Genomic DNA, 57,671 nt, shown 5'->3' with positions numbered 1-57,671 from the left:
CCCGTCGCCGTTTTCCGAGACGTTGGTTCATATTTGCTAAAACATCCGGACGAATTCGCCGCCCCGGCTTTACGGGGCCTAAGCGCGAGCCGTGTAGCAATTGCTCGTCTCAATCTCAGGATACGGCAATGCCCCGAAGTTCCCTCTCCCCCATCCCGTCAAATCTGCCCGACGTCGCCGAGCGGCGTGCGCTTCAGCTCCTGGTGGTCGACGACGACGCCACGCAGCGCAGCCTGATCACGGTCGCCGCCAGGCAGGCCGGCCATGAAGTCACGGTGGCGCCGTCCGTCGCCGAGGCGATCGAACAGCTCCGCGCCGCCCGCTTCGACTGCGTGACGCTTGATCTCGTGCTGGAGGATGGCGACGGCATCGACGTGCTGCGCGAGATGGCGGCAGCGAAATTCGCAGGCCACGTGATCGTCATCAGCGGTATGGACGGCAAGCGCCGCAGCGCCGCCCGCAGCTTTGCCCGTTCGGTCGGGATTCAGCTCCAGGGCCTGCCGAAGCCGCTCGATCTCGCGGCGCTGCGCATCAGCCTCGCCAATCTCGGCAAGACCGCAATGGGGCTGCCGGCGATCCACACCTGGGGCGGCGTCGCCACCGACGCGATCGTGGAAAGGCACCGCGCCTGAGGCGCGGAGCTGCCATGCGATCGGACGCGGACGCTGCGCCGCGCCGGTCGCGATTCAAGCCGGATTGCCGGATCCAGACAGGCATTGCAGGGCGTGGCCGAGCCCTGCCCGGCAGGCGTTGAGGGCGGCGTTCGCGCTGGCATAACGCGGCGTGACGTCGTCGAGTATGAAGACGTCGGCGGAACCTTCCGGATCGTTGCTGTGTTCTTGATCCATGGCTGCGGCTATCCGGCGCATGCTGGTCTCGATCTGCGCGATCAGCAAGCGAAGGTCGGCGGCGATCAATCGTTGGCTGTCGGCATCGGATGTCGCGACCTGCGGCGGCGTATCGGCCAAATTTAGCATGGATATTCTCCGTCTCCTGCAATTAGGCGCACTGCCGCTACTTGTGCGTTAAGTCTATGTCCCGTACAAATACGGGTGGGCCGAATCCGCGCCGAACGCCATAACGGTTGGCGCGGACGCGAGTCCGTAATGCCAACTGGATGTGGCACATGGCCGAGCAAACCTCTCGTGGTGAAATCTTCGTAGTCGACGACGACCCTGCCGTTCGCGACACTTTGTCGATGGTGTTGAAGGCAGCGGGCTATGAGGTCATCTGTTTTGCGGATGGCGCAGCCCTGCTCTCCGTCGCGCGAAGCCGTACGCCGGCTGCGATCCTGCTCGACGTGCACATTCCCGGAAAGTCGGGCCTCGACATTCTGAAGGAACTGCACGGCGAAGATTATCCGGCGCCGATCTTCATGATCTCCGGGCAGGGCGACATCTCGATGGCGGTGGGTGCCATCAAGAGCGGCGCGCTGGATTTCATCGAAAAGCCGTTCCGCGGCAGCGAGATCGTCGGCCGGCTGGACGAGGCGATCGGAGCCTATGCACGCAGGCAGGCAGAGAGCGTGTCGCCGAAATTCTCTTCGCTGCACTTCCCCGGACGCGAGCCGTTGACGCGGCGTGAACGCGAGGTGCTCGAGCAGTTCGCTTCCGGTGCGTCCAACAAGGAAGCCGGCCGCACGCTCGGCATCAGCCCACGCACCATCGAGGACCACCGCGCCAACATCATGAAGAAGCTCGGTGCGCGCAACGCCGCCGATCTGATCCGCATCGTGATGACCGCGGCGCAGCGCGCGTCGTAGGGTGGGTTCTCTTCTCCTGCCCCGGACGCAGTGCATCACGCAGTGGTGCGCTGCAGAGCCGGGGCCCATCTCTCCAATTTCACCGCGGACAATTTTGGGTCCCGGCTCTGCACAGCAGAGCATAGCGCGTCGAAGACACGCGTGAACGCGCTTATGGCGCTGCGGTGCGTCCGGGACACGAGACTGTCATCCCTGCAGCGCCTTGCGGATCATCCGCGCCAGATCGGATTTGCGATACGGCTTCGCCAGCAGCAGGACGCCTGAATCCAGCCGGCCGTGATGGATGATCGCGTTCTCGGTATAGCCTGACGTGTAGACCACCCTGAGGCCGGGATGCGTCTTCAGCACCTCGTCGGCCAACTGCCGTCCGTTCATCTTGCCCGGCATGATGACGTCGGTGAACAGGAGGTCGAACGGCTTGCCGGTGGCGACGATCGCGAGCGCCTCCGCGGCATTCGCGGCCTGCAAGGTGACGTAGCCGAGCGAATGCAGCTGCGCCAGCACGTAGTCGCGCACCAGCCGGTCGTCCTCGACCACGAGGATCGTCTCGTGTCCGCCCTCGATCGTCGACGGCATCACGCCTTCGCTCTCCGCCGTGGGCGTCTTGCCCGGCGGCAGATACATCTTGATCGTGGTGCCGTGACCTTCCTCGCTGTAGATCTTGATGTGGCCCGCGGACTGCTTGATGAAGCCGTAGACCATCGAGAGCCCGAGCCCGGTGCCCTTGCCCGGTCCCTTCGAGGTGAAGAACGGATCGAACACCCGGGCCAGCATGTTCGCAGGGATGCCGGTGCCGGTGTCGCTCACGGCGATCAGCACGTAATGTCCGGGCCTGATGTCGTTGACGCTGGCATAGACCTCGTCGAGATAGGCGGCGCCCGTCTCGACGATCAGCTTGCCGCCGCCGGGCATGGCGTCGCGGGCATTGAGCGCGAGGTTGAGGATCGCGGTGGTGAGCTGGTTGGGATCGACGATCGCAACGCAGCTCTCGTCCTCGAATACCGATTCGATCTGGATCTGCTCGCCCAGCGTCGGGCGCAACAGCCTTGCGGTGTCGATGATCAGCGAGTTGATGTCGATCTCGCGCGGCTGGAGCGGCTGCTTGCGGGCGAAAGCGAGCAGGTGCTGGGTCAGCTCGGCGCCGCGCCCCGCGGCCTCGTCGATCATCTTCGTGATCGCCACAAGATCCGGCTCATTGGCCACCGCGCCGGCCAAGATCTCGATCGTTCCGGTGATGACGGTGAGGATGTTGTTGAAGTCATGCGCCACGCCGCCGGTGAGCTGGCCGACCGCCTCCATCTTCTCGGCGTGGCGGATGCGCTCCTCGGACGCGATCTTGTCGGTGAGGTCGCGGTAGAACACGTTGAACAGAATGCCTTCGCGGCGTCTCAGCGCCGTGACGCTCAGCTCCGCCTTGAATTCCCCGCCGTCGCGACGACGGACCATGAGCTCGCGGCGCCGGTTGAGCGTCTGGCCGTCCTGGGACTCGAGAAAGCGCGCGAGTCCGGCCTTGACCCTCTCGCGCTCGCTCTCTGCGACGATGAGGTCGACCGCATTCCTGCCCAGCACCTCGTCGCGGCGCCACCCGAACAGCTCTTCGGCCCGCGAGCTCCAGGTCAGGATGGCGCTGCGGTCATCGGTCTGGACGAAGGCGTCGAGCGCGGTCTCGACGATGTTGCGCGCGAGCAGCTCGCTTTCGCGCAAGGACTCTTCCGCGCGCCTCGCCTCGGTCATGTCGCGTCCGACGAAGAAGAAGCGCCTGGCCTGATCGGACCAGTTGCCGAGCCAGGACAGCCAGACCTCGTGTCCGTCCTTGTGGATGCAGCGGGTGTCGGCGAGCTTGGGGTGCCCGCCGCGCCGGAGCGCGCGCATCTCCTCGCGGGATTGATCGAGATGCGCGGGATGGATGAAATCGACGCCGCTGCGGCCGATCATCTCGTCCGGCGGGTAGCCGAGAACGACCTGGCTGCTCGGACTGATCTGCACGATATGGCCCCGCGAATCCATGATCATGATCAGATCTTCCGAGGCGTCGAACAGCTGCCGCCGTTCCTCGATCTGCTGTTGCAGCGCGCGCTCGGTCCGTCGCGCCTCGGTCAGGCTGCGCGCCGTGCCGGACGCGCCGATGATCTCGCCCGAATCGCCCCTGATCGGTGACAGGCTCACCGAGATTTCGACCGGACTGCCGTCCTTGCGCAGGCGCACCGTCTCGAAATGCTCAATCCGCTCGCCCGTCGCAATCCGCCGCAGATAGTCCCTCGCCTCTTCGCGGCGATCGGGCGGCAGGAGGATCGAGGTCGGCTGTCCGACCGCTTCCTCGGCCGTATAGCCGTAGAGGCGCTCGGCCGCCGCATTCCACCCGATGATGATGCCGTCGAGCGTCTGCATGACGATCGAATCGTCGGAGGATTCGACCGCCGCGCTGAACAGCCGTTCGCGGACGGCGAGCTGGTCGCGCGCGGCCTCCGTGCGCCGCCGCTGCTCGACCTCATGCTCCAGCGCTGCCGTCTTCGCCCGCATTTCGTCGATCAGACCGGCAAATGCCCGCGCCAGCACACCGGTCTCGCCGGGGGCGTCGGTTGGAATTCTCATGGAATTGTCCCGGCCAAGCCACTCGACCGCCGCAGTGAGCTGCCCGATCGGCCGGGTCAACGACCGCGCCAGCAGCACGGCCAGCAAGGCCGCGACCAGCACGGCGATGAGGCCGATCGTGATGGTCGTTCTTTCGATGGTGACGGCCGGCGCCATGAAGACGGCGTTGGGCACGACGCGGATGATACCGACCCACTGGTCCTCGGCCAGGATTGCGGGCGCGATCGCGGTCCCGCTCGGCTTGTCGTCACTGCCCGGCACGACGTGGGTCGCACCCAGCGTCGATCCGGTGATTGCAGCGAAATAGGGGAAATCGTCCTGCCAGCGCGTTGGTGTCCCCAGTTGCGAACCGAACTCGCGGGTGCGGTCCGGATGCACGAGATAATCGCCGTTGCGGCCGACGACATAGACCGACTCACCGTTCCGAACCGATATCCTGATACGGTCGAACACCTGGCGCATGTCGACATTGACGACGACGATGCCGAACAGCCGGTGATTGGGCCCAAACAGGGGCGCCGCGACGCGCAACGTCGGAACATAGGGCATCCGAAGCACGCCGTCGTCGACATCCAGATCCACCGGGGAGACGTAGACTTGGTCTTCCGCCAGCTTGATCGCCTCCTGGAAGAAGGAGCGCTCGTCCTTGTTCTGCAAGGCATCGTCGGGAACGGCACGCACCGCTCCGTTCGGGCCGGAGCGGTCGACGCGCAGATATTCGACGCCGTCCGTGCCGATGATGCGGAATTTTGCGTAGGCCGGATTGGCGCCGACGTCGGCTACGAGGCGCGTCAGCAACCGGGCGCGCCAGGTCTTCTCCGAGAGGTGGTCGACCGGATCGATCCCGTTGTTGAAATGGGCATCGATCATGCCGCGCGCGGCGGCACGGGCGCGGAACGTCGCAACGTCGGCGCGGGCGCCATTCGCATGCGCTTCGAGCTGCGAGGCCAGGAGCCGCGATTGGCTCTCGATACGGTCGAGCACGCGCGGCAGGAAGGCTTGCTCCAGGCTGTAATGGCTCAGCCATCCGACGGCGGCGACCGCAATCGCGACCAGCAAGATCATTGCGATGGCCAGCCGGGTCGCGAGGGTCATATCGGCCTTTGCGCCGCGTCGCAAACGGTCCCGAATGTCCTGCTACGCTGCAACATGGATCACCCCGTCCGGCTGCCGGAGCCGGCATCGGGTTGCGATATGAGGCAGCCGTGGACGGCGGCGAGCAGCGCGTCCGGCCGGAACGGCTTCCGCAGACTTGCGACCGCGCCGAGCTTGGTCGCCATCTTCAGAAAGTCCGGCTCGGCATAGGCGTCCGGCGCGGCGGAGCGGCCGGAAATGACGATGATCGGAAGGGCAGGCTGTCGCACCCGGATGTGGCGCATCGTCTCCAGTCCGTCCATGCCGGGCATGAATATGTCGAGGAACAAGAGGTCGAACCGGCTCGTCTCAAACAGCACAAGTCCCTTGTAGCCGTCGCTGGCGACGGTGACGTGATGACCCGCTCTCTCCAGGATCAGCCGGATCGTGATCTGCACGGCCGGATCGTCATCCACAATCAGGATGTTGGCCACGTCAAAACCTCCTGATCGTACGGGAATGTTCCCGGCGACCCAAATCACAGCCTCAAATGCGAAATTGTTGCGCGGATTGCGCCCATCCTGCAAGCACTTCGCGGCCGACACGTCGTCCGCCTCGCGCGATTCCGGCGAAGCCACCATATGCATGCTTACGTGCACATGGAGCCCCTTGGCGCACGCCCGGGTCGTGTCGCGCGCCTAGTCGGTCAGGTATTCGGGATGGTGGCTCCGGATCTTGTCCAGCTCGCTGAGCGTGCCCGACAGGTGCTTGCGCAGATGCTGTTGCGCCGCATCGGCGTCTCCGGCTTCGATGGCGCGCGTGATCAGCTTGTGATGGCGGACGATGTTCTGGGCCTTGCCGGGCGAGGGCAGATGCAGCCGGCGCAGCCGGTCGATATGTCCGCTGCTTCTGCGCACCAGCGTCCACAAATCTTGCTTTCCGGCGGCGGCGTAGAGCTGGGCGTGGAAGTCGTTGTCCCCGGTCATGAAGGCCTCGAAGTCGCCGGCCTTGGCAAATTGCTGTTGCAGCGCGATGGCGTGATCCAGGCGGACCACGAGCGCCGCGTCCCGGCTGGCGGCGAGCAGGCGGACAATCTCCAGCTCCAGTGCCTGACGCAGGAAATGCGCCTGCTCGGCGCGGCTGATGTCGATCCGGCTGACGACAGTCGCGTGCTGCGGGAAGACGTCGACCAGGCCCTCTTCCTCGAGCCGCATCAGGGCATCGCGCACCGGTGTCGAGCTGACGCCGAACTGGCCGGCAAGCTCGGCGCGTGAGAGGGGCGCGCCCGGCGGCAGCTCAAGGGCGATGATCGCATTGCGCAGCCGCTCGAACACCTGCGGCGCGGCCTGTCGGGCGCGATCGAGCCGGGCGGCAGGTCTCGAAGCGGTTTTTGCGGCCGCGCGCGGCGCGGAGTGGGCTGCTTCCATGTCGGGTCCCGCGGGCTTGCCTTTGATGCACTAATATATTAGTGCATCAGCAGGGTCAACGCGGGCTCGCGCCTACCCGGAGGAAACACACAACAATGATCAAGCAACTTCGTAGCAAGCTTGCGGCTGCCGCCCTGATCGCCGCAACCGCTCTCTCGGTATCCGCGGCCCATGCGCAGCAGAAGTCCGAGATCTCGCTGTCGCGCCAGCCCGGCATTTTCTACATGCCGAGCCATATCATGGAAAAGCAGAAGCTGATCGAGAAGCACGCGGCCGCTCTCGGCGTATCAGGCGTCACCACCAAATGGATCACCTTCTCCGGTGGCGGCGCGCAGACCGATGCGCTGCTCGCCGGCGGCGTCGACATCCTCAACACCGGCACCGGCAATCTCTTGCTGCTGTGGGACCGCACTCGCGGCGGCGTGAAGGGCATCGTCGCGACCTCGGCGCAGCCGATGACGCTGATCAGCCGCGACGCCAACATCAAGTCGATCAAGGATTTTGGGCCCAGCGACAAGATCGCGGTGCCGACGGTGAAGGTTTCCACGCAGGCGATCGTGCTGCAGATCGCGGCCGCCGAGGCCTTCGGCGCCGACCAATGGTCGAAGCTGGACGCCAACACCGTGCAGCTCGGCCATCCCGATGCCTATGCGGCGCTGTCCAATCCCAAGCACGAGGTGCACACCCACTTCTCGATCCCGCCCTTCACTTTCCTGGAGCTGAAGAACGTGCCGGGCGCGCATGTCGTGCTGAACTCGCCTGACGTGATGGGCGGCCCGCTGAGCCAGGCCCAGTTCTTCACCACGACGAAATTCGCCGACGCCAATCCGAAAATCATTCAGGCCGTGCGCGATGCCACCAAGGAGGCGCAGGATCTGATCCGCAGCGACACCAAGCAGGCGGTCGAGATCTACAAGGAGATCACCGGCGACAAGACCTCGGTGGAAGAACTGCTCGATCTCCTGAAGGAGCCGGGCATGATGGAGTGGAATCTCGAGCCGCAGGGCACGATGAAGTTCGCGGCGCATCTGTTCAAGACCGGTACGCTGAAGAACCAGCCCAAGGCCTGGACCGACTATTATCTCCCCGTCGCGCACGACCTGAAAGGCAACTGATGGCGCTGCTCGATGTCAGCTCAGTGACGCTGCGCTACAAGACCTCCAGCGCCGTCGTCACCGCCACCGAAAGGGTAAGCTTCACCGTCGACAAGTCCGACCGCTTCGTGCTGCTCGGGCCGTCCGGCTGCGGCAAGTCGACCCTGCTCAAGGCGGTCGGCGGCTACATGAGCCCGAGCGAGGGCCGCATGACCATCAACGATCGCGAGATCCATGGTCCGGGCGCCGACCGCATGATGATCTTCCAGGAGTTCGATCAGCTCCTGCCCTGGAAGAGCGTGCTCGCGAACGTGATGTTTCCGCTGCTGACCGCGCGAAAGCTGTCGCGCAAGGACGCTGAGCTGCGGGCGCGGGCCTATATCGAGAAGGTCGGCCTCACCCGCGTCGTCGATGCCTATCCGCACACGCTCTCCGGCGGCATGAAGCAGCGCGTTGCGATTGCGCGCGGCATGGCGATGGAGCCGGACATCCTGCTGATGGACGAGCCGTTCGCCGCGCTCGACGCGCTGACGCGGCGCACCTGCCAGGACGAGCTGCTTCAGCTTTGGAGCGAGACCAAATTCACCGTGCTGTTCGTGACGCATTCGATCGCGGAAGCGATCCGTATCGGCAACCGCATCCTGCTGCTGTCGCCGCATCCCGGCCGGGTCAAGGCCGAGGTGATCGACGTCGACAAGGTCGGCAACGACGACGGCAGCGCCGGCCGGCTGGAGAAGGAGATCCACGATCTCCTGTTCGCCGGCGAAGCCACGGCGCATTGAGGGAATAGCTGATGGGCGAAGCAAGGATATTGCTGCGTGACGCGCCGGTCGCCGCGACCGGTGCGAGCGAGGTCGAGCGCAAGCTGAGCGTGCTTGAGCTGCTCTGGAACGACGGCTTTGTCCGCAAGACCGTCATCATCCTGTTCCTCGCGGCGGTCTGGGAGGCCTACGGCCTCTATCTCGATAATCCCCTGCTGTTCCCGACGCTGCACGACACGATCGCCACGCTCTACGATCGCGTCAAGGACGGCACCATACCGATGCGGGCCTGGACCTCGCTGAAGGTCCTGTTCATGGGCTATTCGGCCGGCATCGTGCTCGCCGCAATCTTCACGATCCTCGCCATCTCGACACGCATCGGCACCGATTTCCTCGAAACGGTGACGGCGATGTTCAACCCGCTGCCGGCGATCGCGCTGCTGCCGCTGGCGCTGATCTGGTTCGGGCTCGGCAATGGCAGCCTCGTCTTCGTGCTGATCCATTCGGTGCTGTGGCCGGTCGCGCTCAACACCCATTCCGGCTTCAAGAGCGTGTCCAACACGCTGCGTATGGTCGGGCGCAACTACGGCCTGCGCGGGCTGCCTTACGTGGCCAAGATCCTCATCCCCGCGGCCTTCGGCTCGATCCTCACCGGCCTCAAGATCGGCTGGGCCTTTGCCTGGCGCACCCTGATCGCAGCCGAGCTGGTGTTCGGCGTGTCCTCGGGGCAGGGCGGGCTCGGCTGGTTCATCTTCGAGAACCGTAACCTCCTCGACATACCTGCGGTCTTCGCAGGCCTCTTGACGGTGATTATCATCGGGCTCTTTGTCGAGAACCTGATCTTCCGCGCCATCGAGCGGAACACCGTCCAGAAATGGGGCACCCAATCATGACCAAGAAGAAAATCACGCCCGACCAGCTCCGCAGCGCGCGCTGGTTCGCGCCCGACGATCTCCGCTCGTTCGGACACCGGTCCCGAACCATGCAGATGGGGTACGCCCCGGAGGAGTGGAAGGATCGCCCGATCATCGCAATCCTCAACACCTGGTCGGACGCGCAGCCCTGCCACATGCACTTCAAGTCGCGCGTCGACGACGTCAAGCGCGGCATCCTGATGGCCGGCGGCCTGCCGCTGGAGCTGCCGGCGCTGTCGCTGTCGGAATCGCTGCTCAAGCCGACCACCATGCTTTACCGCAATCTGCTCGCCATGGACGCCGAGGAGCTGCTGCGCAGCCACCCCGTTGACGGCGTGGTGCTGATGGGCGGCTGCGACAAGACCACGCCGGCGCTGCTGCTGGGCGCGACCTCGATGAACATCCCGGCGATCTACCTGCCGGCCGGTCCGATGCTGCGCGGCAACTGGAAGGGCAAGACGCTCGGCTCCGGCTCCGATGGCTGGAAATATTGGGACGAGCGGCGCGCCGGCAAAATCTCCGACAAGGATTGGCTCGATATCGAAGCCGGCATTGCGCGGAGCTACGGCACCTGCATGACCATGGGCACGGCCTCGACCATGACGGCGATTGCGGAAGCGATCGGCATGACGCTGCCGGGCGCCTCCTCGATTCCGGCCGCCGACGCCAACCACATCCGCATGGCCAGTGAGTGCGGCCGCCGCATCGTCGAGATGGTGTGGGAAGATCTGACGCCGAAGACGATCCAGACCCGCAAAGCGTTCGAGAATGCGGTCGCGGTTGCCATGGCGATGGGCTGCTCGACCAATGCGATCATCCATCTGATCGCGCAGGCCCGCCGCGCTGGCCTCGACATCGGCCTCGACGATTTCGAGAAGGCGAGCCGCAAGGTGCCCGTGATCGCCAACGTCCGCCCAAGCGGCGATGCCTATCTGATGGAAGACTTCTTCTATGCCGGCGGCCTGCCGGCGTTGATGGGCCAGATCAAGCCGCATCTGCATCTCGACTGCATCACCGTCACCGGCCAGACGCTCGGCGAAAACATCGCTCACGCGGAAGTCCACAATGACGACGTGATCCGCTCCATCGACAATCCCATCTACAAGGAAGGCGCGCTCGCCGTGCTCAAGGGCAATCTCGCCCCCGACGGCTGCGTCATCAAGCCGAGTGCCTGCGCGCCGCGCTTCCTCAAGCATACCGGGCCGGCGCTGGTGTTCGACGATTACCCGTCGATGAAGAAGGCGGTCGACGATCCCAACCTCGACGTCACCGAGGACCACATTCTGATCCTGCGCAACGCGGGGCCGCAAGGAGGGCCGGGCATGCCGGAATGGGGCATGCTGCCGATCCCGACCAAGCTGGTGAAGCAGGGCGTGCGCGACATGGTGCGCATCTCGGACGCGCGCATGAGCGGCACCAGCTACGGTGCCTGCATTCTGCACGTTTCGCCCGAGTCCTATATCGGCGGCCCGCTGGCGCTGGTGCAGAACGGCGATCGCATCACGCTCGACGTCGCCGCGCGCACCATCAATCTCGACGTCCCCGAAGCCGAGCTCGAAAAGCGCCGCGCCGCCTGGAAGCAGCCCGAGCGTCGCTTCGAGCGCGGCTATGGCTGGATGTTCACCAAGCATATCAAGCAGGCCAATGACGGCTGCGACTTCGACTTCCTGGAGACCGATTTCGGTGCGCCGATCGGCGAGCCGTCGATTTATTGACCGTTGTTCCGGGGCGCGCGCAGCGCGAGCCCGGAACCCATTTCACCGCGTTGCGTGCGGCCCGATGGATTCCGGGCTCGCCGCTGCGCGGCGCCCCGGAATGACGACCATGAGAGAGTTGGACCAATGACAAAACTTTCCGAAGCCACCCGCAACAAGCTCAAATCCGTCTCCACCGCCACCGTCGCCACCGCGCTGTTCAAGCGCGGCCTGCGCATCCAGATGATCCAGGACGTGCATCCGCTCGGCGCCGATCAGCCGACCATGGTCGGCGAGGCCTTCACGCTGCGCTACATGCCGGCGCGCGAGGATCTCAACACCATCGATGTGTTCAAGGATCGCTCGCATCCGCAGCGCAAGGCGGTCGAGGATTGTCCGCCCGGCAGCGTGCTGGTGATGGACAGCCGCAAGGACGCGCGCGCGGCCTCTGCCGGCGCGATCCTGGTGACGCGTTTGATGAAGCGCGGCGTTGCCGGCGTCGTCACGGACGGCGGCTTTCGCGATTCCGCCGAGATCGCAAAGCTCGGCATTCCCGCCTACCACCACCGCCCGAGCGCGCCGACCAACCTCACGCTGCACCAGGCGATCGAGATCAACGTGCCGATCGGCTGCGGCGACGCGCCGGTGTTTCCCGGCGACGTCATCCTCGGCGACAGCGACGGCGTGATCGTGATCCCCGCGCATCTCGCCGACGAGATCGCCAACGAGACCTTTGAGATGACGGCGTTCGAGGATTTTGTCACCGAGGAGGTCGGCCGAGGCCGCGGCATCTTCGGCCTCTATCCCGCCACCGATCCGCAGACGCTCACCGATTTTGCGGAATGGCGGAAGAAGAACGGCCGCTAGAAGCGTCCGCGATCCCGATATTGCATGTCGAGAAACAGGCCGGCGTAACGCAAGCGCCGGCCTCAATTTAACCAGGGGAGGAACTCCAATGAATCTGACACGACGCAATCTCTTGGCCGGCGCTGGTGCGGCCGCAGCTTCCACATATCTCGCCCGCGCCGCCGGCGCCCAATCGTTCCCGTTCACGCCCAACCAGCGCTACCCCGATCCCGCGGTCCAGATCCTCGATCCCAGCTTTGGAAAATACCGGCTCTATTCCTCGACGGTGGAGCAGGTCGCGACCGGCATGCGCTGGGCCGAAGGTCCTGCCTATTTTCCCGAGGGCGGTTATCTGCTGTTCTCGGACATTCCCAACAACAGGATCATGAAGTTCGACGAGAAGAGCGGTCAGACCAGCGTGTTCCGCGCCAACGCCAATTACGCCAATGGCAATGCGCGCGACCGCCAGGGACGCCTCGTCACCTGCGAGCACTCCGTCACCCGCCGCATCACCCGCACCGAGAAGGACGGCAAGATCACCGTGCTCGCCGACAAGTTCGAGGGCAAGCGGCTGAACGCGCCGAACGACATCGTGGTGAAGTCCGACGACAGCATCTGGTTCACCGATCCGCTGTTCGGCATCAATGGCGAGTGGGAAGGCAAGAAGGAGAAGGCCGAGCAGGCCACCACCAACGTCTACCGCATTGCCAAGGACGGCAAGGTCAGCGCTGTCCTCACCGACCTCGTCAATCCGAACGGGCTCGCCTTCTCGCCGGACGAGAAGAAGCTCTACATCGTCGAATGGAAGGGTACGCCCAACCGCAGCATCTGGAGCTACAATGTCGGCGACGACGGCTCGCTCAGTGGCAAGACCAAGCTGATCGACGCCGCCGACCAGGCCTCGCTCGACGGTTTCCGCGTCGATCGCGACGGCAATCTCTGGTGCGGCTGGGGCTCCAACGGCGCGCTGCAGTCCGAGCCCACCGATGTCGGCGGCCGCAGAGTCTTTCAGCTCAAGGGCAAGTCCGAGGATCTCGACGGCGTGATGGTGTTCAACCCTGAAGGCAAGCCGCTCGCCTTCATCAAGCTGCCCGAACGCTGCGCCAATCTCTGCTTCGGCGGCCTGAAGAACAATCGCCTCTACATGGCCAGCAGCCACTCGGTGTATGCGCTCTATGTCGAGGCGCACGGCGCGGTGTGAGGCAGAGGTGACCAGCTAAGCTGCCGTAGGGTGGGCAAAGCGAAGCGTGCCCACCGCTCGCGTCACAATCGCAGAAAGATGGTGGGCACGGCGCGACGCGCCTTTGCCCACCCTACAAGACTGCTGGCCCGTAGCCCGGATTTCGCTGCGCTCCATCCGGGCTACAAGGGGCTACACTCCGGCCTCCGCCATCCCGGCCGCCCACAGCGCGAACGCATAGACGATCGCGACTTCGTCGAGCCGGTCGAAGCGCCCCGAGGCGCCGCCATGGCCGGCGCCCATGTTGGTGCGGAGTAACACCGGGCCGCCACTGCTCATGGTCGCGCGCAGGCGCGCGATCCATTTGGCGGGCTCCCAATAGGTGACGCGCGGATCGGTCAAGCCGCCCATCGCCAGGATCGCCGGATAGTCTTTCGCCGCGACATTGTCGTACGGCGAGTAGGACAGGATGGTACGAAAATCCTTTTCGCTTTCGATCGGGTTGCCCCATTCCGGCCATTCCGGCGGCGTCAGCGGCAGCGTGTCGTCGAGCATGGTGTTGAGCACGTCGACGAACGGCACCTCGGCAACGATGCCGGCGAACAGCTCACCGGCGCGGTTGGCGACCGCGCCCATCAGCATGCCGCCCGCCGAGCCGCCATGCCCGACGATGCGCTTTGCGCTGGTGTATTTCGCCTCGGTCAGCGCCCGCGCGCTGGCGGCGAAATCGTCGAACGAGTTGGTCTTCTTCTCGCGCTTGCCGTCGAGATACCAGCCCCAGCCCTTGTCGGCGCCGCCGCGGATGTGGGCGATGGCGTAGACAAAACCGCGGTCGACCAGCGACAGGCGGTTGGCGTTGAACGAGGCCGGCATCGCCATGCCATAGGAGCCGTAGCCGTAGAGCAGCAGCGGCGCCGAACCGTCGAGCTTCAGGCCGCGGCGATAGAGGATCGAGACCGGCACCTCGGCGCCGTCATGCGCCTTCGCCATGATGCGCGTGGTGACATAGTCGGCCGCATCGTGGCCGGACGGAATCTCCTGGCGCTTGCGTAAGGTCCGCGTGCGCTTGACCATGTCGTAATCATAGACTTCCGACGGCGTCGTCATCGACGAATAGGCGAAGCGCAAATTCGTCGTCTCGAATTCGTAGGAGCCCATCGTGTCGAGCGAATAGGCAGCCTCGTCGAAGGCGATGGCGTGCTCGTCCCTGGTCGTGAGATCGCGGATCACGATCGACGGCAGCGCATTGGCGCGCTCCAGCCGCACCAGATGGCCGGCATAGAGATCGAGGTCGATGATGTAGATGCCGGGACGGTACGGGATCAGATCGCGCCAGTTCTTGCGCTCGGGCTGGCAAAGCGGCGCCGTGACGATCTTGAAGTCGATGGCGTCGTCGGCATTGGTGAGGATGAAGAGCTCGTCGCCGCGGTCGGCCAGCGAATATTGCACGCCGTCCTCGCGCGCTGCGACGAGGCGCGGCGGCGCTTCGGAGTGGGCGAGATCGATCAGCCGCTGCTCCGAGGTCTCGTGGTCGCCGCCCGCGATCACGCAGAAGCGGCCGCTGGTGCTCTCGTGCAGATGGGTGAACCAGCCGGAATCCTGCTCCTCATAGACCAGCGTATCGTCGGCCTGTTTGGTGCCGAGCTTATGCCGCCACACCTGCATCGGCCGGTGATTGTCGTCGAGCTTCACATAGAAGAAGCTCTTGCAATCCTTGCTCCAGACGATGCCGCCATCGGTCTCCTCGACCAAATCGTCAAGATCCTTGCCCGTGGCCCAGTCGCGGACGCGGATGGAAAAATACTCCGAGCCCTTGGTGTCCGCGCTCCAGGCTTGCAGCTTGTGATCGTTCGAGTGACGGCTGCCACCGAACTTGAAATATTTGTGGTCCTTTGCGAGCGCATCGCCGTCGAGCACGATATGGCCCTCGCCACCGTCGCGCGGCATGCGGCCGAACAGTTCGTGCTGGCCGCCCTCGCGGAACCGGCGGAAATAGGCGAACGGGCCGTCGGGCGAGGGCACGCTGGAATCGTCCTCCTTGATCCGCCCGCGCATCTCGCGCACCAGCGTTTTCTGAAGGGGCGAGGTGTGGCCGAGCAGGCTCTCGGTGTAGACGTTTTCCTCGTCGAGATATTTGCGGATGTCGGGATCGAGCACGGCGGGATCGCGCAGCACCTCCTGCCATTTCTCGTCCTTCAGCCAGGCATAGTCGTCGGTCACGGCGATCCCGTGCCGCGTGAAGGACTGAGGTCGGCGTGGGGCGACGGGGGGCTTGGAAGGTGTCTTGGCTTGGGTCACTCGGTCCTCGTTCAACTGCGTGTTCCACCTTATATCGTCCCGATTCCGCGAATTGCCAGCGCCGCTGCGCCAGGGACTGCGCCAAGGCCAAGGACTGCGCCAAGTCGCCGGGTTGTTGATCGCCCCCTTGTATGCTTAAGGGTCGATATCCCGCCGCCGGTCCAGCCTGATGCTGTTCAATTCCTACCCGTTCATCCTGCTGTTCCTGCCGGCCGTGCTGGCCGGCTATTTCTGGCTGGGGCGGCGCAGCAATCTGACCCCGGTGATCTGGCTGGCGCTGGCCTCGCTCGCCTTCTACGCCATCGGCAACTGGCAGTTCGTAGCTCTGCTGCTGCTATCGATCGCCTTCAATTACGGTGTCGGCTATCTCCTGATCGCGGCGGAGCTCATCCCAATGCAACGGAAGGCGGCGCTCGCATTTGGCGTCGTCGGCGACCTCCTCGTGCTCGGCATCTTCAAATATGCCGGCTTTGTCACCGAGAACATCAATGCGCTGGCAGGTACGCATGTCGCGGTCCACATCCTGCTGCCGGTCGGCATCTCCTTCTACACCTTCACCCAGATCGCGTTCCTGGTGGATGCGTATCGTGGCCAAGTCGCGCATTACGCCTTGCCGCACTATGCGCTGTTCGTGACATACTTTCCGCATCTGATCGCGGGGCCGATCCTCCACCACAAGGACATGATCCCGCAATTCGAGCAGAAGGAGTCGAAACTCCCGCATGCGCATCTGATGCTGTGCGGCGTCATCATCTTCGCCATCGGCCTGTTCAAGAAGACCTGCCTTGCCGACGGCATCCAGCCGCTGGTCGCGCTCGCTTTCGAGGCGCGCTCGCCGAGTTTCGACCAGTCCTGGCTCGGCGCGCTCGCCTACACGTTCCAGCTCTATTTCGACTTCTCCGGCTATTCCGACATGGCGATCGGGATATCGCTGATGTTCGGCATCTTCCTGCCGGTGAATTTCAACTCACCCTACAAGGCCACCAGCATCGTCGAGTTCTGGCGTCGCTGGCACATGACCTTGTCGCAGTTCTTGCGCGATTATCTCTACATCTCGCTCGGGGGCAATCGCCGCGGCCGCGTGCTGCGCTACGTCAACCTGATGATCACGATGCTGCTCGGCGGCCTCTGGCACGGCGCGGCCTGGACTTTTGTCGTTTGGGGCGCGCTGCACGGTGCTTATCTCTGCGTCAATCACGCTTTCAGCGCGCTGGTGCCGAACGTTCCGACGTTGCTTGCGCGCCCGGTCCGCGTCGCCGGTGCCGCGCTGACTTTCCTCGCCGTCGTCGTGGCCTGGGTTTTCTTCCGCGCCGAGAGTGTTGCGTGGGCGCTGCGCATCCTCCATGCGATGGCCGATCCCTCGAATATCGTCTTCGGCCGCGAGGAGATCGCCGCCTCGGTGCTGGTGTCGATCTACGCCGCGCTGGTGTGGCTGACGCCGAGCACGCAGGCGATCATGGGATACGATCATGACAATCGCCGGGTCGGTGAGGCCTTGCGGGCAGGGCGCATGCGGCCGCTGTTCCTTTATGGCGCGTCGCTGGTGCTGGCGTTCGGCATCCTCGGCATCCAGAGCCACAGCGAATTCATCTATTTCCGGTTCTGATGCGAGGCACGTTCAAACATTTCAGGCGCCTTCTCCTCGCAAGCATCGCGTGCATGCTGGGCGCGGCGGCACTCACCTACGTCGTCGACCCCCTGCAACTGTTTCGCCCGTCGCGTCTCGTGGCGGCCTTCTACTCCGACGATACACGCGTGCAGAATGCCGGGCTGATCCGCAGCCAGTCGTTCGACACCGCCTTCATGGGCACCTCGCTCGCGATTCATTTCCGCCAGAGCGACATCGATCGCGCGCTTGGCGTGCGTTCGCTCAAGCTGGCGATGACCGGGTCCAATTCGCGCCAGCAGAGCTTTGTGCTGGAGCAGGCGATCGCCCACGGCGCCCGGCGCGTGATCTGGGAGATGGACGATTTTATCTTTGTCGATGCGGCCGATATCGAGGCCGATCCCTATCTCTCCGTTGATCTCTACCGCAGGACAACGAAGGGGATCGCGTCCTATCTGTTCAGCGCGGCGATGGCGAAGGAGTCCCTGTTCGCGCTGCTGCGGTCGCTTCCGCCGCTGCGAGAGCCGCTGACCCTGGCGGCGCCTTTTCTGCCCGTCAAGTTCGCGCTGTCCGATCTCGACGACGTCTATGCGCTGCCGCGGGATTTCGATGTCGCGCGTGACTACAATGCGAGGAAGACGCTTGCCTCGTTCGCCTACATCACCAGTCCCGTGCGCAGCCGCTTCCTCGGCGAAGGCTATGGCTACGACGCCATGGTCCGGCATTTCGAGCGCGACGCCGTCGGCCTGATCACGCGTCATCCGGACGTAACCTTCGACATCTACTTCCCGCCCTATTCGATCCTGCAATTCGTCGCGATGCGCGATGCATCGCCTGCGACGCTGAAGACCGTCACGGATCTCACGGCGCGCATCGCCGAGCGGTTCACGCAGCTTCCGAATGTGCGTCTCTACGATTTCCGGGCGATCAAGGAAGTGACGCACGATCTAGGCAATTACGGCGACGTCATCCACCACTCGCCGATGGTGGATGCGAAGGTGTTGAAGTGGCTGGCGAGTGGGGAGTATCGGGTGGATCCGAAGGCGCCGCTCGCGTCGCTCAATGAGCTGAAGGCGCAAGTCGAAGCGCATCGTGTCGAGCGCTGATCGTCCCCTCCCCTTGTGGGAGAGGGTGGCTCGCCGCGTAGCGGTGAGACGGGTGAGGGGTATCTATCGGCGACGCCATCTCGCAACTGATTTCGCTGAGACAACCCCTCATCCGGCGCCATAGCCGAAGCTTCGCTTCGGCGTTCCTAAGAACGGCGGCCGAAGGCCGCCTATGCCACCTTCTCCCACAAGGGGAGAAGGAAGAAAGAATCAAAGCTTTCGCCGGGACGAAAGAGAATTACACCGCCACCTCTTCGCCGAGATACGACACCGCCGCTTCCAGCCCGCCCTTGCCATGCGGGATCTTCAGCGCGTTCAGCGCGACCTCGACCACCCCGAGCGTGCCGAGCAGCATCGGCGCGTTGACATGGCCCATATGGGCGATACGGAAGGCCTGGCCCGAGAGGTCGCCGATACCGGTGCCGAGCACGACGCCGCACTTGTCCTTGCAATAGCGTTGCAGCACCGCCGGATCGTGGCCGTTGCTCATGGTCACCGTGGTCACGGTGTTGGAGCGCTCGCTGGCCTCCGCAACGTTGAAGCCGAGCACCTGGCCTTCCGTCCATACGGAGACCGCGCGGCGTGCGGCTTCGCCGAGCAGGCTGTGGCGGCGGAAGGCGTTCTCCAGACCTTCCTCGTGCAGGAGGTCGATCGCCTGACGCAGCGCGAACAGCAAATGCACCGGCGCGGTGCCGGCGTATTTGCGATAGTTCTCGGTGCCTTCGCGCTCGCTCCAGCTCCAATAGGGCGTCGCCATGTTCGCTTTCTTGTGCACCTCGAGCGCGCGCGCATTGGCGGAGACGAAACCGAGGCCGGGCGGCGTCATCAAGCCCTTCTGCGAGCCGGACATCGCGACGTCGACGCCCCATTTGTCCATCTCGAACGGCATGCAGCCGAGCGATGCCACGGTGTCGACCATGTACAGCGCGGGATGGCCGGCCGCCTTGATCGCCTTGCCGATCGCCTCGATGTCGTTCTGCACGCCCGACGCCGTATCGACCTGGACGACGACGACGGCCTTGATCTTGTGCTCCTTGTCGCGGCGCAGGCGCTCCTCGACTTCACTCGGCCGCACCGCGCGGCGCCAGTCGCCCTTGAGCACCTCGACCTCGGCGCCCATCAAGGCTGCCGCATTGCCCCAGCCGATCGCGAAGCGTCCGCTCTCCAGCACCAGCACCTTGTCGCCGCGCGACAAAACGTTGCTCAGAGCGGCTTCCCAGGCACCGTGACCGTTGGCGATGTAGATGTAGGACTTGCCCTTGGTCGCGAACAGATTCGAGATGTCGCGGAGCAGGCTTTCGGTCAGGTCGAGCATCTCCCTGGAGTAGATGTCGATGGCCGGACGATGCATCGCCCGCAGCACCTCGTCGGGCATCGTGGTGGGCCCGGGGATGGCCAGAAATTCCCGGCCCGCGCGAACGGTCATTGCTGTTGGTCCTTGTTGCTTGAGAACAGGCTGGTGGGTTGCTGATTCACATTTTACGCGCCGTGGAAGCCCAAGAAAAGCACGCAAAACGCAGGTCTGGGGTGGTTTTTGTTTCGAGCATGGTCTTGTCGGAAAACCGCCTCACACGTTTCCGGACCATGCACTCATCTCTTGGTCTCGCGGCAGCCGGCGGCTTCGGCCTCTTCCACCGAGCAGAACCAGCGGGTGCCCTTGCTGATCTTCATCTTGATCTGGGTGTACCAGCGGCTGGTCGGCTGGTGATAGATGCACTCGCCGGCGGTGTTGACGTTGCCCTTGATGGTGCAGTCCGGCGAGGGCGCGACCGGCCCGGAGGCCGATGCGAGCAGCACCGCATGCGCGCCCTCGGGCGGCTTGGTCGCGCCCAGGATGGCGGTCTTCTTGTTGCGGACGCGCCAGTCCCACGGCGCGATGAAGGCGCCCTGCCACATGCCGGCCTTTGCCTCGCGCGCGGCCGCCTCGTCGGGTTCGTAGTCGCGCGAGAGGCGGGTGTAGGCCAGTGCCCAGCCGCTGCGCACCAGCCATTTCTGGATGTCCTCGCCGCCGACCTCGCAGCGCGCCACGGTGCGGCCGCGCCGGTCGATCGCGCGGGCGTGGCAGACCCAGCTCTTGCCTTCGGTGTATTTGGCGAGCTCGTCGCGCGCCGCGATGCCGCAGGTCCAGCGCTCGGTTTTTGTATTGAGGCAGAGCTGGTCGACCGCTGGCGCGTCGATGCCGCCGAGCCGGACCCGCGTGTTCCCGATCAGGACGGCGTCGCCGGCGCGGACTTTTGCCGTACCGGTGATGTCGGCGGCCTCGGCCAGCGACGGAAGTGCGAGCAAAGACAGCGCAATCAGGAATTTCCGCAACATGCCGGTCCGCGTGTAATGAAAATCTCGATAGACCCCGCAATTGTGGTCGGCTTTTGGCCGCCCGGCCAGCGCCTGCCCAACGATTGAGCTTTCAACTTCCCGTCATTGTGGCGGGGCTTCGCTTACCCTCCCCTTGCGGGGCCCTGGAGGGGGAGGGTCGATCGCGCGTAGCGCGAGCGGGGTGGGGTGACGGTCTCTCCGCGACGAACAGTGCCCGAGTGGAGAGATCACCCCACCCCGGAGGGTAAGAGACATCTCACCCCCGCGCCATCGCCCGCTTCGCCACCGCCAGCCCCATCAGCACGAAGGCTGACGTCACCTCCGGACCACCCACCAGAATCCGCGTCGGCGTCTTCATCTTGTTCCATTCATACGCGCGGAACGGGCCGCGGCGGCCGCCTTCGCCCAAGCCAGCGACGATGACGTTCAGCGCCGGTGCAAACGCGCGCGGGTCGGCGCCGAGATGGCCGAGTGCGATCAGCGCCAGCGCCGCGTCGAACACGTTCATCTCCGCGGCCATCAGCTCGCCCTTGACGTAGGAGAGCACGCGGTGGCGGATGAAATCGAAATCGCCGTCCGGATCGATCGCGGCCTGCGCCTCCAGCGGCAGCGCCAGGAAGGCGGCATAGCAGCGGCCGAAATAGGCGCTGTAGAGCTCAGGCAGGTAATAGATGTGCGAGCGTGGATTGGCGAAGGCGCCGCTGGCCGCCAACCGCTTCTGGAAGCCGATGATGCGATGCACGGTGGCGAGCCGCGCCGGCGTCTCCAGGATCTTCCAGCGCGCGAGGTTGCGAAAGCTGACCTCGAGAATGTCGAGATTGAGCGTCGGATCGAGATCATTGCCATAGGGCCGCTCGCCCTTGAGGTTGTCGATCCAGGTCGCGACGCCGCCCTCGTAGTCGATATTGTCGTTGAGCGGCACGGTCACGCGCGGCGCGTTGACGCCTGCGCGCACCTGGTAGCCGCTATAGAAGTCGAGCAGCGGCTGGTCGATGATCGGATCGGTGCAGCCGGCTTGCGTCGCTGCCGAGATCGAGCACGCCGTGGTGTCGCAATCCGGCACGTAGACGCCGAAGCCGAGGTCCTGCTTGATCTGGGCGAAGTAGCGGGAGAAGCGCGGATGCGGCGCGGGCGCCAGCGCGGTGATGACGTTGAACCGTGCGCCGTCGATGCCCTCGACCTCTTCGCGGCTGATGTTGACGCAGAAATCGACCATGTCGGCGATCGCGCGCTCGGCCGCAATCTTGTCGGCGGGCGAGGCGAGCCCGGTCTCGACATAGCTCAGCAGCGCCTCGATGAAGAACGCGTCGTAATAGGCCGAGCGGTGTCGGATCTGCACCGGCTCCCACATCGGCTCGGCAATGCCGCGCCAGGGCGGATTGACGACGGCGGCTGCCGGCGAGCGCGCGATGAAAACGCGGGCGAGGTTGAACAGCAGCGAGGAATTCTTGTAGCCGCGCGCGTTCAGCCCGGTGAGCGCCATGATCAGCTCGCGCCCGCGGAAGTCAGGATCGCCGATCAGGTTGAACGCGGCATAGGTCGGCAGGAAGCCGTTCTTGCGGTACGAGCCGAGCAGATGCTGCGCGCAGTCGCGGATCACGCTGTCGATCTGCCCCTGCGGCGGCGCGGAACCGGTGAACATCGCCGGCGGCGGCTTGGGATGATCGAGCGCGATGCTGTCGACGAGACCGGCGACGGGCTGGCCGACCGCCGCCCAATCAGGCTCGGCTTCGTCGCGCGCGCGGGCGAGCGCCGCCCGGAGCCGGGTCAGCTTCGCTTCGTCACGCAGCTCTGGCACGCCCGCGCGTCGCAGCAGTATCCGCAATGCGGGATTGCCGAGCGCGGTCTTGTAGAACTTGGCCAGATGCGGATCGCCGCTGGCAGGGCCCGACAATACGGGATCGCAGACGTCGTAAAGCGAGGGGCCGTCTTTCTGCGCCGTCAGCGCACGGCAGGCGGCGCCGGCAAAATAATGAAAGCTCATGAAATACCTGGTCGCGGGGGCTTGGCCAGAGGCCGGCCGGCACGCTCCCATCTGCGCACCACCCCCTCCAAGTCTTTGAAAAAGCTACCCGGATTCGCGGGAAATACAAATGTGATGGTGGTCACGGAAAAATCCGGCACGGAAGCTGCACGATTAAGGCGGTTACAAGGGGCCGGCGATGAAAAACGTGCAAATTCCGCTCGGAGGATTAACCAATATATTCAGGTACTTAGTTCAAATTTTGGGTGATCTATTGCCGGGGAGGCGATATCCGGTTAAGGCTTTGTTTGGTGCGGCGCCGCAAATTGCGCGCAATTCGGGGGCACATCCCCGGCCAATCCCTCAAACCTGAAGACGCTATCGCGCTACTCAAACAGTGTGCGCGCGCTTGGCTGGTCTTTGGCACTGACAGGAATGAAGCGAGATGAATGTAAGGCAGCTCGAGCTTTCCAGACGCACGATTGCAGTGGCCGCAGCCCTCATCGGCACGGTGTCGCTCGTGATCGGCGCCCATGCTGCCCTCAACATGCGCGCGATCGATGCCGCCAAGGCCGTGTCGACCGACCAGGTTACCGGCTCGATCGGCCAGTCGTCCCGCCTCGCCCTGGTCATCGGCAATGGACATTATCCCGACGCCAGCGCGCCGCTGACGCAGTCGATCAACGACGCCCGTGCGCTGTCCTCGTCGCTGCGCAAGAACGGCTTTGACGTCGACATGGTGGAAGACGCCACCAGGGACGACATGGTCCGCGCGGTCAATCGCCTGAAGTCCCGGATCAAGCGCGACACCGTCGTCATGCTGTTCTTCGGCGGCTACGGCGTGCAGGCCGGCCGCGAAAGCTACATGCTGCCGGTCGATGCGGTGATCTGGAAGGAAAGCGATGTCCGCCGCCAGGGCGTCTCCATCGACGGCGTGCTCGACATGATGAAGGAGCAGGGCGCCAAGGCCAAGCTCGTCGTCGTCGACGCCTCCCGCCGTAATCCTTACGAGCGCCGCTTCCGCTCCTACAGCCATGGTCTTGCGCCGATCAGCGCGCCCGACAATGCCCTGATCCTCTCCTCCGCTTCGCCCGGCAAGGTCGTCGATGACGGCAAGGGCGAGCACAGCGTGCTGGTCGGCGAGTTCCTCAACAACCTCAATGCGCAGGGTAGCGCCGAAGGCGTCTTCAATAAGACCCGCGTCGCCATCTCCCGCGCCTCCGAAGGCGACCAGGTCCCGACCATCTCCTCCTCGCTGCTCGAAGACGTCCATTTCGGCGAAGCCGGCGGCTAGTTTTTCCTGAGGGCTTGCGAGCTCTCGTAGGGTGGGAAGGCGCAAAGCGCCGTGCCCACCGTCTCTCCAGGATTTCGACAGTAGACGTGGGCACGCTCCGCTTTGCCCGCCCTACGATGTCTGAGTTTTCGTGCCCCGGACGCGGCGCATCATGCAATGATGCGACGCTGAGCCGGGGCCCATTCTTTTTGGCGTATCGTTCGCTGGGAGACAGGTCCCGGCTCGGCGCAGCAGCGTTTCACGCTGCAGCGCGTCCGGGACACACGAGACCCTACTTCGCAGCTTCCGTGGCCATCACCGGGCGCACCGGATCGCCTTCGCGCAACAGCGCGCCGGCGCGGGCGACGACGACGTCGCCTTCGTTGAGGCCGTCGCGAACCTCGATATTGCCGCCCGACATCAAGCCGATCTCGACCCGCTTGGTCTCGACGCGGTTGCGGCGGATCACCTGCACCACGGTGCCGGCGGATGTATATTGCACGGCCGTGAGAGGCACCGCGACGTTGCAGCTCTGGCCGGTCTTGATCAGCGCGCGTCCGCTCGCTTTCAGCAAGAGCCGCTTCGGCGAGTTGATGGCGATATAGACAATGCCCTGCTGGATGTTCGGCTCGACGGTCGGTCCGATGCGGCGCACCTTGCCGTCGAGATCGCCCGCGCCGGCAATGCGCACGGTTGCCTGCTGGTTGACCGCGAGCTTGCGAATATCGGTGGTCGCGACCAGGCCGACGAGATCATATTCGCTGCGCGCCACGATCGTGAACAGCGCCTCGCCCTTGGCCGAGGCGAGGTTGCCGATCTGCGCGGTCGACGTCGCGATCACGCCCGCCACGGGGGCGGTGACCTGAAGCGTGCCGCCTTCGGGCAGCGCCAGCCGCGCCAGCACCTGGCCGGCCGTGGTGGTGTCGCCGGCTTCCGCCAGCACCTCCGTGACCTTCAGGCCGGGACGCTCCGGCCGCACCGAGGTCTCCTCGCGCGCGATGATCGTGCCGGTGGCCTCGACGATGTCGGAGAAGCAGGATTTTGCGACCTTCAGCACCGTGACCGCCGGCCCCTTGGGCGCGTCGTCATCGGCGGCGAGCGTGGGCTGGGCGGACAGCAGAACCAGTCCGGCGAGAGCAACGAATTTTCGGGAAAAGGAACGCGCAGGCAATGGACGCATCGGTCATTCCGGTTGGGGCCTTGACGGCCTCATCGTTAGCAGAAGCAACCGCGGCGGACCATGGGCCGGCCGGACGAGAATGCCGCAGCAGCGCGGGCGGCGCGATGCCGCCCGTTGAATTAGTCGTGGCAAGGACGAAGAGGTTCGCCGTCTCTTACCCTCCCCCTCCGGTGGGTAAGTAGCCTCACGGCAGGTTCAGAAACTCCACCCAGTTCGGCTTCTTGCCGGTCGGATAGGATTTCAGCTTGGCGAGTGCGCCGCTGCTCTGGTCGATCGCATAGACCGTCATGCTGTCGGAGAGCTCGCCGACGGCGGCGAGGTAGCGCCCGGAGGGATCGATGTGGAAGCCGCGCGGCTGCTTCTCCGTCGGCACGCTGCCGATCGTGGTCAGCTTGCCGCTCGTCGCGTCGACCTTGTAGGCGGTGAGCGTGTTGGTGGTGCGCTCGGAGGCGTAGAGGAAGCGGCCGTCCGGGGTGATGTGGATGTCGGCGGCCCAGGGCTTTCCGTTAAAACCTTCCGGCAGCGCGGTGGTGCGCTGGATCTCGTCCCAGGCACCGCTCTTGGCCTCATAGGCGAACGCCGCGACGTCACCGTTCAGCTCGTGGATGAGATAGACGAACTTGCCATTGGGATGGAACACGAAGTGCCGCGGCCCCGATTTCTCCGGCACCTTGGTCACCGGCGGATCGCTCGGCCTCAGCGTGCCCGCCGTGGCGTCGAACGCGAAGCTCAGAATCTGGTCGGAGCCGAGATTGGTCGCGAACACGAAGCGGTTATCGGGCGAGGGCAGGAAGGCATGCGCGTTCAGCCCGGTCGGAATCACCTGCTTCGGCTCGCCGGCGACGCCGTTGGCGTTAAGCGGATTGAGCGCGACCTTGTTGCCGCCATAGGAGGCGCTGAACAGGAATTTGCCGCCGCGGTCGGCTGCGATGTTCGCCATGCTGTCGGCGAGCGGGCCGTTGCCGATGTGGCTGAGCTGTCCCGTCTTGGGATCGATCGCAAAGCTCACCGCGAGGAATGGCTGCGAGCGCACGCCGGCGATCAGGACGCGATGGTCGGGCGTGATCGCAAGCGGCGTCGAGGAGCCGGGCTTGTCGACGCCGGTGAAGGCGGCGGTCTGCACCAGTGTCATCTCGCCGCTCTCGGCCATCTTGAACACGCTGATGTCGTTGCTGTCGGCATTGCCGACATAGGCGAAGGTCTCGGCCATGCCGGCGCGGACTCCAGAAACGAGGGTGAGGAAAGCGAGGGTGGTGGCGATCGCAGCGCGTGGCGCGATGCGTCGGGGCGGTCTCAGCATGGGGTCCTCCTGAAAGCCGTATGGCGTTGTCGTTTTGCCGTGGAGGATAGCGGGAGCCGTGCCGCGGTACCAAATTCCAGTTGGAGATTGATCGATGCCGAAATTGTATCGGTCGCGCGGGGGCTGGCTACCGCACTGCGGCTGTCAGGCTGCGGGAGGGCAGATGCGGGCCGGACGCAGTGTCGGGTGCCCCGAGCAGGCCCCACACGGCCACCGCAAGCAGCGCGCAGGTCAAAATGGTCCAGGCGACCAATCGTTTCCGCATCAGGCCAAGTCCATCCGTCGTTTGATGCCCCGGGGCACGCGAATGATCCTGCACTGCAAACCGCGACGATCCTATGAACTCGTTCACAGGCAAAACATCACATCATCATCATCGCGAACCAATGCCGCGCGAGCGCATTGACCCCGCATGCCCCGCGAAAACGACCTTGAAGGCAAGCCCGACATGGGCGGCAAGCATGGCGGCCAGAAGGGCCAGCCCAAGCCGCCGCCGCGCCCGCGCGAGGGTCCGCGCGATGAGGATGTCGTGGCAAAGCGCCACACCGGCCAAACCGATCGCACGCCGCCGCCGACCAAACAAAAATAGCGCCGTATTTCGCGCCGGGAACATCAGCCTCGCCTTGCCGTTATGCTGATCCCGCAAGCGGACGAGGTCGAACCGGAGGCTGGCACGTGTTTTGGATCTATTGGAACACCGCTTGGTCGCTCATCATCAGCGGCATCTGGGTCGCCACCATCGTCAGCCATCCCGATTCCGAAATCGCCGAAGTGCGTGCCGCAAAACGGCCGATGTGAGCCTTCGCACCTCCCGGCACATCTGCAGCTCCGCCGCTTCGATCGGGAGGCTCACGCGATCCGGTCGACGTGCAGGCAAGGTCTTATCGATTGACAGGGCTGCAAGAGAGTGGTCACGTGACGGCACGAAGTTGCATCGCTGTGACAAGCGCATCGACTTGCCCGAAGCTGGCGACCAATGTCGCAGCGCTATCCTCAAAATCGCAAGAAGGTCCTGCGCAATTGGCTGCCATGCAGGACGTGTCGCATTTGCAGCCCCAAGCGAGGAGAATCGATTGCAGGTACTCGTCAGAGACAACAATGTTGAGCAGGCACTCCGTGTTCTCAAGAAGAAGATGCAACGCGAGGGCGTCTTCCGGGAAATGAAGCAGCGGCGTTCCTACGAAAAGCCCTCGGAGAGAAAGGCTCGCGAGAAGTCCGAAGCAGTTCGACGAGCCCGCAAGCTCGCTCGAAAGCAGGCAATCCGGGAAGGATTGCTGCCCGCTCCACCGAAAAAGAAGCCTTTTGAGCGCAAGTCGCCCTTGCCGGAGGTCAAAGCCCGGGTCCCTACAGCCTGAAGTCGATGCCCCGTAGCACGATGCCGGGCGGCGTGCCTTCGAACTCCGTCGCGCGATATTTGCTCGCCGCCCGTGCTTCGATGCGATCCCGCAGGCGAATGAACTGGGCTTCACGTTGCTCGGGCCTGACTTGCGGGCTAGGCTCGAGGTAGTCCATCGCCGAGGTCGAGATTGCGCAAGGAATCTCCTTGGCACCGTCATGCATGGAGAACCGGACGATCATCCGGTCGTATTCGTGGCCGATGAAGCGGCCGCTGGTCAATGTCATGGCTCACTCCTTTACTTGATTGCTTCCTGGCACGATCACCCCTCAAATCGTCGCCGCCAAATTCCCGGTAGTCCGGAGCATGGCGCGCGCCGAGAACGCAGGCGGTCGTCGCTTGCCTCAGTCATCCCGCCGACAGCGCAGCTCCCTGATATTCGCCGCGAGGGCCTTCGGCGGGCACGGTGATCATCGTGGCAACGCGGCGATAGGCCGAAAAGGTCCGGCCCTCGATCGACTCCTCGTCAGTGACGACGTCAAAGGCGCCCACCGGAAAGATGCGCTCGATGCCGCGGATGCGGAACGGATGCCTGAAGGTGACGGTTTCTCGCCGCGAGCGGATGGTCATGCACGCTTGCCTTTCGCAAGTGAAGCCCCAACCGGTGCCGGCTTTCACGACCATGCGCGCTTGCCACGGCAATAGCCAGCACTATCGTCGCCGCCGACAAACCACGATGTCACAGCGCAGCCGTCATTCGCGCAGCATCTTAACCCTCGCTATTGGTTCGGTGCCGGCGTTGGGTCGTTGCTGTCACCGCACGTCTCAACGGCTTCGACCGGTGACTGAGGGATCACGCGTGCTCCCGCCGAAGGCTTCGCAGGGAACGGACATGTCGCAGGTCTCGCTCAGCCCGCGCCACAATTCTTTCTCCAGGTCCTTTTCTTTCTCCAAGTCCCTTGATTTGAATCAAAGCGAGATCGCACTGCCGATCATTTTTTGCGTGGTGCCTGGGGGCCGCTCACCTAGGAGGTTGCCGATGATGAAAATAGTAGTGATCGCAACAGCTGCACTCCTTATCACCGCACCGTCGGTTGCCAACGCGCAACAGCCATCCCCCGCGACGCCAGATCGGCTAAACGCGGTGGACCGGAATACACTGGTCGACATGCGGATCGATCTGACCAAGGCCGCCTTGCAGCTGACACCTGAACAGGAAAAGCTCTGGCCGCCCGTCGAGAGCGCCATTCGTGCCAGGGCGGAGGATCGGAGGGCCCGTGTTGCAAAAATCTCGGAAACAGTGGGTCGACGGGCCGACCAAAATGCCGTCGAAACCTTGCGCAATCGTGACCCCATTGCCTTCCTGCAGCGACGCTCGGAGGCATTGGCTCAACGATCAGCCGATCTGGATAAACTCGCCGAGGCATGGCAGCCACTCTACAAGACCCTCAGTCCCGAACAGAGGCAGCGCATGGGGGCCCTCGCGGTGCTTGTCCTTCACGATATGAGTGATGTCGTGGAAAGACGTCGTGCGCAGGCCGAGGACGAGGACTGAGACAGGATGTTGATTCATACCCGCCGCGTGACGGTCTGGACCTGCGCGGCTGGCTGACTTTAAGCCTGGGCGGTGTCCGCTTTGCCAAGGCCGACATCCCCAGGCAGCATGCGCGACCAACGACCGCCGCTGATTCCGTTTTGACGCCGTTGCATATGGATCAAGGTGCGATCACCCTGACGCTGATCCACCGCGAGCGCGCCATCAAGTCGATGTCGTCATTCCAATACCGCGCAGCATCTGACAACAGCAGCTTTCGTGTTCGCTGCGCATGCGCGTCAGCGTCATTGCCTATCCAGACAAATAAGCGCCCGTGGAGCGCCGGTTGGCTCTGCGATCAGAACGAGCTGCGAGGCCTGCGTGAAGCTGCTCCGGACCACGACATCGAACTCGAGGTCCGGAAGTGTCTCAGCGACACACGTAGGCACCATTCACCAGCACGCGCACACAGGCCGTACCGGCGGCCGCCGCTCCGACCGCAGCTCCCCCGACGACTGCCCGTCGCGTCTGTCTGCGCGCAACACCTGCGACGCTCACCGGCGTTGCCGGTCGTCCGACCCTGGCTTCTGCGCCTTGGATAAGCGACAGGCCGTCGCTCTCCGACCAATTGATCGTACCAAATCCACATGCCAGCCCGAATGCTACGAATGCGAGCCGCATTGCGCCAATCCGCTTCATCATGAGCCTCCTCGTGGCCAGTCTACCTTGCCGGCCGATACTTCCCCCATGGCGAACGCGTCGCTTGATCCACATCAACGGCGAGAAGCTATCTTGGACGAGGTCGCCATTTGCGCGCCTATCCGGGACGGGCGGCACTAGTGGGGTCTCCTTCCTTCTCAGCCAGCCAGGACTGGATTCGGGACGCCGGAATGAGTTGCTTGGGAAAATGCGGATTGATCGTCCCGGCCAATAGCACCACGCCGTCCTCAAGCTTTGAGCGAGTGAACGCCTTGGCGTCCGCCTCCGTCGCAAACGTCCTCGTTTCGTAGGGACTTCGCGGCTTCAGGAGCAGGCCATGTCTACGCACCTCAAAGGTCACGTACCAGATTGCCGTCATCTCCTTTCAAGTTATGTGGAGTAACGATAGTTCCATCGCCGTCCCAGCCCTCCGCGGGCCTCAGGGGCAGGCTCCAAGCCTGCAGATTCCAGGCATGACGGACTTACAGCATCGTCTCTCCATCGAGCCTGCTCGCTGTTTTGGGGAGCGAGGCAACCTTGACGCCGCGCAGATCATCCGGAGGCGGATGCAAGCTGCTCTTCATCCAGCCCGTGACGATTGGGGACGCGAGCGCATCAAGAGAGCGCTCGTTTGACGAATAAGGTTTGTGGCCCGCCATGATCCACGCGCGCACGCTGATGCGCGGGCGTTCGCCCGGCAGGGCGCACAATTGTCTCCATCCCCGGACAAGCATGATTGACCTGCACTCCTCCGGAGCCCACCAAACCGACCGCGGGTGCAAACTTACTCGAGAGGTCGGCCGTTAATTAGGAGCGTGAAATTGCTGCTCACGCCATTGTCCGAAAGGGAAGCTGCGGTAACAGGTGACGCCTGCGGAGCTTCGCGAGTGTTACCCTTCCCGACGCGAAGCAGGCGCGGCGAACTACGTTTTCTCACGTTTGAACTGCGCGAGGCCGATCAGATGCCGGCGTGATGATGGTTCACTGGTACAGCGCGCAAATGCCCGCATTCCATCGCACGCACCTGCGGACGTCCCGGCGGGTTTGGCGGATTGTGGTTCTGGCTACGCACACACCGCCAACCATTGTCCTGCCTGGCCCGCAGCCGGCCGCGACTTGCGTGATGAGGTCGTCCGCATGAATCGGCGCGCGTGGCATTGCCTGCGTCGATGACGCGATGGCTAACGCAAAGCCTGCAACAGCAAATAGCCTGATCATGGTCACTCTCCTCTTGAAATCACGCAAAGCAAGGTTGGTGCCCTTCGAAAGCAACATCAATCCGCATGCAGGATCAGAAAGAGTTTGATCTGGAGGCGGCCGCTTGGACCGCCTCCTCGTCGCTGCGTGTTTCCTTGCTGGCCGACGTACATCGTTCCGTCGTCGCCCTTGATCGGTGTGCCGGGCGTGCAACCAATTCCGTTGCTTTGGGCACAATCACCTGTTCGTGTGACCCGTTAGATCAGGGTGCCCTAACGTCGCTGGTACCCTGACGGGCCGAAGTCCATGTCCGCTTTACCCGCTTCGTCTGTGTGTTACGGGCAGTGGAACGGCATGCCGTTGGCGCCTGTGACCCAAGTCCCCGAGGTGCAGGCCATGCCGCCGGGCGTTATGTACCATCCAGTGCCGGGGGTGGCTGTGGATCCAGCATAGTAGGCGTTGGCTCCCATAGCGCCGCCACCGTAGGAAGGCCCACCTCTGTCGGGACTCACGCCCGTAACTCCATAGTTGTCGACAACTGTGGAGTAAGAGCCGCCTCCCCATCCCCAGTTGGGGGATGTCGCCGCCACTGCAGCAGCCGTGCCTATGGCGGCCGCGCCGGCGACGCCGGCGCCGACTACTCCAGCTCCATACCCGTAAGCAGCCCGCCGGTTTTGCCGGCGAGCGACACCTGCAACGCTCATCGGGGTCAGTGGTCGACCGACCCGCGCTTGGGCGCTCTCCACCGACAAGGAGACGCCGCTTTGCTCAGACCAGCTAAACGAGAACAGTGCCGCGCATGCGACAGTTGAGCCCGCAATTGCAAGTTTTGTTAGAAGCATCTGTCTCATGAACTTGCTCCATTACTGGCTTGCCCCATGACGAAAGGATGCTGCCTCACCGCCGGGTCGGCATTGCGCTAGATCAAGGATAGGCGAGGGGGCTTGCGAGCTCGGATGAGACAGAGACTTTGACGCTACCAACGAGTTTTCTTCGATGGTGCGGATCGAGCCAAACGATCCCGTGACGGCGAGAACGGACAGCGTTTTCAAAATTGAAAAAGAGGCGGCGATTGCGCCGCCTCTCCTTGTGCTCCGCGTGTTTACTGGCAGACGTACATGATTCCGTCACCGCCCTTGATCAATGTGCCGGGCGTGCAGCCAATGCCGTTGAGCTTCGCATAGCTATCCCAACCGTCGTAGCAGGTATAGGAAGCACGCCCAAAGACTCCAGCCGTCGTGCCGTACCCGTACCCGGTCCCGCCGCCGGCCCCACACCAGGGGCCGCCAGCGTAGTAGGCTCGCACTGCGTACCAGGGCAGACCGGTTTGATCGGGAATGTAGTGATTATAAGGATACGGGCTGACATAGAGTCGCCTCGCTTGGGCACTCTCAACTGACAGCGAGATCCCGCTTTGCTCAGACCAGCCAACGCTGAACATTGCTGCAAAGGCGATGATCGAAGTTGCAATTGCAAAATTTCTGAAAGCCATCTGCTTCATCGTTTTGCTCCTATCCTGTCTCGCCCCCTTTGCATAAGTAGGCCCGTCGGTTGATGCCGACCTTGACAAGGATCAAGCGCCTTGGTCTGCATCGTGACTAAAGCTCAAGTCGTGTCTAACGGAGTTGTGCACACAACCGTGCGCAAGGAGTCAGCCGAGAGATGTTGATGCGTCGCGCTCTCTGGTGTGTTTTCTCGGCGCTACGTCGGGGCTGAAGCGGGTTGGCGGATCGCTTCGAGCACGACGGGATTTGTTGCGAAATCGTGTCGTACTCGAACAATATCGCCTTGCTAAGCCGCCTCAGCCTGCGCCGACAACAGCAGCTTCAGCTTCGCCGCCGGCACGGCCGGGCTGAACAGCCAGCCCTGCATCTGGCTGCACCCGAGCTGCCGCAGCACCTCGCGCTGGGCTTCGGTCTCGACGCCTTCGGCCGTCGTCGCCATGTGGCGGGCGGCGGCCATGTGCACCACGGCCTGCACGATCGGGGACGAATCCTCGGACTGGCCGATATCGCTGATGAAGCTGCGGTCGATCTTGATCTTGTCGAACGGGAAGCGGTGCAGATAGCTCAGCGACGAATAGCCGGTGCCGAAATCGTCGAGCGCGATGCGCACGCCGAGTTCGCGGAGCTGCTGGAGAATCGTCAGCGCCTCCTCGTCGTCGCGAATGAGGACGGTCTCGGTGACCTCGAGCTCGAGGCGGCCGGGGGCGAGGCCTGATTCGGCGAGCGCGGCTGCGACCTTCAGCGCCAGCGTCCTGGCGCGGAACTGCACCGGCGAGACATTGACGGCGACATGGATATCGCCAGGCCAGCTGGCCGCCTCGGTGCAGGCCTGCCGCAAGACCCATTCGCCGATCTCGCCGATCAGGCCGGTCTCTTCCGCGACCGGAATGAAGTCGGCGGGCGAGATCATGCCGCGCTCGGGATGGCGCCAACGCAGCAGCGCCTCGCAACCATTGACGACATCGGCCGCGAGATCGACCAGCGGCTGGTAATGCACCTCGAATTCGCCGCGGGCGAGCGCCTGGCGCAAATCGAGCTCGAGCTGCCGGCGCTGCCGCGCCTTGGCGTCGTATTCGGGCACGAACAGGCGGAAGGTGCGGCGGCCTTCGGACTTCGCCGCATACATCGCGAGATCTGCGCGCTTCAGCAGGTCGTCGAGATTGTCGCCGTGATCGGGCGCGATCGCGATGCCGATGCTGGCATCGGTCGGGATTTCCTGGCCGTTGCAGTTCACGGGCATGCGCAACGCCTTCAGGATATTTTCCGCAAGCGTCGTCAGCTCGGCCTGATCGCTGGTGCCGGCCTTGACGATGGCGAATTCGTCGCCGCCCAGCCGCGCGACGAGGTCGTTGCCGCTGACGCAGGCGCGCAGGCGGTTGGCGACCTGGCGGAGCAGCTCGTCGCCGACCTCGTGGCCGAGCGAATCGTTGACGCCCTTGAACTCGTCGACGTCGATGTAGAGGATCGCGAACGGCTTGCCTTGGGCAAGCTCCGCCACGCGGCGCTCCAGATGGCCGCGCATCAGCACGCGGTTGGGCAGGTCGGTCAGCGCGTCGTAATGCGCCATATGCGCGATGCGCTCGTCGGCGCGGATACGCTCGGTGACGTCGTCGTGGGTCGCGAGCCAGCCGCCGGCGGCGCCGGGCTGGTTCTTGATCTCGATCAGGCGGCCGTCCGCGGTCTCGACGACGGCGCTCTGGGTTCGCCCGGCATTGCTCAGAATGTCGTCGCAGTAGGAGGCGACGTCACCGTGGAAGGATCCGGTGTCATGGCGATGCTGGATCACGTCGCGGAAATAGGCGCCGGGCTTCACCACGTCGGCCGACAGTCCGTACATCTCGATATAGCGCCGGTTGCAGACGATCAGCCGCTCGTCCCGGTCGAACATCAACAGGCCTTGCGTCATCGTGTTCATCGCGGTGTCGAGCCGCTGCTTCTCCACGGCGAGCCTGCGCGTCATCTGGCGGAAGATCAGGAACAGCGTGAGCACGAGCAGGCCGATCGACAGCACGGCGACGGCGACGAAGAATTTCGTTTGCGTGCGCCAGGTCGCGAGCGTCGCATCCAGCGATTTGGTTGCGACCACGACCAGCGGTTCGCCGGTCAGCATGCGCGAGGCGACGATGCGGTCCTTGCCGTCCATCGGGCTGGCGAGCTGCGTCGTGACGAAGGTGCGCTCGAACACCGCCATCTGCTCGCGCGAGCCGTTGCGAAAATTCTGCCCGATCATCGCGGCGACATGCGGAACGCGCGCGAGCAGCTGGCCATTCTGGTGGTGCATCGCGATCGAGGATTCCTCGCCGAGCCCGGCCGAGGCGAAGAAGGATTCGAGCTGCTCCGGCGAGATGGCCCGCGACACCATGCCGAGGAATTCGCCGCGCGGACCTGAGACGCGCCGCGCGAACACGATCGCGGGTCCTTTGCCGAACCGGCCGGGCACGACTTCGATCTCTTCCGGCGAGGCCGGATCGTTCTTCAGGCGATTGAAGTAGCCGCGGTCGGCGACCGAAATATGGGCGACCGGCCAGCGCCGCGACGAGTTGATCAGCACGCCGTTGGAATCGAACACGTTGGCGCCGGCGACGTCGGACCAGCCGCTGGCTTTGGCACGCAGCACCTCGTGCATGGCCAGCGTGCCCATCTCGCTGCTGAAGACATCGGCGGATGCGATGCCGTGGCTTTCGAGCTCGGCGATGATGCTCTTCTGGAGCACCGCAAAGTCCTCGAACTCGCGGTCGAAATGCCGGGCGAGCATGCGCACGGAGTTTTCCAGGCTGTCGCGGCCGCTTTCGATCGCATTTTGCCGGAAACGATCGACAGTCAGCGCGGTGCCGATGGCCATCGCGACCATCAGCACGAAGCCGCCGGCGATCAGCCACGTCAGCGGCGCTCCCTGCCAACGGCGGAGCAACACGCGCATGCGCGTGGTCCATCGGATTGATGTGCCCATCCAGTCCTCCCGTGGGATGCAAGATGCAGCAAAACCGACAAGAGCCCGTTACCAGTAAGGGTTAGGGAAACATGAATCGAAACGGAATCAGAGGGTTGGTTCCCCTCGATCGGCGGGAGCTCCGCAGGCTGGATTTACGCTGATGCGATTCCGGTGGATCACCGGCGGATTTCCCACCTCAAGGCTTCCGCATTCTTCTTGGCGAACGTCTCGGGCACGTCGAACTTTCCGGTCTCGAGATCAAAGCGGCAATGCCAGCCGCCCAGTCCCTTCATGGCGACGTTCTTGGGATGATTGTCATATTCGCCCGACAGCGAGATCACGAGGTAGCGGTTGTTGGGCCAGTCCATGCCGAGCGACCGATAGGCCTCTTCCGTACCCTCCATGAGATTGGCCGAGATGTGGAAGTCGAGCTTGGCGAACCTCTTCGTCTCCGGCCGGCCGTAGAAATACGCCCAGGCGAGATCGCTGAGCGGCTTCTTCGTCGCGCTCGCGAAGGCGCCCTTCTCGACATGGTAGAGATAGAGGTCTTGCTCGCCCGAGCCGGTCTTCTGCATCCGCACCAGCCATTGCGAGTCACTGGTGAAGCGGAAGCCGGCCCCGTAGCCCTGCTCGGGCTTCAGCTCCGTCATCTGCTCGCCGCGCCGCGCCCAGGCCTGCCATTTGACGTCGAAATCCTTGCTGTCCTTCATGTACTGCTCGATCCTGGTGGCGCCGTCGGGCGAGGTGAAGGCGAGGCCGGCATTGTCGGTGAGGACGAACCCCGGCGGCGGGCCGGATGCGGCGAGCGCGGGGGAGGCGGCCAGCATCAGGGCAAGCGCCAGCCATGGCGCGGGACGGCAAAATGGGTTCACGGGAAAAATCCTCAAAAAATGACAGCGATGCGGCCTCGATGATTTGACGCCGTCGGCGCCCCGCCGGTTCACGCTGGCCGAGCCGGAACGAAAGGTGCATCATCCCAATGATCGTCTTGCTGCCGCAGCCAAATCGGCGCAATTTGCCGACCTAGGTTAATTTGCGACCCAAGGGTTCATTTTCTGATGATCACCGCTTCCAAGGCCCTCATTGCATTCTGTCTGCTCGCGGTGGGCGGCACCGTACTTGTGATCGGTCCCACTGAGCTGCGCCGCCTGCTGCCGGGCGGCGCGCAGACCGAGATCGCCGCCGCCAAGCCGGAGGCAAAGTCCGAAGCCAAGGCTGAAGCGAAGCCCGAAGCCAAGGCCGAGACCAAGCCCGAGACCAAGCCCGAGACCAAACCAGAGCCGAAGCTGGACGAACCAAAGCTCGCCGCCACCGCGCCGCCTGCGCCATCGGCCCCCGCCCCGAAGGTAGATGCGCTGGCCGAGACGCAGAAGCAGGCCACGGCCGCGCTCGCCGATCTCGCGCCGGTCAAGCCGCCGCCGGCCGCAACCGATACCGGCCCGCGGTTCGACGTCGCGCGCGTCGACGATCACGGCGAGGCGGCGGTGATCGCGGGGCGGGCCGCGCCGGGTGCACAGGTCGAGCTGCTGCGCGACGGCAAGCCGCTCGATACTGTGGTCGCCGATGCCTCGGGCCAGTTCGTGATGACCCCGCCGCAGCTTCCCGCCGGCTCCTATGAGCTGACCCTGCGGGCGAAAGCGCCTGACGGTACCGTGACGCAGTCGGGCCGCAGCATGCCGGTGACCATCGCCGAAGCCGCGCCGCCGCCCGCGCGCCCGGCACTGGCCGCGAAACAGGAGCTGAAGCAGGCCGAGAAGCCCGACGACAAGTCTGATGTCGTTGCATCCCTGCCATCGGCATCGTCGCGCCAGGAATCGGCGCGCCAAGCATCGGCGCATGACAGGCCCACGGCTCAGCCGAGATTTATCGGTGCACCGAAACCCAGGGTCATGGCGCGGGCGCCCGCGGCCACGACCGTTGCATCGGCGTCGCCGGCGGACGCCATCAGCGGCCCACCGGCCGAAGCAGGCGGCAACCGGGTGATCTCCCGCGGCGACAGCCTGTGGGCTCTCAGCAAGCTCGCTTACGGTGATGGCGCCCGCTACGCGGTGATCTTCAACGCTAACCGCGGCAAGATCCACAACCCCAACCTGATCTATCCCGGCCAGACTTTTGTGGTGCCGCGGAAGGCGGATTGAGGTCGCATCGGCAGCGCCGGTAGGCGTTGCGACGCTTTGCCCGCCGTCGCTCCGGAACATTCGGTTCCCCAGCGCGTCATTGTGATGCGACCCAGTGCGCGCTTGGCGCTGGGAGGAGGCCGAGGTGGTCAGGTCCGCTTTCATGTCCGGACGCATGGGATTGGCGCTGGCGGGCGCTGCACTCATGATTGTGGCAGTGCTGCTGCCGAGTAAAGCCGAGGCGCAGTTCGGATTGCGCGGTGGTCCGCTTGGCGTCGCGCGCTTTGCCGTCGGCCACGTGATCGGCATGTCGCGCCTGCGCCACGCGCGCATGGCGGTACGCGGTGGCCGATACCGCTCCGCCGCGTTGCGGTCGCAGGATCCGCGCGGCGCCGAGCGCGGCCAGCCGGCCAATCCCTACATCCTGCGCGCCGCGCTCACGGCGCAAGCTGCACTGTCGGGCTGGCACGGTGGCCGCCGCCCGCAGGGCTGGTGGCGCCACCCCGATGGCAGCTATGGCTGGGCCGGCCCGGTGTTCTGGCCGTTTGCGCATGACGACCTCACCACCGCAATCATCCTGGGCGATGCGACCAGCCTCTCGCTCTATGGCTATGGCGACATCTACGCCGCGATCTTCGCGCCCTATGCGGCCGCGGAGTTCGCCGCCTACACGGCGCCACTAGGCAGGCGCGCACGAAAGGTCCCTTCGGTCGAGGCCGTTTGCGATGCCAGTGACACCGGCGGCTTGCCCGTCGACCGCATCGCAGCCGTGGTGCGGCCGAACGAATTGCAGCGCGCAGCGCTCGACGAGCTCGCGACCGCCTGGCTGGCTGCGCGCGACACCATTCGCACGGCCTGCCCCACGCAGGCCCCCGCGACCGCCTTGGAGCGCGTCGGCCTGATGCGCGAGCGCCTCGAAGCCATGATCAGGGCGACGGACGCAATCGCGCCGCCGCTCGCAAAATTCGTCGATCTGCTCGATGCCGGCCAGAAGACAAGGCTCGACGCGCTCGCCGATGAGCGCCGTGCCGCGCTTGCGGTCGGCCAGCGCAAGGACGTGCAGGTGCCAGCCGCCTGCGAGGCCGGCTACGATCCCCGCTACGATGTGCAGGCGCAGCGGCAATACGAGCAGCTCGTGCAGCAGCAATGGCCCGCCGGCGAGATTGCGTCGACGCTCAAGCTCGATGACACCGCCCGCGCGCGGCTCGACGTGCTCCAGGACACCACGTTGCGCACCATGGAGACACTCAGTGCCTGCCCGACCAAGGCGGCCGCAACGCCGCAGGCCCGTCTCACTGCCGTGAAGGCGCGGCTGGAGACGATGCTGCAGGCGGTGAAGGGCGTCGGCGACGCGCTCGACGATTTCGAGGCAGATTTGAGCGACGAGCAGAAGGCCGGCTTCGAGGCGATGGGGCCGAAGCGCGGGGCGTGATTATCCGCACGCCCAGTCGAACTTCATGTCCCTGAAGTCGAGCTGCGCATTGCCGCCGCCGAAATTGTAGCCGCCGAAATATTCCTCGAACTCGATGTAGAACGGGCTCATCTCCGGCACCGCCTGGCACGGCCGCATGGTGCCGCCAAGATGGTTGGGTGCGTGATCCTTGCCCCAATCATGCAGGCGGAAATTGTCTCGGCTCGGCACGCCGCCGACATAGTAATAGTACGGCTGATAGCCGGTCGGCGGGTTCTGGCGGGTGTGCTCGTCCTGCGGGCCCTTGCCGGCATTGGGATCGGTCGCGCGCGGCACAAGCGCGATCGCGCGGGTCTCGCTGAGATCGGTGCGCGGGGAGCCGGCAAACATCTTCCTCGCGTAAGGCGCCGCGGCCTCGAAGAAAGCGCTGGCGCCGCCGACATCGAGCCAGCGCGGCCGGTCGGCCGTCGCAAGTGCAAGCGGTGCGGGCGGCGTCGCGAACGCGCCGTCATATTCGCGTGCGGTCAGCAGCAGCGCGGCATATTCGTAGTCGAGAATATCCGTCATTCGCGAGAGGCGCGGATGCGAGGTGCGCGCCGCGACCGCCTCGCGGATTTCAGGGTCGTCAGGCGCGCCGCCGTCATTGTGGTCGGGCGCGGTGGCGAAGAACGACACCGCGACGATGTCCTCGCCATGCACGCGATAATCGTCCGGCAGCTTCAAGGTGAAGCCGTGCATCAGCGGAAAGCCGGTGACGGGATCGAGCGGCCATTGCTCGCTGCTGATGCCCGGCGGCAGGCCAAAGACCCAGCCGTGATCGCGCTCACGATCAGCGGGACGGTCCAGCATCTGCAAATCATACGCACGCGAAGGCAAGGCAAACGCCACAGGTCGTCTCCATCCGAAATCTGACCTCGCCATTGAGGCGATGGTTAGTCGCGGGGAGGAGGGATGTGGTTCGTGGGAGCGCTGAAGACGATGATGCCATCCTGCCGGTGTTTTGCCCGACGTGTCAAACCGCGCCGGCATCTGCGTAAGTCATTGATCTTACGGACCCCGGCTACGGTGCATGGGGTTGTTTTCGACATTTTTGTTGTTGGCTACCCCCGCCGGCGGGCGACAGACGCATCCACCACGTTCTCCACGTCCTCGCGCCAGGACAAAATCTCCATCGCGAGCACCGGGTGGTTGAACCCCTTCAGCACGAGATCGTCGAGCGCGCGGGCTTCGACCCAGGGCTCGACCATGCCGTAGACGCGGCGGCTGACCACGACCTGGCCGGCCTTGGCCTCGCCGCAGAGGCGGGAGGCGAGGTTGGTGACACTGCCGATCGCGGCATATTCCAGCCGCTGTTCGAAGCCGACCTGGCCGAGCGTTGCATAGCCGAGCGCGATGCCGATGCCGAAGCCGAGGCTATGCCCGCGGTTGCGCCAGCGCTCGGTCAACGGGCCGATCGTGTCGCGCATCTCCATCGCCATCTTCACGGCGCGCTGAGTATGGTCCTCGAATTGAATCGGCGCGTTGAACAGGATCATCACGCCGTCGCCGGCATATTTGTCGAGCGTGCCCTCGTATTTGAAGATCAGCTTGCCGAGCGCTGCGTGATATTCGCGGAGCACGTTCATCGCCTCTTCCGGCTCGGTCGCTTCCGTGAACGCGGTGAAGCCGCGCAAGTCGCAGAACACCACGGTCACCTCGCGGCGCTGGCTGGTGAGCAGCCCCTCGGGGCTGTCGGAGGAGGCGATCAACTGCGCCACCTGCGGCGCCAGGAATCGCTCGAGCTTGCGGATGCGCTCGATCTCGCCGAGCTGGGTCTCGACACGCTCCTCCAGCGACTTGTTCCAGTCCTTGAGCTGCTCGGTCTGCACGCGCAGCTTGTCGGCCTGGGCGCGAACGGTCTCGTTCGCAGCCTCCAGCGCGTGGCTCTTGTGATCGACCTCGGTGAACAGCCGCGCATTGCGCATCGCCAGCACGGCCTGGTTGGCAAAGGTGCGCATCAGGCCGATGATGCTGCCGGCGAACTCGCCGCTGGCGCGGCGCAGCACCACCAGCGAGCCGAGCGTACCCTGCTGGTCGACCAGCGGCACCACCAGCACGGAGTGGAAGCCGGCATTGATCGCGGCATCGCGCAGCGGCTGTTCGGCGGCATGGTCGAGATCGGCAATCGCGATCGGTTCGCATGTCGCTGCGGCATCGCTCAGGATGTTCTCGCCTTCCTCGATGGTGAGATGGGCGCCGTCGGCGGATTTGTCGATGCCGTTGGCCTCGACCAGGCCAAAGCGGCGCGTCTCGGCGTCAAAGCCGTAGATCAACACCGCATCGGCGCGGGTGATCTCGATCGCGCGGGCGGCGATCGTCGGCAGCACGGCGTTGAGATCGAGCGAAGATGCGACGGCGCGGCCGACCTCTTCCAGCACCTTGAGCTCGTTGATCGACTGCGCGAGATCGCGGGTGCGCTCGTCGACCTTGGTCTCCAGGTTCGAATAGGTTTCCTGGATCTGGCCGGCCATGCGGTTGAACTGGCCGGCGAGGTCTTCCAGCTCGTCGGAGGTGTGGACGTCGATGCGGTGGCTGAAATCGCCTTCGCCGAGCTTGTGCGCGCCGTCGCGCAGCGCCGTGATCGGGATGATCATGCGGCGGGCGAGCAGCGTGCCGGCGAGGATCGCGACCATCAGGCCCATCCCGATCAAGAGCGCGATGCGCACGAGCTGGTCGCGGATCGGCATCAAGGCCTGCGCGGTCGGCTGCTCGAACATCACGTTCCAGCCGAGCTTCGGCACGGTGCTCGCGGCGCTCATCACCGATTGGCCGTTGAAGTCGGTGCCCGACGTGCCGGGCTCGCGGCCGGGCGCAATCGCCGCCGCCACCTGCGGCAGCTTCGACAGATCCTTGCCGACATCGGGCCCTTTCGACGACGTCGCCAGCACGCGCCCCCGCGGATCGACCAAATAGGCGAACGCGGCCTTGCCGACCTGGGCGTCGGACAGGAAGTCGGAGAGGAAGCCGAGATCGATCTCGGCCACGGTGACGCCGGCATTGAAGCCGGAATGCGCCACCGAGATCGACATGAAGGGCGTCCGGTCGGAGAACCAGGCAGGCGCGTAGCTGACGCCGCGGGCGACCGTGTCGGTGAAGCGCATGTCGCGGGAGAGGTCGGCATTGCCGCCGGTCGTGGTCGACTGGCGCGAGACGCGCAGCACCTCACGTCCCTCGCCGTTGAGCTGGAACAGCTGGTTGACGACCGAGACCTGGTGCAGGAGCGATGCGTAGTCGGCGCGGCGCTTCTCGAGCGTGTCCTGGCTTGCCCGCGTCACCCAGCTGATCTGGCGTTCGAGCTCGGAGATCGACTGCTCGATCCGCCGGGCGGCTCCTTGCGCCTTGTCCTCGAGCCCGTCGGTCAGCTGTGTCCTGGTGGCGCGATAGGAGATCCAGGTCTCCATCGCGCCGTTGACGGCGAGGACAAACACGACGAGGCCGACGAGGGAGACGACGTATTTGGCGAACAGGCCCTCGTGCAGAAACCGTGTCTTGTCTTTCGTTCCCGCCATCCAGATCCTCTCGCGCCGTCATCGACGCCGGCGCTGCGGGCCGTACCGGTCCAAGCGCCCTTCTACCACAATTTGGGCCATGGGACCGTCCTGCGACCGGTGGGCGGCCGGCGTGGTTACCCGCTGCAGAGGCCGGATCGGGGTCGAAAGGGGCGTGAATCGTCGCAGCATCATCCCTTTGGAGGAAGCGGCGGACGGGGAGGCCGATGTAAGGATTGGCGTGGAGTCCAGTACGTTGGTCGGCCAATCATCGATTAAAGAGCTGCCGCAGCACGTCGTTCATCGGCTGGCTGTCCTGTTGCGCCACCGGCGCGTCGTCCTGGACCTGAGCCTGGCCCGGGGGCGCGGGAGAGGCCTGCGGAGCGGGTGTGGACGGCGTGGCCGGCAGGCCGCGGCTGCGGCCGGTGCCGGTTGCGGTCCCAGTACCGGAAAGCCCCTGCTGGATCAGATTGCCGATCGCCTCGCCCAGCGGGCCGCCGAGCGGGTTGTTCTGTCCCGGCTGCTGGGTTTGTGGATTGGCATTGCCGGCCGCGTTGCCGCCGCCAGGTGCGGCGGTGCCGCCCAGCCCGAGGCTGCCCAGGATATTGCCGAGCCCGGCGCCATCAGAGCCGAACAGGCCCTTGCCCATCTCGCGCAGCTTGGCGTAGGCGGCGTCCGGATTGTCCAGCATGCCGGCCATGTCCGGGTAGATCCGCGGCTGCGACCAGCTGCCCTGGATCATCACGGGAATGCCGAAGGCGACTGGATCCGACGTGCGGCCCTGGCCTTCGGTCGTCATCACGAGCTTCGGCTCGACGCGGAAGCCGATCATCTTGGTGTCGAGTGCGATGGTGCCGGCGCCGGTCACGCGGACCAGCGGTCCGATCAGGTTGAGATCGGTCGTCACCGCCTGACCCTTGTCGATGCGGAAGGACGCCGAGAGCTGCGACAAATCCGTGCTCTGGGCCTCATTGTCCTGCCAGCCGGACAGCGTGCCCGTCGTCAGCGAGCGGATCATCTGCGCGATGTTGATGCCGCGGATGGCGCCATCCTGGAAATTGACGAAGGCCGTGCCCTGCATGTTCGCCATCAGCGCGCGCTGGCTGGTGCCGGCGCTGCGCAGCGCGAGCTTGGCTTGCAGCTTGCCTTCGATCCGGTCGAACTCGGCAAGGCCCTGGAGCAACGGCAATGCGCGCACGCCGACGAGATCGGAATGCATCGCAAAGCTCGGCGCACCGCTGGTGGCATCCAGGATCACTTCGCCCGAGACCTGGCCGTCATAGGCGCCGAGATTGGCGGTGCCGGCCTTCAGCACGCCGCCGGCGAGCTTCGCATCGAGCGCCAGCGGTGCGAGGCGCGCATCGCCGATCACGGCCTCGTTCGCGGAGATCCTGATTTGTGCATCGACATAATTGAGCCCGGACACGTCGATCGGCGCGTTGCTCCAGGGCTGTCCCGGCGCGCCCTCCGGCGATTTCGCCAGCGGTATAGCGAGCCGCTGGAAGTCGAGATCGACCTTGACCAGAGGCTTGCTCGCAATATCGACCGAGGCCCAGCCGTTGAAGGCGCCGTCGCCGAGCCTGCCGTTCACGCCGTTGATCATCACGACATCGCCGCTCAGCCGCATCTCGGCATGACCGGTGAGCTGAGACTTCAGCACGTCAGGCATGTCGATGGCGAAATCCACCGGAATGGTCGGCCGGTCGGCTGGCGGGGTCGGCATCGCCGCCTTGATGTCGAACTTGGTCGGATGATCGCCGACACGCGTGGTGCCGGCGATGTCGACCTTGCGGTCGCGGCCAACGACGGCGTCGGCGTTGATGGCGCTGATGCGGCCCTCGACACGATCGCGCACGCGCGCGAATGCGACCTCACCGTCGACGATCTTGACGCGGTCGATGGTCGCGCCATCGGTGCCGAGCGCCAGCGGCTTCGAGGCGGTGCCGGCATTCGGCAGTCGCTCACGCAGCAGCGGCTGGTGGAGCACGGGATGGGTGACGACGAGTTCGCTGATCTTCGGGCGGCCCGACCATACGCTCGAGAGCGACATGTCGGCCTGCACGCTGTCGACCGTCAGGCGCGTGATGCCGCTGCGGTCCTTCGGGTCCTGAAGCGTGAGATCGTTGAGCGTGACGTTCAGCGTCGGCCACAGGCTGATCTTCGTGGTGCCGTCGATGGACAGGCGATAGCCGGTCGCGGTCTCGACCCGCGAGGCAATCGTCGTGGTCAGGAATCCCGAGGGGATCCCGACCACGAGGAGAAGCCCGATCACGATGATGATGGCGGCTATCGTCGCGCCGGCGAATTTCACTGCTCTCATGTCGACTTTCCAACGACGGACAATCGGCGTCGGATCCGGCAAATGACCGTCCTTTGCACCCGTCCTTTGCGCCTCAGTTTATCCCCTGACGGGAAGCGGCTCCAAGCACGTAAAAATAGTCGGGGGGTGCTGCAAAGTTATGTGACTTATGACACACTTCTCCGGCGCGGTTTTACGCGATCCTGATGTTGATGGTTCCAAGCGATTTGCCAAGGAAGCTGGTTAAGGACATTCACAAGGACATTGAAATGAGCAAGCAGGCCGAATTTGCGGTCATCCTGAAGATGAACGCGATGTTCGCCGATCTCGGCGCAGACGAGCTCCAGCGGCTGTCGAATCTCTGCCACACCCAGCATCTGGGCAATGGCGAGGTGCTGTTCCAGAAGGGCGATGCGGGGGACGCGCTGTTCGGCGTGCGCCGGGGCCAGGTCCGCATCGAGACCGGCGCCTCCGACGGCAGCCGTCTGACCCTGAACTTCATGGGGCCGGGCGATCTGTTCGGCGAGGTCGCGGTGCTGGACGGCCAGAGCCGCACCGCGGATGCGACCGCAGGCGAGACAAGCGAATTGTTCGTGCTGCGGCGCGAGGATTTTCTCAATTTCCTCGAACGCGAGCCGAAGGTCGCGATCAAGATCATCGCGCTGCTGTGCCAGCGCATCCGCTGGCAGAGCGAGCGGATGGAAGAATCCATGCTGCAGCCGCTGCCGGTGCGGCTGGCACGGCGGCTCTGCGCGCTGGCCGCCGATTTCGGCTCGGAAGTCCACATCTCGCAGGAGCAGCTCGGCGTCTTCGTCGGCGCCGCCCGCGAGAGCGTCAACCGCCAGCTGCAGGCCTGGCGCAAGGAAGCGATCCTGGATCTCCAGCGCGGCCGCATCCTGCTGAGGAACATGACCAAGCTGACGGCGATCGCGCGCAACGAGTAGGGATTATTTGCGCACTTCGTCCCCGGTGGGCCGAGGTAGTTCGCCAGGTGAGCCCCAACTCGCGACCCATGCTTTGACGGCCTCCAGCGGCACGGCCTGACCTGTAGGCTCGAAGACGATCCTCCGCGACGTCAGGCTCTCCGACGTCGCTTGCAGAAATGTATGCGCTTTCGACAACGGGGTTACGGTTACTCCGCCGCTGGGTGCGGGGCATTCTTCGGATCCGGCACCTTTCCATGATGATCGGCGCCCTCGGCATCCTCGCTGTGCACGATCAGCCGCTTGGCGAAGCGCCAGATCAGGGCGCCGAGATCGTCCATCACCATGAACATCGCCGGCACGAACACCAGCGACAGGATGGTCGAGAAGATCAGGCCGCCGATCACCGCGAGCGCCATCGGCGAGCGGAACTCGCCGCCGGCGCCGACCGCGAGCGCGCTCGGCATCATGCCGGCGGCCATCGCGATCGTGGTCATCACGATCGGACGGGCGCGCTTCATGCCGGCATCGATCATGGCCTCGTCGCGCGGTTTGCCGGCGCGAATGGATTCGATGGCGAACTCGACCAGCATGATCGCGTTCTTGGTGACGATGCCCATCAGCATCAGGATACCGATCCACACCGGCGTCGTGAGCTGCTTGCCGGTGATCAGCAGCGCGGCGATGGCGCCGCCGATCGACAGCGGCAGCGAGAACAGGATGGTGATCGGCTGCAGGAAGGTGCCGAACAGCAGCACCAGCACGGCGTAGACCATCATCAGGCCCGCCGTGATCGCTGTGGCGAAGCCGTCGGACAGTTCGTTCAGGCTTTCGGCGTCGCCGGAGGGGGAGACTTTGACGCCCTTCGGCCGGCTCTTCATCACCGGCAGATCGTAGATCTTCCTGGTGGCGTCGCCGAGCGCGGCGGAGCCGACGAGGTCGGCCGCGACGGTCGCCTGCCGTTCGCGATCGTAGCGGTTGATGCTGGTCGGACCCTGGTCGAGCTTGACGTCTGCGATGACCGAGAGCGGCACGCCGCCCTTCTCGCCGTGCTCGCCGAGCGGCACGCGCAACTGCTCGAGCGTCTTCAGATTGCCGCGTGCGGCATCCTCGAGCTGCACGCGGATCGGCACCAGACGGTCGCCGACGTCGAACTTCGCGAGCGCGGGGCCGACGTCGCCGATGGTGGCGACGCGGATGGTTTGCGAGAGGCTTTCGGTCGAGACGCCGAGCCGCGCGGCGAGATCGGCGCGGGGCTCGATGCGCAGCTCGGGCCGCTCCAGCGTGGTTTCCGAGATCACGTTGGAGACGGTCGGAATCCGCTTCATCTGCGTCGCGAGTTCGCTGGCGACGTTGTTGACGATGTTGGCATCGACGCCGGTCACGACCAGCGAGATGGCGCGCAGGCCGTTCTCGTCGAGGAACCAGAAGCGGATGTCGGGAACGTTCTCCAGCTCCTGGCTGATCGAGAATTCGAGCTCGCGCTGGGTGATGTCGCGGCTATCCTTCGGCGTGTAGTTGATGATCAACGAGGCGCGCCGGACTTCCTGCGTCCCGGGAGGAACGCGTCCGCCGTCGACGAAGATGCTCTTCACCTCGGGCCGCTTGCGCAGCCGCGCGACGATGTCCTCGGTGACCTTTTCGGTGTAGGCGAGCTGGGTGCCCGGCGGCAGCTCGAGGGCAAGCAGCGAGCGCGCGCTGTCCTGCGCCGGCAGGAAGCCCTGCGGCAGCAGCGTGATGCTCCAGATCGAGGCGGCGAAGACGCCGAAGCCGACCAGCACCGTGATGAAATAGTGCTTCACCGACCAGGCCACGATCCTGTGATAGGACCGCAGCACACGGCCGGGCGGCGGCTCTTCGTGATTGCTATGTTTGAGGAAGTAGGCGGCCAGCACCGGCGTGACGAAGCGCGCCGCGAGCAGCGAGAAGAATACCTGCACCGAGACGGTGATGCCGAACTGCTTGAAGAACTGTCCCGCGATGCCGGACATGAAGCTCGCGGGTGCGAAGATCGCGATGATCGTCAGCGAGATCGCGATGACCGCAAGGCCGATCTCGTCTGCGGCTTCGAGTGCGGCACGATAGGGCGACTTGCCCATGTTCATGTGCCTGACAATGTTCTCGATCTCGACGATGGCGTCGTCGACGAGAATACCCGTCGACAGCGTGATGGCGAGGAAGCTGACGAGGTTCAGCGAGAAGCCGAGCAGGTCCATCGCCCAGAACGCGGGGAAGATCGACAATGGCAGCGAGATCGCGGCGATGACGGTGGCGCGCAGGTCGCGCAGGAACAGCAGCACGATGATGACGGCAAGGATGGCGCCTTCGAACAGGGTCGAGATCGCCGCGTGGTAATTGCCGTTGGTATAATCGACCGAGGTGTCGATCACCTTCAGGTCGACGTCGGGATAGGCGGCTTTCAGCGCGTCGATGCGCTTCTGCACGGCCTCGGCCACCTTCACGTCGCTGGCGCCCTTGGAGCGCTTGATGCCGAGCGCGACGATCGGCTCGCCGTTGAAGCGGGCGAAGGTGCGGCGGTCCGCGATGGTGTCGGTGACGGTGCCGAGGTCGTCGAGCCGGACCTCGCCGCCGCCGAACAGCGGGATCATGGTGCCGGCGAGATCGCCCAGCGTCTTGGCGCCCGCGAGCGTGCGGATCGCCTGGTCGTTCTTGCCGATCTCGGCGCGGCCGCCGGCGACGTCGACATTGGTGCCGCGCAGACTCTGGCTGACATTGACTGCAGTCAGCCCCATTGCCTGCAAACGATCCGGATCGAGCGAGACCAGGATCTCGCGTTCGACACCGCCGATGCGCTCGACCTGGGCGACGCCGCGCACGCCTTGCAGCGCGCGCTTGACCACGTCGTCGACGAAATAAGAGAGCTGCTCCGGCGTCTTGCCGGGCGAGATCGCGGCATAGGTGACGATCGGCAGGCCGATGACGTCGACGCGCTGGATCAGCGGTTCGGTGACGTTCTGCGGCAGGTTGGAGCGCACGCGCGTCACCGCGTCCTTGACGTCGTTGAGCGCGCGGTCGGTGTTGGTTTCCAGCGCGAACTGGATGGTGGTCACCGACACGCCGTCGGTGATCGAGGAGGTGATGTGCCTGACGCCCTCGACGCCGGAGACGGCGTCTTCAACCGTCTTGGTGACCTGGGATTCGAGCTCAGCCGGTGCTGCGCCAAACTGCGACACCACGACCGAGATCACGGGGATGTCGGCCGAAGGCAACCGCGTCACCGCGAGCTTGGTGAAGGACACCCAGCCGAGGATCAGGAGGATGATCGAGAAGACGACCGACGGCAGCGGATTGCGGATCGACCAAGCCGAGATATTGAGAGCCATCAGCGTACCCGCGTGCGATCGAGTTCATCGGCGAACATGGTCTTGATCTGGTCGCCGTCATGGAGCGAAGAGCCGGCGTCGGCCACGACGATTTCGCCGACCTCGAGGCCTTCCAGGATTTCCGTCGCGCTGTCGGACGACAGCCCGACCCGCACCTTGCGCGTCTCGACAATATTGCCTTTGACGACCTGCACGGTGAGATGGTCGATCGCGGTCTTGGGGATCGAGACGCCGCAGCTTCGCTTGGCGTCGATCGAGGCGCGGGCAAACACGCCGACCTTCAGCGATGGATTGTTGGTGACGCTGATGCGGACGCGGCCGAGCTGCGTGGCACGGTCGATTTCGGGCGCAACCAGCCGGACCCGGCCGATCAAATCGGGCGCGTCGTCGCGGCTGATGCGCACGGTCGCGCCGGGGCTGAGCTTGGGCATGTGCACCGCCGGGACCTGGGCGTCGAGCTCGATCTCGTTGTTGACGGCGATGCGGAACATCGGGCCGGCTTGCGGCGAGGCGGGCGCGCCGACGATGGTGCGCACTTCGGTGACGAGGCCTGGCGCGGGCGCCTTCAGCGAGATCGGGCCTTGCGGGCCGGGTCTTTGCGGCTGGCCGGGGATCTGCGGCGGCGCCGTCAGGCGCGCCAGCTCCTGATTTTCGGTGACCATGGTGCCCTCGGTGACGAAGAGGTCGGTTACCCTGGAGCCTTCCTGGTCGGCGACCACCACGGCCTCGCGGCGCGGCACGAAGAAGCCGGTCACCCGCACGAGGTCGGAAAAACAGGCGTTGGTCGACTTCGTCACGATGACGAGCGCCTCGCTCGGCGTTTCCTTCGCCTCGGGGCGACGCCGGTGCTCGAACAGATAATAGCCGATGCCGAGCGCAACGACGAACGCCACGGTTCCGGCAGGCTTGAGATATTCGGTGAAATTCATCGCCGGATCATCCTGGCCTGTCTCACGGCCATCCGCGCGAGGCCCAAAGAGAGCGTTTCCCTGAAACAAAGCGGCGTCCCGCAAGGCTGCGGGACGCGCTTTGGAAGCAAGACTTTACACCACATCACGACTTGTCACTTCAACGGATTACGTCGTGCTCTCACTTCGATGCGGTGGTCTTGTTTTCCATGTTGACGACCTGCACGCGACGATTGACCTCCGCCATCGGCTGGCCCGGGTCCTTCAGCTTGCTCTTGCCGTAGCCGACGGTGACGAGATCGGTCGCGGAGATGCCGTACTTGTCGATGAGGTAGCGCTTGATCGAATCCGCGCGGCGCTCCGACAGGTCCTGATTATAGCCCTCGCCGCCGGCGGCGTCGGTGTGGCCGGCAACCACGAAGGTCGAGCCCCTCAGGTCGGGACTGGTCAGCGCGCGACCGAGTGCCTGTACCGAGGCGAGCGACTTGGCGCTGATATTGGCCGAGTTGTAGTCGAACGTGATTTCCAGATCGATGTTCGGCTTGTCCTTGGCCACCGACGCGATTTCTTCGCGCTCGGTCGACGAAAGCGAGCGCGTTGAGCGGCCACGCACGGACTGGATCAGCTTGGTTTCCGCCGCACTGGGCGCGGGATCGGCCTGCGGCGCGATCGAAAGGCCACGGGTCAACGGCTTTTTCGGCGGCGGTGCCAGCGCGCGGACGATCTCGTCCTCGGTGACGTTCTTGCTGTTGCCGTCGTCGCCCGCGAATGCGGGCGGGGTCGTCAGCGACAGAGCGGCGCCGACTGTGATGATGGACAGGATCGCGGTAAATCCCTTTGCAGCCGATCGCATTGCCAGTCCCCTCCTGCGCAGCTGACCTGCGCGGTTCCAAAATTCCTGCAATAGGCCCCCCAGGAAAGGCCGCCTGTGGCATCCGTTCGTTAGTCTTCCTTGGGCCGCCAGGGGTTCGAGGCGTCTCCGGCCTCGACTTAAAAAAATACTAGCGTACTCCGTAGCTTGCGAATTCCTGAACAATGTTCGGGTCCATCGCCTTGGCGTTGGCGATGTCGAGCGCGCCTTCCTGGGCCGAGCCGTTGCGCTGCTTGGCAATCCCGCGGCCATAGAGCGATGAGGTCAGGCGCGGGTTGATCCTCAGGGCTGCGTCGAAATCGGCGATGGCATTCTTGACCGCTCCCGATTTCAGATTGACGAGCCCCCGGCTGTCCAGCGCATCGACGAAATTCGGCCGCAGCCGCAGCGCCTCGTTGCAATCCTTCAGCGCGCCCTGGAGGTCGCCGACCACGGTGCGGGTCCAGCAGCGGTTGTTAAGCGCCTCGACGTCCTTCGAGTTGATCCGTAGCGTCTCGTCGAAGTCCTTGATGGCGAGGCTGTAGGCGCCCTTGCTGGCATAGACCTGACCGCGCCGGTACAGCGCGTTCACGTCGTCCGGATTGGCGGCGATCTTGGCCGTCAGGCCCTTGATGGTCGGATCCTCCGCCAACACGGCCGCGCTCGGCCCGCTATCCATGCTCGGCGCGGGGGTGGTCTCGGCTGGTTTCACCGGCGGTGGCGGCGGCGGCAAGGCGGCCTCGACCTGCGGCTTCGGCGAGGGCGCCGGTGCGGGAGCAGGTGCCGCTGCTGGAGCAGGTGCAACTGCCGTGTCCGCCGGCTTCGGCGGCGGAGGCGGTGCGGGCGGAGCCGGCGGCGGGTTGTTGGCGACGACCGGCGGCAGTGGCGGGGGTGCCGTCACCGGCGGGCGCGATCCGCCGGCACTCGGGATGAACGAAAAATCTTCGGCGAGCGAAGAGGAGATCCACGGCACCTGCTCGCCGCGCGAGGCGCGGGTGACGCCCATCTTGGTGCGGTTCAGCGTCTCCTCGGCCATCAGGTCGGGGACGCGGATCTCCTTCAGGAGTTCCTGGACGAACAGGCTGTGCTCGCCGCCAGCGTCCGAGACCACCGAGGCCAGCGCCGCCGAATACATCACCAGCGTGCCGTTCGGCGCGATGACCGGTGTCAGGCCGGCCGAGAAGCTGCGGAACCGGCGCTCGAAGGGATTGCGCCTGGAGGCATCGACCAGCGCGATCTTGACGCCCGCCCCGCGGGTATTGAGTTCGCCAAGCACGGTCTCGAGGCTGAAACCGTCGCGGCGCACGTCGGATTCGGTCCAGATCTGCGCGTCGATCGGCAGCATGTAGCTCTGGCGCGCCGACTGGATGCCGAACCCGCTGAAGAAGACCAGCGCCACCGAGCCCGGCTTGATCTTGCCGTAGAGCTTGTCGAAGGCGCGGCGCATGCCGTCGCCGGTCAGGTTCTCGCCGATTTCAACGGAAAAGCCGTCGCGCTTGAGTTCGTCGGCGACGTCGCGCGCGTCGTTGAGCGGTTCCTTCAGCGGGGCGTCCGCGTCCGGATATTTGGCGTTGCCGATGACCAACGCATAACGGTCGCCGGCGGCCAGGGATGGCGCAACCGGGACGAGCGAAACGAGCAGGGGCAGAAGAAAAAGGAAGCGAATTTTCATAATCAGCGCGGTCCAGCCAAAAAGGCGCCGTTACCAGCTTGCGCCGCGGCGACCTTAACTTACGCAATATGCATTATCAAACCGCGGAAGGGGGGCGTCAACCGCTTGGAGATTCGACATTATCGCGACAATTGACCGCGATGCACGGGCGCGCTGCGAGGGGAATGAACGGGCTGTCACGGGTTGCTCGACGTCATCTGGTTCGACTCTGCGGCAGGATGCTGGAGCAGCCGCGACAAGGGAAATGTGAGGGGTCTCACATAGCAGGCTGGACGCCGTCGCAGCCCTCCGGTGTTTGACCTTTGCGGCGGACAATGGCTTGGTGCGCTCGATCGTCCCCGAAGGTCCAACTCAGAAAAGAAAACCATGGGAAACGCCTACGAAATCTACGCCCTGCGCTATGCGACCATGACGCCGCGCACCCCCAACATGAATTTTCTTCAGCCCGACCCGCATGACAGCGCGGCGCAGGATCTCGACTATTTCGTCTGGCTGATCCGAGGGCACGGCCGCGACATCCTGGTGGATACCGGTTTCAATGCCGAGGAAGCGAGCGCGCGGGCGCGCAAGCTGACGCTCAATCCGGTCGATGCGCTGGAGCGCTTTGGCGTTGCAGCGTCAAGCATTCGCGACATTATCGTGACACATCTGCATTACGACCACGCCGGCAATCTCGATCGCTTCCCGAACGCGCGCTTCCATCTCCAGGAGCGCGAGATGGCTTACGCGACGGGACGCTGCATGTGCAACGGACTGCTGCGACATCCGTTCTCGGTCGAGCACGTCACGCAGATGGTGCGCCACGTCTATGGCGAGCGCGTCACCTTCTATGCGGGCGACGGCGAGGTAGCGCCCGGCGTCACCGTGCATCGCGTCGGCGGCCATTCCGACGGCTTGCAGGTGGTCAGGGTCGAGACCGCGCGCGGCTCCGTGGTGCTGGCGTCCGATGCCGCGCACTACTATGCCAATCTGCAGCGCAAGAGCCCGTTCCCCATCGTCTACAATATCGGCGACATGGCGCAGGGCTGGGAGACGATCGAACGCCTCGCCGGTCATCCCGATCGTTTCATTCCCGGCCATGATCCGATCGTGACGGAAATTTATCCGCGTGCCAGCGACAAGGTCGATGCCTGGGCGCTGCATCTGCCGCCGTCGCGGTCGTTTGCGAAGTGACGGAATCCGGGGCGTGTACTTGCGAGTCCTAGAATTCGGGCTGGCGACAAATCGGCTCCCAGCCCGAACTATTCGGAGACTCCCCACATTACAGTGTCAAGGGGCACACCGTTATCGATCCGGGGTCATTGCCTGGGCCGTTCAGCCCGATGCGGCGCCGACTGATCAATTAAACGACGTGGGTTCGCACGGGGGTCTGGTGTAGGGGGCCGACGCATATGCGCCGACGTCCGGAGCGCGGACGCAGTCGCGCCCATCAAGGGCGCCAAAAGGGGCGCTGACATCGGACCTCGCGACGTGCCGATATTCCCGAGCCATCAGGGGCGTGGTCAGCATGGATGCGGCGATCAGCCCAGCCGACAGAACTTTGAATCTGGTCATTTCAGTTTCTCCATTGGATACGGAAGCCAAAACATTTTGGCGTCTGCTTTGGAAATGGGTGGAGCGACCGGCGGTTTAAATTAAAATATTCTTCATGGTCGTTTACCGCTGCGCGAAGTCGGCGGAGGAATCGCAAATTCCGGCCCGCGCCCGTCACGCGCCGTTGTGCGTGTACGCGCCGTCGGCGGCTAAAATTCTATTCACAGTCCGGAGAGAGTTTTTCAACGGCTTGCGAAACGCGGCCGGTTGCCGACATCAGCATCACGCCGATCGACGAAGCGTGATTGCGCCACCCCTGCGCTAGGGGAATGCCAACGCCTAACTGTCGTTCATGTCAATGGACAGCACGCGCATCGGTTGCACGCCAATAACAAGAGGATAGCATGACCGGCTTCAAATTTTTGGGCGCGGCGCTCGTTTTTTCTGCGCTCCTTGCGACGCCCGCCTCGGCATGGGAACCCGCCGCGGCATTAGCCGCGGACCCCACCTTCTCCATCTATTCGGGCATGCATGGCGACATCAATTCGGGCATGCATGGCGACGCATCGGGACTATCAGTACGGCCACATCGCGGAAATCATACCACCGGCGTCAAGCGCTTTCGATCGCGCTGATCGCCCGGATACCATGACTCACCGCCGTCTTTCGTCGTGACGACCGGCGCGGCAACAGGCGCACGCGGGTAAGGCCGTTCCGGGTCAAAAGCGCCGGTTTGAGCCTCGGCCGGCAACTTCCGGTCTAACCTCTTCTTCGGATATGTTTAGCCTCTGAGCGGCGGGCATGGTGTCAGCGAGTGCCGGCAGGATCCGCACAAGCAACGATTTCGCGGGGAGATTTTCGAGCCGCGACCTCCGGCGGAGAGAATACCGCCAAATATCCACCGTCGCCTGCGAGCTTATATGTGGCGACCTCGCGATAGCCGACGGCGGTCAATTCGCAGCGCAAGAGCTCAATTGGCGTGCCATGCTTCGACGTCGGAAGCTCGAGATCGACGATCCCGACCCGCGCACCCTGTTTCAAGGCGGGCGCGAGGTTGTAGAGGAAGGCGTAGGGTTGGGCTATCTCGTGATACATGTGCACGAGGATTGCGGCGTCCAGCGAGGAAGCGGGTAGATGCGGGTCGTGTGGTTCGCCGAGGGCGAATTGCACGTTCGTCAACTTCAGACGTTCTGTTCGCCTGGCGAGCTCGATGAGGTAGTCCCGCGTGACGTCCTGGGCAACGACAGAGCCGGCGGGTCCGACGAGGCGGGAGAGCTTGACCGTGTGGTAGCCACTGCCTGCTCCAATGTCGCCGACTGTCATACCTGGTTTCAGTTCAAGAGCACGTGCGATTTGACCGGCCTCATTGAGGGCGTCTCGGCGGTCTTCGGCGGCGCGGCGCGAGCTGACGATCCGTGCAACAGGGCGCTGCGGTGAGGGAAACTCGTTTGCAGCGACTCCGGAGGGAGCCAGATAACCTATGTCAGCGGCGTATGCGCGAGTTGCGGCAAACGCCACAAGTAGCGCCGCTATATAAGCCAGTGCCGTGACGGACCTGCCAAGCTTTCTCAATCGGCCTCCCAAAAGCCGACGTCTGAGTATGCGCCCTAATACGCCTCTTTCGCGTCGGCCTCTTCGCTGGTCTGGATCAGGTCGAGGCTCTGTTCGATCTTGCCGAGCAGGGCCGAGAGCTGCTTGCGCTCCTGCGCGGAGAGGCAGGCGAGGATCTCGTCTTCCCGCTGCAGCAATTGCGGGAACAGCTCTTCGTACAGCGCGCGGCCCTTCTTCGTCAGTTGCAGGCGGAATTCGCGGCGGTCGGCTTCGTTCTCGACCCGCTCGATCAGCCCCTGGTGCAGCAGCGCGGTCACGGCGCGGCTGATGGTCGATTTGTGCGTGCGGGTGCATTGCGAGATGTATTGCGCGCTACAGGCATCGTTGCGGAAGCCGAGCGTGGCAATCACACGCCAGGCGGGAATGTCGAGGCCGTGACGTTCCTGATATTCGACCGAAAGCGCGGCACTGACTTCCGCCGCGAGCCGGTTGAGGCGGAACGGCACGAACTTGAACAAATCGAGCCGTGACTTTGGCCGCAATGAAGCCTCGTCGGCTTCGCGTGTCTTCAGCGCGATGTCGCTGGATGTCCTCGCCAAGGAGAGCGCTCCGAATTCCAGTTGACGGCCGGCCGGCTCCGGTCCAAAATAGTTGCACGTGAGACTATCTAGCAGATCAGTCCCCTCCTGACCAGAGCCGAGGTTAGCGCATGGCGCAGGCCAATACGCAGCAGGCCAAAACCCAGTTCGGCTATCGCCGCCACCCCGACCAGGATCGTCCCGGCCCAGGCGCGGCCGAGCATCCCGTGGTGGTCGTCGGCGCGGGGCCGGTGGGGCTTTCGCTCGCGATCGACCTTGCCCAGCGCGGCCAGCGCGTCGTCCTTCTGGATGATGCCGACCGGATCGGCGAAGGCTCGCGTGCGATCTGCTTCTCGAAACGTTCGCTGGAATATTGGGACCGGCTCGGCGTCGGCGACCGCATGGTCGACAAGGGCGTGGTCTGGAGCGTCGGCCGCATCTTCCACGGCGAGTCGCAGCTTTACCAGTTCAACCTGCTGCCCGAGGATGGCCACAAGCGGCCGGCCTTCATCAACCTCCAGCAATATTATGCCGAGGCCTATCTGGTCGATCGCATCGGCGATCTGCCTGCGATCGACCTCCGCTGGCGCAACAAGGTGACGGCGCTGGAGAGCCGCAACGATTCCGTTGCGCTGACGATCGAGACGCCGGAAGGCGCCTATCGCCTGCACGCGCAATATGTCGTCGCCTGCGATGGTGCGCGCTCCTCGCTGCGTCAGATGGTCGGGGCAGAATTTGCCGGACAGGTGTTCGAGGACCAGTTCCTGATCGCCGACGTCAAGATGACCGCGGAGTTCCCGACCGAGCGCTGGTTCTGGTTCGATCCGCCGTTTCATGCCGGGCGCTCTGCGCTGTTGCACCGGCAGCCTGACGATGTCTGGCGCATCGACCTCCAGCTCAATCGCTATGCCGATCCCATCGTCGAGAAGAAGCCGGAGAACGTGCGGCCGCGGATCGCGCGCATGCTCGGTCACGACAAGTTCGAGTTCGAGTGGATCTCGCTCTACAAATTCCAGTGCCGGCGGATGGATCGCTTCCTCCACGGCCGGGTGATTTTTGCGGGCGATTCCGCGCATCAGGTCTCGCCCTTCGGGGCGCGGGGTGCGAACTCGGGTCTCGAGGACGCGGAGAATCTCTCCTGGAAGCTCGACCGCGTGCTACGCGGGACCTCGCCCGCGAGCCTGCTGGAGAGCTATCATGTCGAGCGGAGTCTCGCGGCCGACGAGAACATCCGCGAATCCACCCGCTCGACCGATTTCATGGCGCCGAACTCGCATCAGGAGGCGCGGCTGCGCAAGGCGGTGCTGTCGCTCGCCAAGGAGACCGAGTTCGGCAAGCGCATGGTCAATGGCGGCCGGCTTTCGGTGCC

General features: G+C 64.5%; 48 protein-coding genes (1 of these 48 only partly in view). 21 read left to right on the top strand and 27 right to left on the bottom strand.

Going from position 1 to position 57,671, the window contains the following annotated elements:
• Positions 1-128: 128 nt before the first annotated feature.
• Entirely contained in the window at positions 129-632 is a 504-nt protein-coding gene (locus JQ627_RS31740; RefSeq protein WP_212488292.1) for a response regulator, read from the top strand.
• A 54-nt stretch (positions 633-686) separates the two neighbouring features.
• Here JQ627_RS31740 and JQ627_RS31735 read toward each other — a convergent pair whose 3' ends face one another.
• The gene (locus JQ627_RS31735; protein ID WP_212488291.1) at positions 687-977 is read right to left on the bottom strand and encodes a hypothetical protein; all 291 of its coding nucleotides are present in this window, start codon (positions 975-977) and stop codon (positions 687-689) included.
• Between the two features lie 149 nt (positions 978-1,126).
• Here JQ627_RS31735 and JQ627_RS31730 point away from each other — a divergent pair, with 149 nt between their 5' ends.
• Complete coding sequence (locus JQ627_RS31730; RefSeq protein ID WP_028149329.1) at positions 1,127-1,762, top strand: response regulator transcription factor; 636 nt, start codon at positions 1,127-1,129, stop codon at positions 1,760-1,762.
• 186 nt (positions 1,763-1,948) lie between these two features.
• On the opposite strand, the gene JQ627_RS31725 is transcribed toward JQ627_RS31730, so the two are convergent.
• The 3 genes from JQ627_RS31725 to JQ627_RS31715 form a co-directional block, all read right to left on the bottom strand.
• Positions 1,949-5,449, bottom strand: a complete 3,501-nt coding sequence (locus tag JQ627_RS31725) for a PAS domain S-box protein (protein WP_212488290.1) — start codon at positions 5,447-5,449, stop codon at positions 1,949-1,951.
• Between the two features lie 59 nt (positions 5,450-5,508).
• Entirely contained in the window at positions 5,509-5,922 is a 414-nt protein-coding gene (locus tag JQ627_RS31720) for a response regulator (protein WP_212488289.1), read from the bottom strand.
• 204 nt (positions 5,923-6,126) lie between these two features.
• Positions 6,127-6,855 carry a GntR family transcriptional regulator gene (locus tag JQ627_RS31715; RefSeq protein WP_212488288.1) on the bottom strand — a complete coding sequence of 243 codons (729 nt, stop codon included), beginning with the start codon at positions 6,853-6,855 and terminating at the stop codon, positions 6,127-6,129.
• A 95-nt stretch (positions 6,856-6,950) separates the two neighbouring features.
• On the opposite strand from JQ627_RS31715, the gene JQ627_RS31710 reads away from it, so the two are divergent.
• The 6 genes from JQ627_RS31710 (at position 6,951) to JQ627_RS31685 (ending at position 13,365) form a co-directional block, all read left to right on the top strand.
• Positions 6,951-7,970 carry an ABC transporter substrate-binding protein gene (locus JQ627_RS31710; protein WP_212488287.1) on the top strand — a complete coding sequence of 340 codons (1,020 nt, stop codon included), beginning with the start codon at positions 6,951-6,953 and terminating at the stop codon, positions 7,968-7,970.
• Positions 7,970-8,731 (top strand): ABC transporter ATP-binding protein, encoded by a 762-nt coding sequence (locus tag JQ627_RS31705; RefSeq protein WP_212488286.1) that lies wholly within the window; start codon positions 7,970-7,972, stop codon positions 8,729-8,731. Before JQ627_RS31710 ends, JQ627_RS31705 begins: the two co-directional genes overlap by 1 nt.
• 11 nt (positions 8,732-8,742) lie before the next feature.
• Positions 8,743-9,603, top strand: a complete 861-nt coding sequence (locus JQ627_RS31700) for an ABC transporter permease (protein WP_212488285.1) — start codon at positions 8,743-8,745, stop codon at positions 9,601-9,603.
• Entirely contained in the window at positions 9,600-11,339 is a 1,740-nt protein-coding gene (gene araD, locus JQ627_RS31695) for an L-arabinonate dehydratase (RefSeq protein WP_212488284.1), read from the top strand. Before JQ627_RS31700 ends, araD begins: the two co-directional genes overlap by 4 nt.
• A 126-nt stretch (positions 11,340-11,465) precedes the next feature.
• A complete protein-coding gene (locus tag JQ627_RS31690) occupies positions 11,466-12,185 on the top strand; it encodes a ribonuclease activity regulator RraA (RefSeq protein ID WP_212488283.1) in 720 nt (239 codons plus the stop codon).
• A gap of 88 nt (positions 12,186-12,273) precedes the next feature.
• The gene (locus JQ627_RS31685) at positions 12,274-13,365 is read left to right on the top strand and encodes an SMP-30/gluconolactonase/LRE family protein (protein ID WP_212488282.1); all 1,092 of its coding nucleotides are present in this window, start codon (positions 12,274-12,276) and stop codon (positions 13,363-13,365) included.
• A 171-nt stretch (positions 13,366-13,536) separates the two neighbouring features.
• Here JQ627_RS31685 and JQ627_RS31680 read toward each other — a convergent pair whose 3' ends face one another.
• Positions 13,537-15,642: a S9 family peptidase gene (locus tag JQ627_RS31680; RefSeq protein ID WP_212488281.1), complete on the bottom strand. Its 2,106-nt coding sequence runs from the start codon at positions 15,640-15,642 to the stop codon at positions 13,537-13,539.
• Positions 15,643-15,811: 169 nt separating this feature from the next.
• Between JQ627_RS31680 and JQ627_RS31675 the strand changes: the two genes are divergently transcribed.
• Both JQ627_RS31675 and JQ627_RS31670 read left to right on the top strand, forming a co-directional pair.
• Positions 15,812-17,248: an MBOAT family protein gene (locus JQ627_RS31675; protein ID WP_212488280.1), complete on the top strand. Its 1,437-nt coding sequence runs from the start codon at positions 15,812-15,814 to the stop codon at positions 17,246-17,248.
• Positions 17,248-18,354: a hypothetical protein gene (locus JQ627_RS31670; RefSeq protein ID WP_212488279.1), complete on the top strand. Its 1,107-nt coding sequence runs from the start codon at positions 17,248-17,250 to the stop codon at positions 18,352-18,354. The genes JQ627_RS31675 and JQ627_RS31670 overlap by 1 nt, the downstream gene beginning before the upstream one ends.
• 238 nt (positions 18,355-18,592) lie before the next feature.
• On the opposite strand, the gene JQ627_RS31665 is transcribed toward JQ627_RS31670, so the two are convergent.
• From JQ627_RS31665 to JQ627_RS31655, 3 genes are all read right to left on the bottom strand, one after another.
• On the bottom strand, positions 18,593-19,780 hold the full coding sequence (locus JQ627_RS31665; protein WP_212488278.1) for an alanine--glyoxylate aminotransferase family protein: 1,188 nt from the start codon (positions 19,778-19,780) through the stop codon (positions 18,593-18,595).
• A gap of 164 nt (positions 19,781-19,944) precedes the next feature.
• Positions 19,945-20,670 carry a thermonuclease family protein gene (locus JQ627_RS31660; RefSeq protein WP_212488277.1) on the bottom strand — a complete coding sequence of 242 codons (726 nt, stop codon included), beginning with the start codon at positions 20,668-20,670 and terminating at the stop codon, positions 19,945-19,947.
• A 256-nt stretch (positions 20,671-20,926) separates the two neighbouring features.
• Positions 20,927-22,654: a hypothetical protein gene (locus JQ627_RS31655; RefSeq protein ID WP_212488276.1), complete on the bottom strand. Its 1,728-nt coding sequence runs from the start codon at positions 22,652-22,654 to the stop codon at positions 20,927-20,929.
• Positions 22,655-23,078: 424 nt separating this feature from the next.
• On the opposite strand from JQ627_RS31655, the gene JQ627_RS31650 reads away from it, so the two are divergent.
• Positions 23,079-23,927 (top strand): caspase family protein, encoded by an 849-nt coding sequence (locus tag JQ627_RS31650; protein WP_212488275.1) that lies wholly within the window; start codon positions 23,079-23,081, stop codon positions 23,925-23,927.
• 271 nt (positions 23,928-24,198) lie between these two features.
• On the opposite strand, the gene JQ627_RS31645 is transcribed toward JQ627_RS31650, so the two are convergent.
• The 3 genes from JQ627_RS31645 to JQ627_RS31635 form a co-directional block, all read right to left on the bottom strand.
• Positions 24,199-25,086 carry an efflux RND transporter periplasmic adaptor subunit gene (locus JQ627_RS31645; RefSeq protein ID WP_212488274.1) on the bottom strand — a complete coding sequence of 296 codons (888 nt, stop codon included), beginning with the start codon at positions 25,084-25,086 and terminating at the stop codon, positions 24,199-24,201.
• Between the two features lie 184 nt (positions 25,087-25,270).
• Positions 25,271-26,386 (bottom strand): beta-propeller fold lactonase family protein, encoded by a 1,116-nt coding sequence (locus tag JQ627_RS31640; protein WP_212488273.1) that lies wholly within the window; start codon positions 26,384-26,386, stop codon positions 25,271-25,273.
• Positions 26,387-26,513: 127 nt separating this feature from the next.
• Positions 26,514-26,651, bottom strand: a complete 138-nt coding sequence (locus JQ627_RS31635; protein WP_212488272.1) for a hypothetical protein — start codon at positions 26,649-26,651, stop codon at positions 26,514-26,516.
• 147 nt (positions 26,652-26,798) lie between these two features.
• Here JQ627_RS31635 and JQ627_RS31630 point away from each other — a divergent pair, with 147 nt between their 5' ends.
• The 3 genes from JQ627_RS31630 to rpsU all read left to right on the top strand — a co-directional run bounded on the left by JQ627_RS31630 (position 26,799) and on the right by rpsU (position 27,741).
• On the top strand, positions 26,799-26,975 hold the full coding sequence (locus JQ627_RS31630; RefSeq protein ID WP_155794778.1) for a hypothetical protein: 177 nt from the start codon (positions 26,799-26,801) through the stop codon (positions 26,973-26,975).
• An 86-nt stretch (positions 26,976-27,061) separates the two neighbouring features.
• Positions 27,062-27,184: a hypothetical protein gene (locus JQ627_RS39555; protein ID WP_312015820.1), complete on the top strand. Its 123-nt coding sequence runs from the start codon at positions 27,062-27,064 to the stop codon at positions 27,182-27,184.
• 275 nt (positions 27,185-27,459) lie between these two features.
• The gene (gene rpsU, locus JQ627_RS31625) at positions 27,460-27,741 is read left to right on the top strand and encodes a 30S ribosomal protein S21 (RefSeq protein WP_212488271.1); all 282 of its coding nucleotides are present in this window, start codon (positions 27,460-27,462) and stop codon (positions 27,739-27,741) included.
• On the opposite strand, the gene JQ627_RS31620 is transcribed toward rpsU, so the two are convergent.
• Both JQ627_RS31620 and JQ627_RS31615 read right to left on the bottom strand, forming a co-directional pair.
• Entirely contained in the window at positions 27,731-28,009 is a 279-nt protein-coding gene (locus tag JQ627_RS31620) for a DUF1488 domain-containing protein (RefSeq protein WP_212488270.1), read from the bottom strand. The genes rpsU and JQ627_RS31620 overlap by 11 nt on opposite strands.
• A 121-nt stretch (positions 28,010-28,130) precedes the next feature.
• Positions 28,131-28,352: a hypothetical protein gene (locus JQ627_RS31615; RefSeq protein ID WP_212488269.1), complete on the bottom strand. Its 222-nt coding sequence runs from the start codon at positions 28,350-28,352 to the stop codon at positions 28,131-28,133.
• A 262-nt stretch (positions 28,353-28,614) separates the two neighbouring features.
• Between JQ627_RS31615 and JQ627_RS31610 the strand changes: the two genes are divergently transcribed.
• A complete protein-coding gene (locus tag JQ627_RS31610; RefSeq protein WP_249143550.1) occupies positions 28,615-29,277 on the top strand; it encodes a Spy/CpxP family protein refolding chaperone in 663 nt (220 codons plus the stop codon).
• Positions 29,278-29,685: 408 nt separating this feature from the next.
• On the opposite strand, the gene JQ627_RS39260 is transcribed toward JQ627_RS31610, so the two are convergent.
• The 5 genes from JQ627_RS39260 to JQ627_RS31590 form a co-directional block, all read right to left on the bottom strand.
• Positions 29,686-29,955, bottom strand: a complete 270-nt coding sequence (locus JQ627_RS39260; RefSeq protein WP_249143557.1) for a hypothetical protein — start codon at positions 29,953-29,955, stop codon at positions 29,686-29,688.
• Positions 29,956-30,437: 482 nt separating this feature from the next.
• On the bottom strand, positions 30,438-30,665 hold the full coding sequence (locus JQ627_RS31605; protein WP_212488268.1) for a hypothetical protein: 228 nt from the start codon (positions 30,663-30,665) through the stop codon (positions 30,438-30,440).
• 1,589 nt (positions 30,666-32,254) lie between these two features.
• Positions 32,255-32,653: a hypothetical protein gene (locus JQ627_RS31600; protein WP_212488267.1), complete on the bottom strand. Its 399-nt coding sequence runs from the start codon at positions 32,651-32,653 to the stop codon at positions 32,255-32,257.
• Positions 32,654-32,943: 290 nt separating this feature from the next.
• Positions 32,944-35,607, bottom strand: a complete 2,664-nt coding sequence (locus tag JQ627_RS31595) for an EAL domain-containing protein (RefSeq protein WP_212488266.1) — start codon at positions 35,605-35,607, stop codon at positions 32,944-32,946.
• 158 nt (positions 35,608-35,765) lie between these two features.
• Positions 35,766-36,461, bottom strand: coding sequence for a hypothetical protein (locus JQ627_RS31590; RefSeq protein WP_212488265.1), 696 nt, complete (start codon positions 36,459-36,461; stop codon positions 35,766-35,768).
• Positions 36,462-36,647: 186 nt separating this feature from the next.
• Here JQ627_RS31590 and JQ627_RS31585 point away from each other — a divergent pair, with 186 nt between their 5' ends.
• Positions 36,648-37,727 carry a LysM peptidoglycan-binding domain-containing protein gene (locus JQ627_RS31585; RefSeq protein WP_212488264.1) on the top strand — a complete coding sequence of 360 codons (1,080 nt, stop codon included), beginning with the start codon at positions 36,648-36,650 and terminating at the stop codon, positions 37,725-37,727.
• 142 nt (positions 37,728-37,869) lie between these two features.
• Positions 37,870-39,138, top strand: a complete 1,269-nt coding sequence (locus JQ627_RS31580) for a Spy/CpxP family protein refolding chaperone (RefSeq protein ID WP_212488302.1) — start codon at positions 37,870-37,872, stop codon at positions 39,136-39,138.
• On the opposite strand, the gene JQ627_RS31575 is transcribed toward JQ627_RS31580, so the two are convergent.
• The 3 genes from JQ627_RS31575 to JQ627_RS31565 all read right to left on the bottom strand — a co-directional run bounded on the left by JQ627_RS31575 (position 39,139) and on the right by JQ627_RS31565 (position 44,964).
• Positions 39,139-39,966 carry a hypothetical protein gene (locus tag JQ627_RS31575; RefSeq protein WP_249143549.1) on the bottom strand — a complete coding sequence of 276 codons (828 nt, stop codon included), beginning with the start codon at positions 39,964-39,966 and terminating at the stop codon, positions 39,139-39,141.
• Positions 39,967-40,217: 251 nt separating this feature from the next.
• Positions 40,218-42,665: an adenylate/guanylate cyclase domain-containing protein gene (locus tag JQ627_RS31570; RefSeq protein WP_212488262.1), complete on the bottom strand. Its 2,448-nt coding sequence runs from the start codon at positions 42,663-42,665 to the stop codon at positions 40,218-40,220.
• 247 nt (positions 42,666-42,912) lie between these two features.
• Entirely contained in the window at positions 42,913-44,964 is a 2,052-nt protein-coding gene (locus tag JQ627_RS31565) for an AsmA family protein (protein WP_212488261.1), read from the bottom strand.
• 248 nt (positions 44,965-45,212) lie between these two features.
• Here JQ627_RS31565 and JQ627_RS31560 point away from each other — a divergent pair, with 248 nt between their 5' ends.
• Complete coding sequence (locus JQ627_RS31560; RefSeq protein WP_212488260.1) at positions 45,213-45,887, top strand: Crp/Fnr family transcriptional regulator; 675 nt, start codon at positions 45,213-45,215, stop codon at positions 45,885-45,887.
• 188 nt (positions 45,888-46,075) lie between these two features.
• Here JQ627_RS31560 and JQ627_RS31555 read toward each other — a convergent pair whose 3' ends face one another.
• The 4 genes from JQ627_RS31555 to JQ627_RS31540 all read right to left on the bottom strand — a co-directional run bounded on the left by JQ627_RS31555 (position 46,076) and on the right by JQ627_RS31540 (position 52,640).
• A complete protein-coding gene (locus tag JQ627_RS31555) occupies positions 46,076-49,210 on the bottom strand; it encodes an efflux RND transporter permease subunit (protein WP_212488259.1) in 3,135 nt (1,044 codons plus the stop codon).
• Positions 49,210-50,139 carry an efflux RND transporter periplasmic adaptor subunit gene (locus tag JQ627_RS31550; protein ID WP_212488258.1) on the bottom strand — a complete coding sequence of 310 codons (930 nt, stop codon included), beginning with the start codon at positions 50,137-50,139 and terminating at the stop codon, positions 49,210-49,212. The genes JQ627_RS31555 and JQ627_RS31550 overlap by 1 nt, the downstream gene beginning before the upstream one ends.
• 160 nt (positions 50,140-50,299) lie before the next feature.
• A complete protein-coding gene (locus tag JQ627_RS31545; RefSeq protein ID WP_212488257.1) occupies positions 50,300-50,971 on the bottom strand; it encodes an OmpA family protein in 672 nt (223 codons plus the stop codon).
• A gap of 148 nt (positions 50,972-51,119) precedes the next feature.
• Complete coding sequence (locus JQ627_RS31540; RefSeq protein ID WP_212488256.1) at positions 51,120-52,640, bottom strand: caspase family protein; 1,521 nt, start codon at positions 52,638-52,640, stop codon at positions 51,120-51,122.
• A 366-nt stretch (positions 52,641-53,006) separates the two neighbouring features.
• Between JQ627_RS31540 and JQ627_RS31535 the strand changes: the two genes are divergently transcribed.
• A complete protein-coding gene (locus tag JQ627_RS31535) occupies positions 53,007-53,813 on the top strand; it encodes an N-acyl homoserine lactonase family protein (RefSeq protein WP_212488255.1) in 807 nt (268 codons plus the stop codon).
• Positions 53,814-54,577: 764 nt separating this feature from the next.
• Complete coding sequence (locus tag JQ627_RS31530) at positions 54,578-54,808, top strand: hypothetical protein (RefSeq protein ID WP_212488254.1); 231 nt, start codon at positions 54,578-54,580, stop codon at positions 54,806-54,808.
• Between the two features lie 172 nt (positions 54,809-54,980).
• On the opposite strand, the gene JQ627_RS31525 is transcribed toward JQ627_RS31530, so the two are convergent.
• Positions 54,981-55,691: a methyltransferase domain-containing protein gene (locus tag JQ627_RS31525; RefSeq protein ID WP_212488301.1), complete on the bottom strand. Its 711-nt coding sequence runs from the start codon at positions 55,689-55,691 to the stop codon at positions 54,981-54,983.
• 89 nt (positions 55,692-55,780) lie between these two features.
• Entirely contained in the window at positions 55,781-56,323 is a 543-nt protein-coding gene (locus tag JQ627_RS31520; RefSeq protein WP_212488253.1) for a MarR family winged helix-turn-helix transcriptional regulator, read from the bottom strand.
• Positions 56,324-56,433: 110 nt separating this feature from the next.
• On the opposite strand from JQ627_RS31520, the gene JQ627_RS31515 reads away from it, so the two are divergent.
• Positions 56,434-57,671 carry the 5' portion of an FAD-dependent oxidoreductase gene (locus tag JQ627_RS31515; RefSeq protein WP_212488252.1) on the top strand. 379 nt of this gene lie beyond the right edge of the window, so the window shows 1,238 of its 1,617 coding nt (coding positions 1-1,238); it begins with the start codon at positions 56,434-56,436; the stop codon falls past the right edge of the window.

Source organism: Bradyrhizobium liaoningense (genome assembly GCF_018130785.1).
GTDB classification, from domain to species: domain Bacteria; phylum Pseudomonadota; class Alphaproteobacteria; order Rhizobiales; family Xanthobacteraceae; genus Bradyrhizobium; species Bradyrhizobium liaoningense_A.
This window is presented reverse-complemented; position numbering and strand designations above follow the sequence as displayed.

What these genes read in the sequence shown, in the direction of transcription:
- JQ627_RS31595 (WP_212488266.1), bottom strand. Translation starts at nt 35,607, where the DNA reads ATGGGCACATCAATCCGATGGACCACGCGCATGCGCGTGTTGCTCCGC.
- JQ627_RS31730 (WP_028149329.1), top strand. Translation starts at nt 1,127, where the DNA reads ATGGCCGAGCAAACCTCTCGTGGTGAAATCTTCGTAGTCGACGACGAC.
- JQ627_RS31565 (WP_212488261.1), bottom strand. Translation starts at nt 44,964, where the DNA reads ATGAGAGCAGTGAAATTCGCCGGCGCGACGATAGCCGCCATCATCATC.
- JQ627_RS31610 (WP_249143550.1), top strand. Translation starts at nt 28,615, where the DNA reads ATGTCGCAGGTCTCGCTCAGCCCGCGCCACAATTCTTTCTCCAGGTCC.
- JQ627_RS31600 (WP_212488267.1), bottom strand. Translation starts at nt 32,653, where the DNA reads ATGAAGCAGATGGCTTTCAGAAATTTTGCAATTGCAACTTCGATCATC.
- JQ627_RS31675 (WP_212488280.1), top strand. Translation starts at nt 15,812, where the DNA reads ATGCTGTTCAATTCCTACCCGTTCATCCTGCTGTTCCTGCCGGCCGTG.
- JQ627_RS31740 (WP_212488292.1), top strand. Translation starts at nt 129, where the DNA reads ATGCCCCGAAGTTCCCTCTCCCCCATCCCGTCAAATCTGCCCGACGTC.
- JQ627_RS31690 (WP_212488283.1), top strand. Translation starts at nt 11,466, where the DNA reads ATGACAAAACTTTCCGAAGCCACCCGCAACAAGCTCAAATCCGTCTCC.
- JQ627_RS31540 (WP_212488256.1), bottom strand. Translation starts at nt 52,640, where the DNA reads ATGAAAATTCGCTTCCTTTTTCTTCTGCCCCTGCTCGTTTCGCTCGTC.
- JQ627_RS31660 (WP_212488277.1), bottom strand. Translation starts at nt 20,670, where the DNA reads ATGTTGCGGAAATTCCTGATTGCGCTGTCTTTGCTCGCACTTCCGTCG.
- JQ627_RS31645 (WP_212488274.1), bottom strand. Translation starts at nt 25,086, where the DNA reads ATGCGTCCATTGCCTGCGCGTTCCTTTTCCCGAAAATTCGTTGCTCTC.
- araD (WP_212488284.1), top strand. Translation starts at nt 9,600, where the DNA reads ATGACCAAGAAGAAAATCACGCCCGACCAGCTCCGCAGCGCGCGCTGG.
- JQ627_RS31615 (WP_212488269.1), bottom strand. Translation starts at nt 28,352, where the DNA reads ATGACCATCCGCTCGCGGCGAGAAACCGTCACCTTCAGGCATCCGTTC.
- JQ627_RS31570 (WP_212488262.1), bottom strand. Translation starts at nt 42,665, where the DNA reads ATGGCGGGAACGAAAGACAAGACACGGTTTCTGCACGAGGGCCTGTTC.
- JQ627_RS31735 (WP_212488291.1), bottom strand. Translation starts at nt 977, where the DNA reads ATGCTAAATTTGGCCGATACGCCGCCGCAGGTCGCGACATCCGATGCC.
- JQ627_RS31640 (WP_212488273.1), bottom strand. Translation starts at nt 26,386, where the DNA reads ATGCTGAGACCGCCCCGACGCATCGCGCCACGCGCTGCGATCGCCACC.
- JQ627_RS31555 (WP_212488259.1), bottom strand. Translation starts at nt 49,210, where the DNA reads ATGGCTCTCAATATCTCGGCTTGGTCGATCCGCAATCCGCTGCCGTCG.
- JQ627_RS31560 (WP_212488260.1), top strand. Translation starts at nt 45,213, where the DNA reads ATGAGCAAGCAGGCCGAATTTGCGGTCATCCTGAAGATGAACGCGATG.
- JQ627_RS31650 (WP_212488275.1), top strand. Translation starts at nt 23,079, where the DNA reads ATGAATGTAAGGCAGCTCGAGCTTTCCAGACGCACGATTGCAGTGGCC.
- JQ627_RS31580 (WP_212488302.1), top strand. Translation starts at nt 37,870, where the DNA reads ATGTCCGGACGCATGGGATTGGCGCTGGCGGGCGCTGCACTCATGATT.
- JQ627_RS39260 (WP_249143557.1), bottom strand. Translation starts at nt 29,955, where the DNA reads ATGAAGCGGATTGGCGCAATGCGGCTCGCATTCGTAGCATTCGGGCTG.
- JQ627_RS31655 (WP_212488276.1), bottom strand. Translation starts at nt 22,654, where the DNA reads ATGAGCTTTCATTATTTTGCCGGCGCCGCCTGCCGTGCGCTGACGGCG.
- JQ627_RS31535 (WP_212488255.1), top strand. Translation starts at nt 53,007, where the DNA reads ATGGGAAACGCCTACGAAATCTACGCCCTGCGCTATGCGACCATGACG.
- JQ627_RS31685 (WP_212488282.1), top strand. Translation starts at nt 12,274, where the DNA reads ATGAATCTGACACGACGCAATCTCTTGGCCGGCGCTGGTGCGGCCGCA.
- JQ627_RS31665 (WP_212488278.1), bottom strand. Translation starts at nt 19,780, where the DNA reads ATGACCGTTCGCGCGGGCCGGGAATTTCTGGCCATCCCCGGGCCCACC.
- JQ627_RS31550 (WP_212488258.1), bottom strand. Translation starts at nt 50,139, where the DNA reads ATGAATTTCACCGAATATCTCAAGCCTGCCGGAACCGTGGCGTTCGTC.
- JQ627_RS31710 (WP_212488287.1), top strand. Translation starts at nt 6,951, where the DNA reads ATGATCAAGCAACTTCGTAGCAAGCTTGCGGCTGCCGCCCTGATCGCC.
- JQ627_RS31635 (WP_212488272.1), bottom strand. Translation starts at nt 26,651, where the DNA reads ATGCGGAAACGATTGGTCGCCTGGACCATTTTGACCTGCGCGCTGCTT.
- JQ627_RS31530 (WP_212488254.1), top strand. Translation starts at nt 54,578, where the DNA reads ATGACCGGCTTCAAATTTTTGGGCGCGGCGCTCGTTTTTTCTGCGCTC.
- JQ627_RS31575 (WP_249143549.1), bottom strand. Translation starts at nt 39,966, where the DNA reads ATGCTGGACCGTCCCGCTGATCGTGAGCGCGATCACGGCTGGGTCTTT.
- JQ627_RS31705 (WP_212488286.1), top strand. Translation starts at nt 7,970, where the DNA reads ATGGCGCTGCTCGATGTCAGCTCAGTGACGCTGCGCTACAAGACCTCC.
- JQ627_RS31545 (WP_212488257.1), bottom strand. Translation starts at nt 50,971, where the DNA reads ATGCGATCGGCTGCAAAGGGATTTACCGCGATCCTGTCCATCATCACA.
- JQ627_RS31715 (WP_212488288.1), bottom strand. Translation starts at nt 6,855, where the DNA reads ATGGAAGCAGCCCACTCCGCGCCGCGCGCGGCCGCAAAAACCGCTTCG.
- JQ627_RS31620 (WP_212488270.1), bottom strand. Translation starts at nt 28,009, where the DNA reads ATGACATTGACCAGCGGCCGCTTCATCGGCCACGAATACGACCGGATG.
- JQ627_RS31630 (WP_155794778.1), top strand. Translation starts at nt 26,799, where the DNA reads ATGCCCCGCGAAAACGACCTTGAAGGCAAGCCCGACATGGGCGGCAAG.
- JQ627_RS31725 (WP_212488290.1), bottom strand. Translation starts at nt 5,449, where the DNA reads ATGACCCTCGCGACCCGGCTGGCCATCGCAATGATCTTGCTGGTCGCG.
- JQ627_RS31700 (WP_212488285.1), top strand. Translation starts at nt 8,743, where the DNA reads ATGGGCGAAGCAAGGATATTGCTGCGTGACGCGCCGGTCGCCGCGACC.
- JQ627_RS31585 (WP_212488264.1), top strand. Translation starts at nt 36,648, where the DNA reads ATGATCACCGCTTCCAAGGCCCTCATTGCATTCTGTCTGCTCGCGGTG.
- JQ627_RS31670 (WP_212488279.1), top strand. Translation starts at nt 17,248, where the DNA reads ATGCGAGGCACGTTCAAACATTTCAGGCGCCTTCTCCTCGCAAGCATC.